The organism is Hyalangium gracile, assembly GCF_020103725.1.
GTDB classification, from domain to species: Bacteria; Myxococcota; Myxococcia; order Myxococcales; family Myxococcaceae; genus Hyalangium; species Hyalangium gracile.
On the sequence record NZ_JAHXBG010000001.1, the window covers coordinates 167,235 to 224,905 of the forward strand.

46 protein-coding genes and 1 pseudogene (2 of these 47 cut by a window edge) are annotated in these 57,671 nt (G+C 66.9%); 38 read left to right on the forward strand and 9 right to left on the reverse strand.

The window, feature by feature from the left end; translation table 11 throughout:
* The 4 genes from KY572_RS00780 to KY572_RS00795 form a co-directional block, all read left to right on the forward strand.
* Positions 1 to 677 carry the 3' portion of a sensor histidine kinase gene (locus tag KY572_RS00780; protein WP_224240195.1) on the forward strand. It extends 433 nt beyond the left edge of the window, so only the last 677 of its 1,110 coding nucleotides appear in the window; its start codon lies beyond the left edge, outside the window; its stop codon occupies positions 675 to 677.
* A 203-nt stretch (positions 678 to 880) separates the two neighbouring features.
* Positions 881 to 1,333 carry a DoxX family protein gene (locus tag KY572_RS00785; RefSeq protein ID WP_224240196.1) on the forward strand — a complete coding sequence of 151 codons (453 nt, stop codon included), beginning with the start codon at positions 881 to 883 and terminating at the stop codon, positions 1,331 to 1,333.
* 50 nt (positions 1,334 to 1,383) lie between these two features.
* Positions 1,384 to 2,172 (forward strand): alpha/beta fold hydrolase, encoded by a 789-nt coding sequence (locus KY572_RS00790; protein WP_224240197.1) that lies wholly within the window; start codon positions 1,384 to 1,386, stop codon positions 2,170 to 2,172.
* 29 nt (positions 2,173 to 2,201) lie between these two features.
* Positions 2,202 to 2,957, forward strand: coding sequence for a YciI family protein (locus KY572_RS00795; protein WP_224240198.1), 756 nt, complete (start codon positions 2,202 to 2,204; stop codon positions 2,955 to 2,957).
* Between the two features lie 82 nt (positions 2,958 to 3,039).
* Here KY572_RS00795 and KY572_RS48020 read toward each other — a convergent pair.
* A pseudogene (locus tag KY572_RS48020) lies at positions 3,040 to 3,261 on the reverse strand (DNA glycosylase AlkZ-like family protein); the annotation flags it as partial.
* 294 nt (positions 3,262 to 3,555) lie between these two features.
* Here KY572_RS48020 and KY572_RS00805 point away from each other — a divergent pair.
* From KY572_RS00805 to KY572_RS00835, 7 genes are all read left to right on the forward strand, one after another.
* Positions 3,556 to 4,104 (forward strand): PAN domain-containing protein, encoded by a 549-nt coding sequence (locus KY572_RS00805; protein WP_224240199.1) that lies wholly within the window; start codon positions 3,556 to 3,558, stop codon positions 4,102 to 4,104.
* Between the two features lie 458 nt (positions 4,105 to 4,562).
* Positions 4,563 to 5,828, forward strand: a complete 1,266-nt coding sequence (locus KY572_RS00810) for a tyrosine-type recombinase/integrase (RefSeq protein WP_224240200.1) — start codon at positions 4,563 to 4,565, stop codon at positions 5,826 to 5,828.
* A gap of 661 nt (positions 5,829 to 6,489) precedes the next feature.
* The gene (locus KY572_RS00815) at positions 6,490 to 6,678 is read left to right on the forward strand and encodes a helix-turn-helix domain-containing protein (RefSeq protein ID WP_224240201.1); all 189 of its coding nucleotides are present in this window, start codon (positions 6,490 to 6,492) and stop codon (positions 6,676 to 6,678) included.
* 1 nt (position 6,679) lies between these two features.
* Positions 6,680 to 9,151: a bifunctional DNA primase/polymerase gene (locus KY572_RS00820; protein ID WP_224240202.1), complete on the forward strand. Its 2,472-nt coding sequence runs from the start codon at positions 6,680 to 6,682 to the stop codon at positions 9,149 to 9,151.
* 255 nt (positions 9,152 to 9,406) lie between these two features.
* Positions 9,407 to 9,991 (forward strand): hypothetical protein, encoded by a 585-nt coding sequence (locus KY572_RS00825; RefSeq protein ID WP_224240203.1) that lies wholly within the window; start codon positions 9,407 to 9,409, stop codon positions 9,989 to 9,991.
* 435 nt (positions 9,992 to 10,426) lie between these two features.
* Entirely contained in the window at positions 10,427 to 11,329 is a 903-nt protein-coding gene (locus KY572_RS00830; protein WP_407659859.1) for a DUF2381 family protein, read from the forward strand.
* A 22-nt stretch (positions 11,330 to 11,351) separates the two neighbouring features.
* The gene (locus tag KY572_RS00835; RefSeq protein ID WP_224240204.1) at positions 11,352 to 13,199 is read left to right on the forward strand and encodes a serine/threonine protein kinase; all 1,848 of its coding nucleotides are present in this window, start codon (positions 11,352 to 11,354) and stop codon (positions 13,197 to 13,199) included.
* Positions 13,200 to 13,269: 70 nt separating this feature from the next.
* Here KY572_RS00835 and KY572_RS00840 read toward each other — a convergent pair whose 3' ends face one another.
* Positions 13,270 to 13,887 (reverse strand): hypothetical protein, encoded by a 618-nt coding sequence (locus KY572_RS00840; RefSeq protein WP_224240205.1) that lies wholly within the window; start codon positions 13,885 to 13,887, stop codon positions 13,270 to 13,272.
* A 571-nt stretch (positions 13,888 to 14,458) separates the two neighbouring features.
* Here KY572_RS00840 and KY572_RS00845 point away from each other — a divergent pair.
* The 11 genes from KY572_RS00845 to KY572_RS00895 all read left to right on the forward strand — a co-directional run bounded on the left by KY572_RS00845 (position 14,459) and on the right by KY572_RS00895 (position 27,140).
* Positions 14,459 to 15,622, forward strand: coding sequence for a serine/threonine protein kinase (locus KY572_RS00845; protein WP_224240206.1), 1,164 nt, complete (start codon positions 14,459 to 14,461; stop codon positions 15,620 to 15,622).
* Between the two features lie 246 nt (positions 15,623 to 15,868).
* Positions 15,869 to 16,180 (forward strand): helix-turn-helix transcriptional regulator, encoded by a 312-nt coding sequence (locus tag KY572_RS00850; RefSeq protein ID WP_263451266.1) that lies wholly within the window; start codon positions 15,869 to 15,871, stop codon positions 16,178 to 16,180.
* 409 nt (positions 16,181 to 16,589) lie between these two features.
* Complete coding sequence (locus tag KY572_RS00855; protein WP_224240208.1) at positions 16,590 to 17,900, forward strand: AAA family ATPase; 1,311 nt, start codon at positions 16,590 to 16,592, stop codon at positions 17,898 to 17,900.
* The gene (locus KY572_RS00860; RefSeq protein WP_224240209.1) at positions 17,897 to 18,796 is read left to right on the forward strand and encodes a DUF4435 domain-containing protein; all 900 of its coding nucleotides are present in this window, start codon (positions 17,897 to 17,899) and stop codon (positions 18,794 to 18,796) included. Before KY572_RS00855 ends, KY572_RS00860 begins: the two co-directional genes overlap by 4 nt.
* Before the next feature lie 374 nt (positions 18,797 to 19,170).
* The gene (locus tag KY572_RS00865) at positions 19,171 to 19,644 is read left to right on the forward strand and encodes a helix-turn-helix domain-containing protein (RefSeq protein ID WP_224240210.1); all 474 of its coding nucleotides are present in this window, start codon (positions 19,171 to 19,173) and stop codon (positions 19,642 to 19,644) included.
* A gap of 474 nt (positions 19,645 to 20,118) precedes the next feature.
* The gene (locus KY572_RS00870; RefSeq protein ID WP_224240211.1) at positions 20,119 to 21,039 is read left to right on the forward strand and encodes a DUF6310 domain-containing protein; all 921 of its coding nucleotides are present in this window, start codon (positions 20,119 to 20,121) and stop codon (positions 21,037 to 21,039) included.
* 4 nt (positions 21,040 to 21,043) lie between these two features.
* Complete coding sequence (locus KY572_RS00875; RefSeq protein WP_224240737.1) at positions 21,044 to 21,799, forward strand: DUF5953 family protein; 756 nt, start codon at positions 21,044 to 21,046, stop codon at positions 21,797 to 21,799.
* Positions 21,800 to 23,120: 1,321 nt separating this feature from the next.
* The gene (locus KY572_RS00880; RefSeq protein WP_224240212.1) at positions 23,121 to 23,606 is read left to right on the forward strand and encodes an RNA polymerase sigma factor; all 486 of its coding nucleotides are present in this window, start codon (positions 23,121 to 23,123) and stop codon (positions 23,604 to 23,606) included.
* Positions 23,603 to 24,307 (forward strand): DUF4384 domain-containing protein, encoded by a 705-nt coding sequence (locus KY572_RS00885; protein WP_224240213.1) that lies wholly within the window; start codon positions 23,603 to 23,605, stop codon positions 24,305 to 24,307. The genes KY572_RS00880 and KY572_RS00885 overlap by 4 nt, the downstream gene beginning before the upstream one ends.
* Positions 24,304 to 25,860: a caspase family protein gene (locus KY572_RS00890; protein WP_224240214.1), complete on the forward strand. Its 1,557-nt coding sequence runs from the start codon at positions 24,304 to 24,306 to the stop codon at positions 25,858 to 25,860. The genes KY572_RS00885 and KY572_RS00890 overlap by 4 nt, the downstream gene beginning before the upstream one ends.
* Positions 25,860 to 27,140: a right-handed parallel beta-helix repeat-containing protein gene (locus tag KY572_RS00895; protein ID WP_224240215.1), complete on the forward strand. Its 1,281-nt coding sequence runs from the start codon at positions 25,860 to 25,862 to the stop codon at positions 27,138 to 27,140. The genes KY572_RS00890 and KY572_RS00895 overlap by 1 nt, the downstream gene beginning before the upstream one ends.
* A 27-nt stretch (positions 27,141 to 27,167) precedes the next feature.
* Here KY572_RS00895 and KY572_RS00900 read toward each other — a convergent pair whose 3' ends face one another.
* On the reverse strand, positions 27,168 to 28,847 hold the full coding sequence (locus KY572_RS00900) for a DUF4082 domain-containing protein (protein ID WP_224240216.1): 1,680 nt from the start codon (positions 28,845 to 28,847) through the stop codon (positions 27,168 to 27,170).
* Positions 28,848 to 29,092: 245 nt separating this feature from the next.
* Entirely contained in the window at positions 29,093 to 29,317 is a 225-nt protein-coding gene (locus tag KY572_RS48025; RefSeq protein WP_407659860.1) for a hypothetical protein, read from the reverse strand.
* Between the two features lie 346 nt (positions 29,318 to 29,663).
* Here KY572_RS48025 and KY572_RS00910 point away from each other — a divergent pair, with 346 nt between their 5' ends.
* From KY572_RS00910 to KY572_RS00950, 9 genes are all read left to right on the forward strand, one after another.
* A complete protein-coding gene (locus KY572_RS00910; protein WP_224240217.1) occupies positions 29,664 to 31,115 on the forward strand; it encodes an MBOAT family O-acyltransferase in 1,452 nt (483 codons plus the stop codon).
* Positions 31,116 to 31,127: 12 nt separating this feature from the next.
* Positions 31,128 to 32,306, forward strand: coding sequence for an alginate O-acetyltransferase AlgX-related protein (locus KY572_RS00915; protein WP_224240218.1), 1,179 nt, complete (start codon positions 31,128 to 31,130; stop codon positions 32,304 to 32,306).
* A 236-nt stretch (positions 32,307 to 32,542) separates the two neighbouring features.
* The gene (locus KY572_RS00920; RefSeq protein ID WP_224240219.1) at positions 32,543 to 33,718 is read left to right on the forward strand and encodes a hypothetical protein; all 1,176 of its coding nucleotides are present in this window, start codon (positions 32,543 to 32,545) and stop codon (positions 33,716 to 33,718) included.
* A gap of 165 nt (positions 33,719 to 33,883) precedes the next feature.
* A complete protein-coding gene (locus KY572_RS00925; protein WP_224240220.1) occupies positions 33,884 to 35,926 on the forward strand; it encodes a HEAT repeat domain-containing protein in 2,043 nt (680 codons plus the stop codon).
* A 99-nt stretch (positions 35,927 to 36,025) separates the two neighbouring features.
* Positions 36,026 to 37,093, forward strand: coding sequence for a Hint domain-containing protein (locus KY572_RS00930; protein WP_224240221.1), 1,068 nt, complete (start codon positions 36,026 to 36,028; stop codon positions 37,091 to 37,093).
* A gap of 15 nt (positions 37,094 to 37,108) precedes the next feature.
* Positions 37,109 to 37,897, forward strand: coding sequence for a hypothetical protein (locus KY572_RS00935; protein WP_224240222.1), 789 nt, complete (start codon positions 37,109 to 37,111; stop codon positions 37,895 to 37,897).
* 162 nt (positions 37,898 to 38,059) lie between these two features.
* Complete coding sequence (locus tag KY572_RS00940) at positions 38,060 to 39,466, forward strand: S8 family peptidase (RefSeq protein WP_224240223.1); 1,407 nt, start codon at positions 38,060 to 38,062, stop codon at positions 39,464 to 39,466.
* Positions 39,467 to 39,485: 19 nt separating this feature from the next.
* Positions 39,486 to 42,089, forward strand: a complete 2,604-nt coding sequence (locus KY572_RS00945) for an RCC1 domain-containing protein (protein ID WP_224240224.1) — start codon at positions 39,486 to 39,488, stop codon at positions 42,087 to 42,089.
* A 93-nt stretch (positions 42,090 to 42,182) separates the two neighbouring features.
* The gene (locus KY572_RS00950; RefSeq protein ID WP_407659861.1) at positions 42,183 to 43,535 is read left to right on the forward strand and encodes a sigma 54-interacting transcriptional regulator; all 1,353 of its coding nucleotides are present in this window, start codon (positions 42,183 to 42,185) and stop codon (positions 43,533 to 43,535) included.
* Positions 43,536 to 43,778: 243 nt separating this feature from the next.
* Here the strand turns inward: KY572_RS00950 and KY572_RS00955 are convergent, their stop codons facing one another.
* Positions 43,779 to 44,198, reverse strand: coding sequence for a hypothetical protein (locus KY572_RS00955; protein WP_224240225.1), 420 nt, complete (start codon positions 44,196 to 44,198; stop codon positions 43,779 to 43,781).
* Between the two features lie 1,098 nt (positions 44,199 to 45,296).
* Between KY572_RS00955 and sitA6 the strand changes: the two genes are divergently transcribed.
* Complete coding sequence (gene sitA6 / locus KY572_RS00960; RefSeq protein ID WP_224240226.1) at positions 45,297 to 45,965, forward strand: SitA6 family polymorphic toxin lipoprotein; 669 nt, start codon at positions 45,297 to 45,299, stop codon at positions 45,963 to 45,965.
* Between the two features lie 20 nt (positions 45,966 to 45,985).
* On the forward strand, positions 45,986 to 46,705 hold the full coding sequence (gene sitI6, locus KY572_RS00965; protein ID WP_224240227.1) for a SitI6 family double-CXXCG motif immunity protein: 720 nt from the start codon (positions 45,986 to 45,988) through the stop codon (positions 46,703 to 46,705).
* 75 nt (positions 46,706 to 46,780) lie between these two features.
* On the opposite strand, the gene KY572_RS00970 is transcribed toward sitI6, so the two are convergent.
* Positions 46,781 to 48,334: an endonuclease/exonuclease/phosphatase family protein gene (locus KY572_RS00970; protein WP_224240228.1), complete on the reverse strand. Its 1,554-nt coding sequence runs from the start codon at positions 48,332 to 48,334 to the stop codon at positions 46,781 to 46,783.
* A 387-nt stretch (positions 48,335 to 48,721) separates the two neighbouring features.
* Between KY572_RS00970 and KY572_RS00975 the strand changes: the two genes are divergently transcribed.
* Positions 48,722 to 49,828, forward strand: coding sequence for a ferrichrome ABC transporter substrate-binding protein (locus tag KY572_RS00975; RefSeq protein WP_224240229.1), 1,107 nt, complete (start codon positions 48,722 to 48,724; stop codon positions 49,826 to 49,828).
* On the opposite strand, the gene KY572_RS00980 is transcribed toward KY572_RS00975, so the two are convergent.
* Both KY572_RS00980 and KY572_RS00985 read right to left on the reverse strand, forming a co-directional pair.
* Entirely contained in the window at positions 49,822 to 49,962 is a 141-nt protein-coding gene (locus KY572_RS00980) for a cytochrome P450 (protein ID WP_224240230.1), read from the reverse strand. The genes KY572_RS00975 and KY572_RS00980 overlap by 7 nt on opposite strands.
* 85 nt (positions 49,963 to 50,047) lie before the next feature.
* A complete protein-coding gene (locus KY572_RS00985; RefSeq protein WP_224240231.1) occupies positions 50,048 to 50,590 on the reverse strand; it encodes a DinB family protein in 543 nt (180 codons plus the stop codon).
* A gap of 146 nt (positions 50,591 to 50,736) precedes the next feature.
* Between KY572_RS00985 and KY572_RS00990 the strand changes: the two genes are divergently transcribed.
* Both KY572_RS00990 and KY572_RS46925 read left to right on the forward strand, forming a co-directional pair.
* Positions 50,737 to 51,747 carry a hypothetical protein gene (locus KY572_RS00990; RefSeq protein ID WP_224240232.1) on the forward strand — a complete coding sequence of 337 codons (1,011 nt, stop codon included), beginning with the start codon at positions 50,737 to 50,739 and terminating at the stop codon, positions 51,745 to 51,747.
* A 136-nt stretch (positions 51,748 to 51,883) separates the two neighbouring features.
* Positions 51,884 to 55,216: a tetratricopeptide repeat protein gene (locus KY572_RS46925; protein WP_263451268.1), complete on the forward strand. Its 3,333-nt coding sequence runs from the start codon at positions 51,884 to 51,886 to the stop codon at positions 55,214 to 55,216.
* 117 nt (positions 55,217 to 55,333) lie between these two features.
* Here KY572_RS46925 and KY572_RS01005 read toward each other — a convergent pair whose 3' ends face one another.
* Complete coding sequence (locus KY572_RS01005) at positions 55,334 to 57,031, reverse strand: Hint domain-containing protein (RefSeq protein ID WP_224240233.1); 1,698 nt, start codon at positions 57,029 to 57,031, stop codon at positions 55,334 to 55,336.
* Positions 57,032 to 57,304: 273 nt separating this feature from the next.
* Between KY572_RS01005 and KY572_RS46930 the strand changes: the two genes are divergently transcribed.
* Entirely contained in the window at positions 57,305 to 57,439 is a 135-nt protein-coding gene (locus KY572_RS46930) for a hypothetical protein (protein WP_263451269.1), read from the forward strand.
* Positions 57,440 to 57,527: 88 nt separating this feature from the next.
* Positions 57,528 to 57,671, forward strand: the 5' portion of a protein-coding gene (locus tag KY572_RS01010; protein WP_224240234.1) for a tetratricopeptide repeat protein. The gene runs 393 nt beyond the window's last position; 144 of the gene's 537 nt are visible here — the first part of the coding sequence; the start codon lies at positions 57,528 to 57,530; the stop codon falls past the right edge of the window.

The following is a 57,671-nucleotide window of genomic DNA, read 5'->3' on the forward strand; positions in this document are numbered from 1 at the left end:
TCATGGGGATGGTCAGCCACGACCTGCGCACGCTGCTCGGGGGCATTGCCTTGCAGGCGGCCTTGCTCAAGCGGGATGCAGCCGAGGACGAGGTGGGCAGGAAGACCGTACAAGCCGCCGAGAAGATCCAGCGCTTCACGGCGCGGATGAACCGGCTGATCGGAGACCTGGTGGATGTGGCCAGCATCGAAGAGGGACGGCTCCGTGTAGCCCCCGCCCTGCAGGACGCGACCGCGCTCGTGCGGGAGTCAGTTGAGGCGTTCCAACCTCTGGCCTCCTCCCAGTCCCTCTCGTTCGACGTGGAGATACGCGGGAACACGCTGATGGCGAAGTTTGACCATGAGCGCATCTTGCAGGTGCTCGCCAACCTGTTGAGCAATGCCCTCAAGTTCACTCCGCCAGGAGGCAGGATTTCGCTGCAAGTTGAGCCGGTAGGCCAGGACGTCCGCTTCTCCGTGACGGACACCGGTTCCGGAATCCCGAGCCATCAACTGGACGCTGTGTTCGAGCGCTTCTGGCAAGCGCGCGGCGAAGACCGGAGAGGGCTGGGGCTCGGCCTCTACATCTCCAAGGGCATCGTGGAGGCCCACGGCGGGCGGATTTGGGTCGAGAGTCAGCCCGACGTGGGCAGCACTTTCGCGTTCACGCTCCCGGGGGCTCCTTCCTCAGCGACATAAACGGGGCAAGTCGGCTCACTGACCTCTATCCGCCCCGCAGGGTGAGGTGGAACAACTGCGGAGGGTGAGGCGCAAAAGGCCCTGATTTCGGTCGGTTACGCCCACCGGAAGGACCCGGAACGGGCGATGTCGATTTTGCCCGGCCCCAGTCGACGTCCCGTTGAACCCGGGGGATTTGGCCCTCGGAGACACCGGAGACGTCCATGGAAGCCCTCTCGCAGCGTGACCTTCTCGATGTGAACTCCCTGCCTGGCGCCGGGGCCGTGACCGGCTCACGGAAGGCGCGGTGGACCGGGCGCCTGATGAGCGGCCTGGCGATCCTGTTCCTGGCCTTCGACTCGCTGGGCAAGGTGCTCCAGCTGGCGCCTTTCGTCCAAGGCACGACCGAGCTGGGGTTCTCGGCGGGTGCCGTCTTCTGGCTGGGGCTCATCCAGCTCGCGTGCGTCGTGCTCTATGTCCTCCCACGCACCGGGGGGCTGGGAGCCATCCTGCTGACGGGCTGGTTCGGCGGCGCGATCGCGACCCACGTGCGGATGGGGAGCCCTCTCTTCAGCCACACGCTGTTTCCCCTCTACGTGGCGGTGCTGGTCTGGGGTGGCCTCTATCTGCGCAGCCACCAGGTGCGCGCCCTCCTCTCGCCGCGAGTTCGTGAGTGACCACCTGGGCGAGCCGGCTTATGACGCCGCTCGAAGCCATTGGAGAAACCATGAACAAGGTCATCTCGAAGGACGGCACTCCCATCGCCTACGAAAAGTCGGGCTCGGGCCCTGCCCTCATCCTCGTGGACGGCGCCCTGTGCAGCCGACAGTTCGGTCCCATGCCGAAGCTCGCTCCGCTCCTCGCGAAGCGCTTCACGGTGTTCACCTACGACCGCCGGGGCCGCGGAGACAGCGGCGACACCCAGCCGTACGCGAAGGAGCGCGAGCTCGAGGATCTCGACGCGCTCCTCCAGGCGGCGGGGGGCTCGGCGTTCGTGGTGGGGCTGTCCTCCGGGGGCGGGCTCGCGCTCGAGGCGGCGGCGAGCGGGCTGAACATCCCGAAGCTCGTGGCCTACGAGCCTCCGTACGTCGCGGCGCACGACGCGCGGCATGCGAAGGCCAACCATGAAGCCCAGCTCCAGCGGCTCCTCGCCGAGGGCCGCCGTGGCGATGCCGTGAAGTACTTCATGCGGGACATGGTCGGCGCGCCGGGCTTCGTCGTCTTCATGATGCGGCTGATGCCGGGCACCTGGAAGAAGCTCACGGCTGTCGCGCACACGCTTGCCTACGACGCCAACATCATGGGGGACTTCAGCGTCCCGGCGGAGCGCCTGGCGTCGGTCCGGGTTCCGTCGCTCATCCTGTACGGCGGCAAGACGGATGCGAAGCTGAAGAAGGCGGCGGAGACCGTCGCGGACGCCGTGCCTGGGGCGCGGCGGGGCACGCTGGACGGCCAGATGCACAACGTCGACCCGAAGGTGCTCACACCGGCCGTGGTCGAATACCTCACCGCCTGAGCTCCACCGAAGGAAAGGAACTTCACTCGATGCGATTCATCGTGATGCACAAGACAGAGCCTCGCTGGGAGGCGGGCGCCATTCCGGATGCGGAGTTGATCGCCCGTGTCGGGAAGCTCATGGGCGACTTCGCGAAGGCCGGCGTGTTGCTGGGCGGAGAGGGGCTCCGCGCGAGCTCGCTCGGGGAGCGGCTGCGGAGCTCCGGTGGAAGACACACCGTCACGAAGGGGCCGTTCACGCCGGGCAACGAGCTGCCCGCGGGATTCATCCTGGTCCGTACGGCGTCCCTCCAGGACGCCAGCGCCTGGGCTGCGCGGCTGGCGAACATCCTCGGTGAAGCCGAGATCGACATCCGCCCGCTCACCGAGGCCTGGGACATTGGAATGGTGCCGGTGCCCCCCAAGCTCACGACGCACCGCTACATGCTGCTGTACAAGGCCGACGCCGAGTCCGAGTCCGGCCGCCCGCGCTCCGCGGAGCAGCGCGCGCAGCTCGCGGGCCTGCTCGAGGAGCTGTCGAAGGCGGGCGTCCTGCTCGCGCACATCGGGCTCCAGCCCAGCCAGCAGGGCAGGCGCTACACCTTCCGAGGCGGCAAGCACACGGTGATGGATGGACCGTTCGCCGAGTCGAAGGAGCTCATCGCCGGGTACGCGATGTTCCAGGCGGAGTCGATCGAGGAGGCCTCGGAGTGGGCGCTGCGCTACGGCGAGGCCGTGGGGCCGCCCGAGGTGGATCTGCGGGTGGTGGAGGAAACGCTGCGAGCTTCAAACCCGAATCGGAGCTAGGCGGAGGCGAGCTGCAGCTCTGCCCCACATCATCCTTGGCAAGCTCGTCCGCGTCGCTGCTCGAGGCAAAGAGGGCGGGCCCTCGGCTGGCGAAGTAGCGGCGAGTGAGCTCGGCCAGGGCTTCGTCACGAGAGAGGGGCTTCATTGGCGGCACGCGCTCGTCGAGCTGGGCATACGTGAACTGCCGGCCCTCGCGCGGTCCACTGCAGATGAGCCCCTCGAGCTCCGCCTCCATGAGGAGGTAGGCGAGCCGATGGCCCATTTGGCCATCGCGTATTCCTGCGCCTGCATCGCGCCGAGCCAGGCCACGACTTCATGTGGCCGGCGAAACCGGCGGCTGCCGAGGTGCTGGTTGGCCAGGCGGCGACGAATGAGGTCAGCGGTCATCATGAGGAAGGAGAAGCCCTCCGAGAGGGGCTCGTCTATCACTGTCAACCTGGAAGCCAACCCGACAGGGACAGTAGCTCGTAGCGGGCGCGAGCCTGCCGGGGCGCCTGGCTGGAGGGGCGTGGAGTTCAAGCTCCGGGCCCTCCCAGAGCGAAGTCACAAACCGCAACGTCGGCATCTACCTGCATGAGGCCTATGAACTGGGTGCGTCATGCGGATGGCATGGGTGTGGAGCGCGTTGATCCTTGCAGCAACACCGGCACTCGCCGTCGATGGCGTCGACCTGCCCGGCCGTGACTATGCGCGCTTCGCGGCACCCTCGGCGAAATCCTGCCGACTGAGCTGCGGCGGCGACAGCGCCTGCCAGGCCTATACCTGGGTCAAGCCCGGCTTCCAGGGACCGACCGGTATCTGTTACCTGAAGAATGCCGAGCCGGCGATCGTCAAGAACCCCTGCTGCGATTCCGCTCCGCGCCGGTTCATCACGCCGCGCGACATGACGCTCGAATCGCGGATCAACCGCCCGGGTTCGGACTATTTGAACTTCGCCACCATCGGCGGTTCGCACGATTGGGACCAGTGCAAGCAGGCCTGCGCCGACGACGACGCCTGCGGCTCCTGGACCTATGTCCGTCGCGGCGTGCAGGGGCCGCAGGGCCGCTGCTGGCTGAAGCGTGGGGTCGCCCGGCCGGTCCCCGATGAAAATACCGTCTCGGGCGTCAAATACCGGCCCCCGTCGCAGCGGATCGACCCAGGGTGACCGAGACACGCCCTCAGCCGCAGGCGAACACGTCGAGCGCGAAAGCCCGGCGCACCAGCCCGGCACAATCCAGCCGCAGTGTGCGCTCCTGGGTTGGCTCCAGCCTCGTCGCTGCCTCAGGGGGCTCACTGGCCTTTTCCGGCTTCGGCGCTGCCCCCGCTTGAGGGAACAGGCTCGGAGTATCCCGTCCGTGGGAGCCTTCGGGACGTAGCAAAGCGCGGACTACACACGTAGGGTCGAAGGGCCGAAGGCTTTCGGACGCGGGTTCGATTCCCGCCGCCTCCACATAACGGACGTTCGATTACGTCCGGCAGCATCCGACGGCATCCGCAAGGGTGCCGTTTTCTTTTTATTTCGGGCGTTTATGCGTCCGGGGTCATCTTGTCCTGTCCGGCTGCATCCGGCTACGGTGGGGGTACTGGTGGGGTACTCCACCGAACCGAACCGGGAGCGTTGCCATGGCTGGGGGTATCGACAAGCTGAGCGTCAAGGAGGTCGACGCGCACGTCAAGGAGGCGCGCGGCTGGCTCGCGGCCGACGTGAGGCCGCCCGAGGGGAAGAGCTGGAAGCTCTCCGACGGCGGGGGGCTGTTCCTCACGGTCACTCCGGCCGGTACTCCCGTCTGGCGCGTGAAGTACCGCTTTGGGGGGAAGGAACGACTGTTCGCCGCAGGCACGTACCCCCAGATTGGGCTTCAAGCGGCGCGCCTCGCGCGAGCGCGTGTGAAAGACGACCTCGGGAAAGGAAGGGACCCCGTCCAGGCCCGGCGTGTGAGCCGCGCCGCTGCGGTCACCTCCGCTGGCACCACGTTCGAGTCCGTCGCTGCGGCTTGGCTCGAGAAGAGTCGGCCCGGCTGGAGCCAGGCCCACTTCGACACGACCGCCGAGACGCTTGAGCGCTACGCGAAGTCGCTCAGGGGCTTTCCGGTCGCTGAGATCACCGATCCCATGGTGGGCACGCTGATCGAGCGCGTCGTTGTTGAGCGCGAGAGCATCGACACCGCACGGAAGTTGCGGCAGAGCCTCGCGGGCATCTTCCGCTACGCGATGGCGCGCGGGTTCTGTACCCGCAACCCGGCGGAGTCCTCCCGAGAGCTGATCCCCCGGCAGCGTAAGAAGGGCCGACGGCCTGCGCTTGAGGAGTTCGCCGCGCTCGGGGACATCCTGCGGAAGGCGAGCGCGGCGAATCTGTCCAGCGCCGTCCGCATGGCACACCGACTCTGCGCCTTCACCGCAGCGCGCGTCGGAAACGTCATCGCAGCCGAGTGGGCCGAGTTCGCAGAGCTGGACGCGGAGGTGCCAACCTGGGTCATCCCGCGCGCGAAGATGAAGGCCCAGGATCGCCACCACGACCACCGGGTCATCCTCGGGCCCGCGATCGCGGATGAACTCAGAGCGTGGCGCAGGGTGAACGGCTCAGGGCGCTGGCTGTTCCCGTCCCTCACGGACCCCAGCGAGCACATCGTGTCCGAGTCGCTCAGCAAGCTGTATCGGGTGACGCTCGGCCTCAAGGACAAGCACACGCCCCACGGCTGGCGCGCGGCGTTCGCCACGCTGGCCAAGGAGAACAAGTTCGATCCGGATGCCGTCGAAATGGCGCTCGACCACGTCCACGCGAGCGAGATTGTCCGGGCGTATGACCGTGGCGCACGACTGCCCGAACGGGTCCGCTTGGCGCACTGGTGGTGTGAACAGCTCGTGCGTGCTGAACGGGGTGCAGCGTGAGGGCAACGCGGCCGGTCGGGACGGGTCCCCTTACGCGGGATCAGGAGGAGGAGCTATCCCGCTGGTTGGCTACTGCGGGGGTGTTCACCGCTGATGAGATCGCGGACTTGGTTTGGGCCGTCCAGCATTGGATCCCTGTGGCCCGCTCATCATCGCGGGACGAAGAGCGCGAGCGTCGATACAGCCACTTTTCAGGGATGGTAGTGCATGCGCGAGCGCTACAGATGGCTCTCGCTTCTGAGCGGCCCCTCTGGGCAACCAAGGACATCAGTTGGACGACCTTTGAGGCAGACCTCGCTCGACTGATTGGCTCAGCAGAGGCTGAAGCTCAAGCGGCACGCCCAAGGATGACGCGCGGCCGACGGCCGGAAACTTGGCGTGATGAGCTGATTGCGCTCGTTCGCAGTCGCTACCCCGAGACGTTTAAGCGTGGCCTTCGAGCGCATTTCGAGGAAACGATTGCCCGGCTGCTCGGGTTCATCGGCGCTGACCCTGGTGACATCAAGGCTACGGTCCGTGACGTGCTGAAGCGCAATCCCCAGCCTCCATTTACGTTCCGCAGGGATTGAGGGGGAAAGAGGGGCGGAAATCGAGCTTTCCCCCGCGATTGAAGGCGTCCGAGTCCGTACAACGGTGGGTGTCAACGCTTGGAGACGCCCACATGAAAGACCGACTCCCCGAACCAGCCCGCTACTCGATCTCCGCAGCCTGCAACACCCTCGGGTACAGCCGATCGACCTTTTACGATCGCGTCCAGAAGAAGCTGATCAAGCTCACGAAAGACGGTCGCCGCTCCTTCGTCTCCCGTGAGGAACTCGAGCGCTACCTCAAGTCCTGCGAGCAGGCGTGACATGGGCGCCCCCTCCCGCCCCGAGCCGCTCCCCGAGCCTTCCAAAGACGACTTCAAGAACGACGCGCGCCGGCTTACAGAGCAAGGCTTGAAAGTCATCGCGGGGAATGGTCTGCGCCGCGGCTCCTGCACGTGCTCGCTCGGGCCCGAGTGCAAATCCCCGGGGAAGCATCCATGGTTCACGGAGTGGACGACGCGGATGCGAGACCTGGACGACCAGTGCGCGTTCATCGATCGCAGGCCCCCGGGGGAGGTCAATATCGGCGTGCTTGCCGGCGCGGCGTCGGGGGTCATCGTCCTCGACGTGGACCCGCGCAACGGTGGGAACGAGTCTCTTGCTGCGCTCGAAAAGAAACACGGGCAGCTCCCGCTGACGGTCGAGTCGCGCACGGGCGGAGGGGGCAAACACTACTACTTCCGGGTTTCCGGTCGCCCGGTGCCGGTGGGCTCCAACGGGAAGATCGCTCCAGGGATCGATATCAAAGGGGACCGTGGCTATGTCGTGGCGCCACCCTCGGTCAGCGGGAGCGGGCCCTATACCTGGATTCATGCTCCATGGGACGTGCCGGTAGCAGACGCCCCCGCGTGGCTCCTGGCGGAGATTGACCGGGTGTCACCGCCCAAGGTCGCGAATGATGACGCGCCCGAGCGGGGGCACTTCCCGCCAGCACGGGAAGAGGAAATCGAGGCCGCGCGAGAGGACCTCCGGCGACACGGGCCCGCCATCGAGGGGCAGGGAGGGGACAAGCACACCTTCGTTGCCTGCGCCATCCTGCTGAACGACCATGCTTTGCCTGTGGATCAGGCGGAACCGCTGATCCTGGAATGGAACAAGACGTGCCAGCCACCATGGGAAGAGCATGAGCTCCTCCGGAAGCTGCCCGGGGGGCTCAAGTACGCACAGCACCCCCGCGGGTACAAGCGCAAGCCTGTTATTCAGCTCGTAGCCGGCAAGCTCTCGGAGATCACCACGCAGGCAGAGCAGGCGCTTCTCAACGCAGGCGTCCAGGTATTCTCTCGGGGGGGAGCGCTCGTGCGGCCAGTGGTGGAGGAAGTGGAAGCGGCTCACGGGCGGCGCACCAAGGTTGCGCGGCTGACTCAGGTCACCCCGACGTATGCGCGTGATCTGATGTCGCATTACGCGACCTTTCAGCGCCGCAACGTTAAGAAGGATGGATGGGTCACCGCCGATCCCCCGGCCGAGGTCGCGCAAACATGGGTAGCGCGCGCCGGGGACTGGAAGGTCCACGCGATCGCGGGACTCATCACCACGCCGACGATGCGGCCGGACGGGACGATCCTCGACCGGCCGGGATTCGACCCTGCAACGCGCCTGGTGCTCATGGCTCCGCCGTCGATGCCCCCCATCCCCGACGCACCCACGCGCAGTGACGCGGCGCAAGCTCTCGGACTCTATTCGGATCTCCTGATTGAGTTCCCCTTCGCGGACGATGCGAGTCGGAGCGTTGGCCTCAGTGGGCTGATCACGCCAGTAGTGCGTGGAGCGTTCTCCGTTGCTCCCGCTCATGCGGCGACCGCCAGCACGCCTGGCACCGGGAAGTCCTTCCTATGGGACACATCTGCGGCCATCTGCATCGGCCAGCCCATGCCCGTCATGGCGGCCGGGCAGACCGAGGAAGAATCCGAGAAACGACTCGGCGCAGCGGTGATTACAGGTCAGCCTGTGATCGCCCTGGACAACGTGAACGGCGGGATCGGAGGGGATGCCTTCTGCCAGATCATCGAGCGGCCCGTGGTGGACGTGAGGATCCTCGGACGCTCCGAACTCGCCCGCGTGGAGTCGCGTTCCACGGTGTTCTTGACCGGGAACAACCTGCAGATCCTCGGGGATGCGACTCGGCGCGTCCTGCTGGCCCGGCTTGAAGCGAACATGGAGCGGCCAGAGCTACGTCAGTTCAAAAGCAACCCGGTTGAAAAGGTGCTGGCCGATCGTGGTCGGTACGTGGCAGCCGCGCTCACCATCGTTCGCGCCTACGTCGCAGCGGGTAAACTGGGGCTCGCGCCGCGGCTCGGCAGCTTCGAGGGGTGGAGCGACACCGTGCGGGGAGCGTTGATCTGGCTCGGGTGTGCTGATCCAGCGGCGACGATGGAGACGGCCAGGGCCGAGGATCCCTTGATGGTCCTGCTCCGAGCGACGCTGAGCAGTTGGGCGGCGCACATCGGTACGGGACGCTCTACGGCCAGGACTGCGGCGGAAGTGCTGCGCATCGCTGAAGGGCTCGAGACCGTGGAACAGTTCCGGAGGCCCGAGACAGCGGAACCGTTCCAGGCGCTCAGAGAGGCGGTCCTCGGAGTGGCCAGCAACCGGGGCCGGCCAGACGCGCGCACGTTCGGCAAGTGGCTGGCCCGTAACAAGGGACGGATCGTCGCCGGACTGCGCCTACAGGGGGAGGCAGATTCACATGGCCATGCCTCTAAGTGGTGGGTCGAGCCCCACGGGAACTGCGGTTGAAGCGGTTATCGCGGTTGGTTTTGAACGCAGATTGCTAACGATGAAACTAACACACATCACGATCTTAGGAATCACGGGCTGAAAACAACCGCAGATACCGCAGTAACCGCAAACGGTCTGCCTACCTCCCCCCACGCCTTAGGTTCTTTCCGGCCCCTGGGGACCTGCGGGTGCGTAGACGCGTGTTAATGGCCTTGGTGGAGGGTGACACACGTGTTGTCAAATTCGATGGCCTAGGTGACACTCCCCCGTGTCATGGGTCTTTCGCTGCGCGCCTACGCTCGACACCGCGCGGATCTCGGGCTCCCTGGGGGCTCGCTCCAGGCCGTTCAACGGGCGCGCGACCGGGGCCGGATCACCCTGGAGCCTGACGGCAGCGTGGATCCGGTCCGAGCTGACCGGGAGTGGGCCGAGAACACGGACTTGTCCGAGGCACCGGTGGCCGTGGTGGAAGCGCACGCGCGGGCGATCCCGGCGGAGACGCCGCCCCGGGCCGAGGGATCTTCACGGCATTTGCAGGCGCCCTCTACCACGCCGCCGCCGGAACCCGCGCCCCCGGTGGCGAGACTGACCAGCACTCTCACCGAGAACAACGCGGTCAAGGTTTACTGGCAGGCGAGGAAGGCGGAGCTGGAGTTTCGCGAGGCCGCGGGAGAGCTGGTGCCGGCGGCAGGCGTGCGCGCGGAGCTGGAAGACGTCTTCAGGAAGTGCCGGACGAAGCTCTTAGGTGTCCCGTCGCGAGCCAAGCAGGCGATGCCAGAGCTGACGACGGCGCAGATCGCGAAGTTCGAGGGCCTGATCCGCGAGTCGCTCGAGGACCTAGCCGCCGGTCAGTTCTGAACGCACGAATCAGCCCCGGCGCCCGGTGCCCCACCGGAACGGCGGAGCACATGGCAGCTCGGCCCGGTGCTGCGAGGCGGACAGATCGAGCTCGGCCCGTGGCGCGCGGCTGATGGCGCCAGCGCGGCACTGGCGGTGCGCGCGGCGGATAGCGCCAGCTTGACCCGGGGCACGCGCGCCGGACAGCGCCAGCTCGGCCCGGTGGTGCGTGCCTCGTGTCCAGGCCGCCCGCTGGCCCCGTGGCGCGCGCGTCCGCGTCGGACAGCTCCAACTCGGCCCCAGAGGTGCGCGCGTCCAGCCGCCCCAGCGCGGCCCGGTGGGGCGCTCCCGCGTCGAGGCAGGGGCGGCGGCGCGGATGGTCTGGGGCGCGGAACTTCGACGCGGGCGCCCTTGTTCGCCTGCTAGGCTGTGGGCCTACCTGGGAGGTTCCTCGCCTTGCTTCAAACGCGCTCCGCGCCTTTCGCGTTGGCCTCCCTGCTGGTGGGCCTTGCCGCTACGGCACTGGCCGCGCCCGCAGGGCGCTCTGTCGTGCTCACGGGGAAGGCTGGCGAGTCTCCGGTGATCTACCTGGCACCTGATGCCCCGACGCTCATCCTCCTGGATGCGCCGATCGTGCGTGAGTCAGTCCAGGTGGAGGGTCGCGCCCGTTTCGCTGTGGTGGACGTGGGGGATCGCACCGTCACGCTCTCGCCCGCAGCGGCGCTCGGGACTGGCGAACGGCTCGCACTGCGAGTCACCTACCGCGAGGGGTTCCCCTCTAGCGTTGTGTTCCTGCTCACAGGGGAGCCGGGCAAGGCGGATACCGTGGTCAACGTGCGCCGCCCGCAGCAGACCGTGGAGGCGTGCCGCGTGGAACTGTCCGCCACGCGCGAGCGGTGCGAGGCGCAAGCCAAGGAACTGGAGGAGTTGAAAGCCCGGCCTCCAGCGGTGAGCCCGGCAGCGGTAGTGCTCGCGGGGGTCGTGGACTTGAAGGGCATGAGGGGGGAGGACTTCGGGCGCGCGTGCTTCGATGTGCGCGGCGAACTTCGCCCCGTAGAGTGCAGGGGGCTCGGAGCGTCAACGTGGACCGTGGTTGTGCTCGAGGTGAGCAACACCGGAGCGGAACCATGGGCGCCCGCGTGGGCCGAGGTGACTCCCGCAGCGGGAGGGGAGCCGCGCCGCGCTCGCGCGGTGCTCTCTAGGCAAGCAAGCATCCCCCCAGGGGGCGCGGTGAGCGTGGCCGTTGAGGTGGAAATGCCCGCGCGAGAGCCGGGGGAATGGCTGCGCGCGGTGCACGCGCTGCGCGTGTGCAACGGTGACGGGAGCCGCTGTCTATCCGTTCCCCAGGTGACGCTGTAGCAACGGGCGAGAGGTGCTCGGCATGGTGGCTCAAGTGGATCCAAGGGACCTCAGACCCGGCCAGATGGTGGACGGCTGGCGCATCGTCCGGAAGATCGGGGCGGGGACCTATGGCGTTGTCTACGAGGTGGAGAAGGACGGCCAGCGCTTCGCGCTCAAGGTGGCCTGCAACCGGGAGCAGAGCGGAGATCCACGGCAGACGGATGCACGCGCGAAACGTGAGGCGGCCTGTCTCCAGCAGCTCAACCACCGCTACATCATCCGCATGTGGGCGCAGGGCCGTTGGCCGGATCCTCGCTCGGGCTTTCTCTACATCGTCCTGGATTTCGTGGACGGCTACACGCTGGGCCAGTGGGTAGCGCGGACCTACCCGACGCCACATGAAGTAGCCGTTCTGTTCCGCAAGCTGTTTGAGGCCCTGGAGCACATGCACGAGCGGGACGTGTTCCATCGGGATCTGAGCCTGCGAAACATCATGGTCACCAAGGGCGGCGAGCCGGTGATCATCGACTTTGGCGCGGCGGATTACGCGGCAGCCGAGGAGTTGACGGATGCCCCGTTGCCCCCGGGAACACCGCGCAACCGCAGCCCGGAGGCTCAGCGCTTCTGGAATGAAAACCGGCTCAACCCGGAGGCCCGTTACCCCTTCAATGCGACCGATGACATTTTTGCGCTCGGAGCCGACCTCTACGACGTGCTGACGGACCCCACGCCTGAGCGCAGCAAGGTGCGCCCCCCGCTCGGTGACGCGGTGCCACCTCCTTCCCCGTTCAAGGTAACCCAGGGGCGCGTTCCAGAAGTGCTGAGCAGCTATGCGCTGATGCTGATCCACGGCAAGCCAGAGGAGCGGCCCGCGACGGCGAAGGATGCGCGGAGCCCGCTGGAGGAGTTCGCGCAATTCGAGGGCCCGGAGTGGCACAGCACCCGCGTTCACCCGGTAGCTGCGCAGCTTCCGCCAGCACCCGCCGAAATTGCACCTGGGCAGGTCGAGGCCCCGCCAGTGCCCATCCCCTCCCATCCGTCCGCCGTGCCGGTCGCGGGGGCGGGTGCGCTGAACCGTCTGCGCAAGGGGTGGCTCCGTCCGGCATTCGTCGCGCCGCTGGCGCTTGTAGTGCTCGTGGCAGCCGTCGCCGCCTTCGTGCTGCACAGGCCCGCGCACCCGGAGCCGCCCCCCGTGGCCATGGGCGCCCCAGCGGATCAACCCCGACCCTCGAGCCCGCTGGCCGAAAAGCCGACAAGCCGCCCCGCTCAGTTAGCCTCGCCGCTCCCTACCCAAGAGGAGGCGACCCCTTCCGTGAAACAACCCGACAACTCCCCAACGCTTACCAGCGGGGTACCAAACCCGCCGAAGGCTAGCCCCCGGCGTGTGCTCTCGAAGGCTGAGAGGTGCGCGCTACTCCTGGCCTCCGTCGCGTGGTTTCAAGCGGGCTGCCCCGGTGTGCAGACGCGCCCCGATCCCGAGGATTGCCCCGAGGAAGCCATTAAGGCGATGAAGGAGCTGGGTTGGTCCACCTATCCCGGCCATGGGTCACAGCTCTTCATCCTCGTTGACGTGACCAAGGGGAGCGTTGAAGAGGCGCGCGAGCAGCCCTTGACCGTCTGGAAGGATGGCCCCGTGACGGGTGCGCTGATCAGGGCAGAAGAAAGGGCGCCTGCGGGGACGCGACTGGATGGGCACCTGTGGACGACAGGAGATCGCATCTATGGCCGCTATCTCCGCGCCCACCTCTCAGGCGGGCGCACCGTGCCGATCTGCGTCGAGTTGAAAGACGGGGGCAATCTGGGAGTGGACAAGCGTGAGGGCTCGAAGCCCGGCGCCCCTGTGGGCTCTAAGGTGGCCGACGGTGTTGCAGTTGAGCGGTGGCGGTGAGCCGCGCCCGGTGGAGCTATCGCACGTCGGACAGGTGAAGAGGGGCCCGTGGAGCCTCCCGCGTCCAGGCTCACCTGCCGGGCCCGCCTCGCGCGTCCAGGCTCACCGGACCGGCGCCCGAATTGGCTCCGGCTGGCGCAAGGTCGAGGTCTTCACGGCCGATGATGGTCAGGACGCGCTCACACGTCTCTACCGCAAGCTCCAGGCGGTTGGCAAAGGCGAGGTCCGCACCATAGTCTTGAAATCCGGGGGCGAGCCCATGTCGTTCGATGAGGTCGAGGACACGCAGAGCGTCATCGGGGGCAACACAGGCTAGGGCCGCCTGCCGATCCTCCGGGTCGGCAAGGTGCAGTTCTTGGCGACCATCGGCGTTCTTCCAGGGGGTCACTTCTATTGTCTGGGCACCACCGCGCCGGGTTGCCGTGGTGCTGATCGCCGACATGATCTGCCTAAGTGCCTTGAACTCGCCCCCAGCCAGATCTTGGAGAACTTGCCCCAGGCTCTTGAAGAAGCCATCCGGGCGCTGGTTGCGGTACGCGAACGTTAGCTGTCCAAGAGCGGGAATGACCGCAGGGTCCAGGGCGTCCATCGCCCGTCTGTAGTTCTGGAAGATGACTTCGGCGAATCGTTCGTCGCCCTCAAGGCGCGCGAGCGCCTCCGGGTCGCCTGATTCGAGCTGTGTGGCCACCTCCTCCTCGAATTTGGATGTCCTGCGCTGGGCGCGACTCGCGGCAGCGCTACGCACCGCCGCGACCCCGGTCTTGACCGCAATCCCAAGGGCTGCCCCTGCGGCGCCAAGGAGCGGACTTGCTGCCAGGGCACCGACTACGACACCAGGGGCCGCCGCAGCCGCCTCCTCAGCCATGGTGGCCACCCACCCGGGTACCGTCTTCTTGGTTGGATCGCTGGGCTCGCTCATGAGCGGACGGTAACGGACATGGGATCTCATTCCAATGGTCGTTCCCCGTGCTGGTGACGGGTGCTCTTGTAAAGGAACTTTTGCTTGCCTATCTAGGCCCCTGGAGCCCTGCGCGTCGGACAGGTGAACCTGGGCCGGTGCAGGGCCACACGTCCAGGCGGCCTACTGGGGCGTTCCGCTGATGCTGTAGCTCAGGCTCGCGCCGCTCCCAACCCCCGGCGTCGTTCATCCTGCTAGCACATGCCGGGTAGTGTTTCGCTCCGTTGCGCGGCGCCCTCTTGCGCGCTGCGAGGAGTTGATCCGCATGGCCACTGCAAGGCTCCCCTGGAGCGTCCCGGGCGTGATTCTCTTCTCCCAGGGCGAGTTCTCGTATGAGGTCGATCTGTCGAGGGGGTTGGTCGAGGACTTGGCACACTCGAAGTTGGGGGAGCGGACCTTCCTTGCGTGGGAGCGCACGACCGCGCAGCGCATCCGGCCGGTCATCGTCCGCAGCTTGCCCCCTACGTCATCAGGGGATCTGGAAGCGCTCGACAGGGTGCGCTTACGGCTCCGCGAGGAAGCACGTCTGGCCACCTACCTGCAACACCCGAGGATCGCCCGAATCTTCGGGATCCATGAGGTCCAGGGCGTTCTCTACGTGGTGTCCGAGGTTGTCGAGGGCACTTCGATCAACACCCTGATCAGCTATTCGAGCATGCGCGAAGCACCCTTTTCCCCCGCGTTCTGCATGTACGTGGGTGCCGAGATTGCCAACGCCCTGCATTACGCGCACACCTGCAAGGACGAGAGCGGCGCCCCGCTGGGCATCGTTCATCGAGACGTGAACCCCGTTCGCCTCTACCTGGGGCCGGAGGGTGAAGTCGTGCTGACGGACTTCGCCCGTGCACGTTCCCTGCTCCCGGGGCGGGTGGAAACGACGCTCCCGCGCCCTCAAGGTGACGTCGCCTACTGCTCACCAGAGGCGCTTCTCGGCGAAGAGACGGATCCACGCTCGGATCTGTTCGCGCTCGGGCTGGTGCTGCTGGAACTGGCCACCTTGCGCCACCTCTACAGCACGGGCAATGCACGATCCGAAGACTTGGAGGCGGCCCTAACACCAGCGGTCAAGGATCAGGTTCTCGACGCCGCAATTACGGCAGCGGAGGCAGACCTTCCGGCCCATGCGGAGGACTGCATCCTGCGGGCTGCCACGTTCGCCCCGCAGGACGTGGAGGAACTCACCGAGCCGCTCCAGCCCCCGCTGCGCTCCATCATCCGCAGGTTGATCCAGCGCAAGCCGGAAGATCGCTATCCGTCGGCGGCTGCGCTGGAGGCGGATTTGCGGGCGGGCCTCGCCACACTCGGCGCTCCCTACGGAGCCAAGGAGGCGCTAGAGGAGGGCCGCAATTCACGCGACGGGGCGAGCATGAATCGGCGCGTGATCGGGCCCACGAGCGAGGATCAGTTGCCCCCCGTCATCGTGGCGGAGGAGGACAGCATCACCAGGCGGGGCAGGACCGACTAGCCCCCGTTTTGGCTGTAGCTGTCCATCGCTGGCCCCTTGCGGCCTCAACCCATCCGGCGGGACACCGCCCGAAGGTCCATCCTTATGCCAAGAGCCCCCGCGAAGACCCCCGCCGCTGCACGCACCCGGCGCCCTCCCGCGCGCGCCCGCAAGCCGTCCCCTCTGCCTCGACACATCGAGATCCGACAGCGCCAATTACAGGCCACCCTCAGTGCAGCCTTGAAGCAGGCCCGCAAGCGAGCGGGAATGACTCAGGCAGAAGTCGCTGAATCCATCGCCACTCACCCGGAGGTGTACGGGCGGATAGAGCGGGGGGGGATGATGCCGAGCGTTCCCACGCTGCTGCGCCTCTGCCTGATTCTTGGATGCGGGCCGCATGAACTCATGGGGTTCTCGGAGCTGGAGCCGTCGCAGAGCGTCCCCGGAGCAAGCATGGTGCCTCCCGGCCTCAAGGACACGCCGGAGAAGCGGCGCCTGTTGCGCCGCCTCGCTCGCCTGGACCGTCCGAGGATTAGGGCTCTGGCGCGCTTGGCGGCCTTACTTCTCCCGGGACAGTGAGGCGCAGCGGAAGCGGGCCCGCATGCACGAGGTAGCCGGTGGATGGGGCTGGGCAGCATGTGCCCCCGCCAGGTATCACTTCGGTATCTTTCGGCGCCCGCGGGCCCCCCGCGTGGGCATGTGGTGAGCGGCGCCTCCCAATGCCCGAACTGCGGGCGGCGTCATGCCGTGGGCCGTGTGGCGAGCATCTTCCATGCCCGGTCCAATGCCGCAGGAATGGTGCGCGCGAAGTGGAACTGAACCGCAGACTTTGAGATACTTCGATTTTTAGCCGAGACCTGCGAGACTTGAGGTCGCGAATGAAGCCATGCAGCACGACAGATTGCTTAACCATGTGTCCGACAGGCCCTGTAGGCGCATCGGTCACCATAACTATTAACCCCATGTTGCAGCAGTGGCGGTGTAAATAATGAGACGACTCAAATCAATATCGATCACGGGTTTGTTTGGGAAACTCAATCATGCCATCACATTGAATCAGGAGCGCGGCATCACCATCATACACGGAGCTAATGGGACGGGTAAAACCACTGTTCTCAAAATTGTGAGCCAAATCTCGCGCACCATTCCCTCCTTCTTGGCGCGCCTTAATTTCAAGCAAATTAAGCTTGGTTTTCAGGACTCTCACGCGCTCACAATCCACAAGGATGGTGAGCGTCATCTTCATTTTGAGCTAACGCAGGGTAAAGCTAAGTTGGGTGATTTCAATACCAAGCGACTTGCCTCCATCCGCCCAGAATTCATCGCTTACGCAGTTGAGACTGGTGAAGAATCAATTCGCCCTCTCGGTTCCAACCGCTGGCTCGTTGCCAACGATCAGGTCGTTGCCACTGAGGATCTCTGGGAGCATATCCCTTTTGAACGACTGCTCCGAACGGGGAAGCAGCGAAGGGCATCTCTCGCAGAACTCCCTTCATGGCTTACAGATTTCTGGAAAGACTTTGATTGCACTCTGATAGAGGAGCAGCGACTACTGAGGGTCGAGGAGGATAGAAAACGAGGGAGGCCGCTTTTTAAACGAGTCGTGGAGGATTACGCCGACAAATTGCGGTCGCAGATCAAAGACGTGCTTGGCGGTTATGCGGAGCACTCGCAACAACTAGATCGCACATTCCCGCGAAGAGTCGTGGATGCGCTTGAATCACCATCGCCCGATTTCGCCGAACTATCACAGCATCTCGACAAAATAGAGAAGCGACGCGAGGAACTTCATCGAGCTGGCTTGATCGAAAAAGAGCCGGCTCTTGTTCAAATTGACCCCCAGAAATTAAAGAGGGAAGAAGTAGCTCAGATTCTCTCGGTCTATACTAAGGACACCCAGACAAAACTTGAGAAGTTTGACGACATTTACAGGCGCGTTACTCTGTTTGAGGAGCTAATCAACTCGCACTTTACGCGCAAATTCGTCAAGGTGTCCAAGGACAGGGGCCTCCATCTCGTTACTGACAACAACGAGCATCTTGATCCTGCCTCGTTGTCATCGGGGGAGCAGCATATACTTGTGTTGGTGTATGAGTTGATCTTTGGTGACATCCGACAGAACCACTTGGTGCTGATTGACGAGCCGGAACTTTCGTTGCATCCACTGTGGCAATTGCGCTTTATAGATGACTTGGAAAAGATCCGAAGCATCAATAGAATGGACTTCGTGTTGGCAACCCATTCGCCACAGATTATTGGCGACAAATGGCCCCTTACTCAGGAATTGTCGGTGTCATGATTCAAAACGGACATACCGTTGCTAATACAGTCATGATGGTAAGGGCTGCACAGGTCAAGAAGAAACCCATCGTGCTTGTCGAGGGCAGTAAAGATCACAAAGCGCTTGAGCATTGTCTTGGGGAGCGCGTTGAGTTGATCCCGGCGTATGGTAAAGACCTCGTCATTGCTGGCGCAAAGGTACTCCACGACGAATTAAACCAGTTCGGTTGGTACATTGCGGTAGTTGACGCGGACTTTGATCGAATACTTGGCATCGAGAATGCGCATGCAGTCGTCCTCGTGTCGGATGCGCACGACATGGAGTGCGAGTACGTCAAGAGTTATGCCATGGAGAAGGTGCTTCGCGAATATGGCTCGCGCAGTAAAATCAAGCGCCACTTCAATGTCGAGGATGTGTCAAATACGAGCGTTACGGCAGAGCATGTCCGTCAAGCCATTTTCGGTCCGGCCTCTGTCTTCGGCGCGGCGCGCCTCGTCAACGCAAGACACAAGCTTAATCTCGACTTCAAGGAGATTCGGCACGACAAGGCGCTAGAGCCTAAAACGATCAACGTCAAAGTAGATCGTCTCGTTGAGCTTGTTGTTATCAAAAATGCAGACAGGATTGTTGATAGGTCGTGGCTTATCAGTGAGGTCGAGCTTGTTCTTGGGGAGAAACACGAGCCGTGGCAGCTTTGTCAGGGACATGATGTCGTCAAGATTGTGGCATTGGGATTGCGCCGATTATGGAGTTCTCAATCTCCAGATGAGGATACTATCGAGAAGGCGCTAAGGCTTGCTTTTGATGTTGAGTGTCTGAGGGGCAGTGCATGTGGCAGCGCCATACTCAAGTTTATCGAAGCGTTCGAGACTCGCGGCGCTACGGTCACAACAAGCGGAAGCGCCTCGGCGTAGAGCATGCTCTCCTCTGATAGCCCGGCTCACAGATCTCGTCGCTGCGTTGGTGATAGTCTTGTCCACCTGTACCGAGGGCTGATGCAGCCCGTAACTGGAGGCGGATCTGCGCGCGGGCCTCGCGTCGCTCGCGACAGCCTACAGAGCCGCTGAGGTGCTGGAAGAGGGCCGCAACTCACGGGACGGGGCCAGCATGAATCGGCGCGTCGCCGGGCCTACGAACGGGAACGGGTTACCCCCAGCCATAGAGGAGGAAGAGGACATCATCACCGCGCCGGGCGGGGGCAACTAGCCGCCCTCGCTGACCGTAAGCGTTTGTCGCTGGCTCCCACGGGGCCTCAACTCGTCCGACAGGGCAAAGCCGCAGGTTCCACATGGAGAAGACCCCCGTGAACACTCCTGCCGCTGCACACTCCGGCCGCCTCACGGCGCAACGCCGCAAGCGATCCTTTCTTCCTCGCCACGTCGAGATCCGACAGGACAGGCTACCGGCCACCCTTGGCGCGGCGTTGAAACAGGCACGCCAGCGCGCGGGAATGACTCAGGCAGAAGTCGCCCAAGGTATCGGCAGCGCCGCCGAGGTGTACGGGCGCATGGAGCGGGGGGGCGCGCTCCCGAGCGTTTCCACTCTCCTGCGGCTATGCCTGATTCTCGGAAGCGGGCCCCATGAGCTGATGGGGTTCTCTCCGGTGGCTCCGTGGCAGGAGGCATCCGGGGCAGTCACGGTGCCGCCCGGCCTGAACGACACGCCCGAGAAACGGCGCCTGCTGCGCCGCCTCGCTCGCCTCGACAGTCCGAGGATCAAGGTCCTGTCGCGCCTGGTCGCCTTGCTTCTCCCGGGACACTGAAGCCCATCGGGAGCGGGCCTGCTGGGTCGCGCGGGAACGGGGCCGCGTCGTGCGCTGGGGCACGCGGAGTGAGGCAGGGATGAGGCGGACTCGAGAGCGCGGAGGTTCACGCGGCTATGAGCGCGGCTCGCCCCCGGATTCGACTGCGAAACGCAGCGAAACGCGGTGGGGGTACGGAAGGGGTATCTAGCCAGGTTCGGACCAGAAATGCCGCCTAACTATCTGTAACAACAGTTGATTCTTTCCGGGTTCGATTCCCGCCGCCTCTACACTTTTACGGCGTGATGACGGGTGGTTGGGCGGTCGCGAGGGGAACTGCCGGGCGATCGCGGTCGGCGCGGGCCGCACGCTGGATCCCGCAAGGTGTACCGCTGACTCTGGTGCTCCAAGGCGGGGGCTGCGAGACTCGTGAGCGCTCCGAGCGCACTCGCTGTCGAGCGTGGCCGACAGTCCCCCTTCCATAAGGTCAGCATCATGCTTCACCGCACATGCATCGCGCTCCTGATCGTTCTCTCGGCTTGCGCAACGACGAATCCGAGCCCGGCGGAGCGGGAGGACCCGAATCTGAGATTCGCCAACCTTCAGCGGGCGGCGCAGTACCCCTGGACAGATGGTGGGCATTGCGTGCTGCGAGAAGCCTCCAACGAATGGCCTGTCCTGGCGGAGAGGTGCTTTAGCGCGCTCGATCACGACAGAGTCAGGTTTCAGGATATCACGGGGAGATGCGCAGTAGCCTCTGCGCCTGCGGCTGCCGCGACTCTGGGAGGCGTCGGGCTTTGCCTGTTTGCGTCGCCAGTCGTTGTCACTGGAGCAGTAATTGTAATTGGCACCGTAGTGGTGGCGGTTGTTATCCAAGAGGGGATCAATGCTTATGAACGGAACGCATCCCGTGAGCGTGCAAAGCCCAAGGCTCAGCCACAACCATCCAATGAGCAGGAACCCGTGGCGAACAGAGAGCCCAAGCCGGAAGGGTTGGGCAGGGACTGGCTCCCACCCGTATCCTCCGCTCCCTCGGAGCGCTCTGAGTGCAGGCCTATCCCAGGACCTCCTCGTGGAGGAAACGAGCCGCATAACGAGTGTGCCAACAAGGTTCCAGGCAACGACTTCCCCGGTCTGAATGTGCTTATTAGAGGCAAGAGCACAGTCAAGAGCTTCGATGCGCTGGTGCTCGCTACGCGCACGCTGTGGGAGGTCAAGACCTACAACCTTGGCCACCAATCGCCCCGCTCCCGGAAATTCCTTGTCGAAGTGAAATTGCCGCAGATCAGAGAAGAAGCCAAACTCGCCAAGGAATGTGGCTATAACTTCGTCGTTGGCGTCACGAGCGCAGAGCACAAAGCGCTACTACAGAGCTTGGAACCGAACCTCACGGTCGTTGTCATGGATTGGTGCTGACGTGGTGCTTGTGCGCAACGAAATTGCTATCAGTGTCTATGCGCCGACGCTCGTGGGCGACGAGAAACGCCCTCTTGCCATCGCTCAAGGAATGGAGCGTGCGCTTCCTGATCTGCGGCTGGCGTGGACAACTTCTGAAAAGGAAGACCTCATCCCATTGCCTAACCGCGATCAGGGGCTAGCAACAGACAAGACAAACGGCGGTTTTTTCTTCCTCTGCAACGATGACGACGATCGCTTGGTGACTCTTAGCGGGTCGGAGAACCCTCTTGGTCTTGCAGCAGACGGTGTGCCGCACTTCGAGGTTCATGCGAGCCTGCCACTCGACACGGCGAGTATCGCGGCGGCAGCGGATGTGCTGGCAGCCATAGGGGAATTGGCTCTCGCGTTCTGGGGGCACGCGACGCCGTTCGACGCGGGTGTGGCGATCGCAGAGCAAACGAGTCCCACGGTGGAAGGGCCTCCGCGTCCTCCTCGGGGACTGCCAGCGCTCAAGCTTCCAGAGAAGATCCGCTCCCCGGAGATTCCGCATCGTCTCGGGTGGCTCAACTACTGGTCGGCCGCTGCTGCGAAGGCCATCGGATTCCCGGTCCCGGCCCGCGACGCCGAGCTGCTCTCACGAGCGCGTCGCACGGAGTCGGGCGGGTGGGTAGTGCAGCTTACCGATGCGCCGCTTGACCTCGACAACCCCGCCCACTTGGACGCGCTCAAGCGGGCTTACGAGCGCTTCCCGGAGATCGGCGGGCGCGGCTCGCCGTGACCCTTCAGCTCGGGGCGCGCTGCGCGGGTGCTGGCCGCGCTGCTACACCTCGCCAGGGCACGCGCTACCGTCCGCCTTCCACGGACCTCTCGTGAGCCATGGGAGACCAAGGAACTCAGGCCGCTCGCGCCCGTAAGCGGATTGACCCTGTTGGGCTGCATGTGCCCCCAATGTGCGTGCGCCGTGAAAGGTGCACTTGACCAGCGGGTGGAAGTCCCGCCCGAGGAGGAAGTCGACCCCCGCGGTAGCTATCTGGCGGGGACGAGGGGTGACCCTCGGACTCGAAGCCCAGAGACAGAAGGCCTCGGAAAGGAGGTCGAGCAAGCTGACAGGCCGCAACGTGAGTGAAGCCCGAGCAGGCCCCGAAAGGGCAATCGTGGAAGCCGACCTGGCGCACATACGGGGAAGGCCATGTGTCCAGCGAGAAGGTCGACGAAGCATCGCTGGATGTTCCACCGGGGTAGTGGGGCGCGGCATGTGAGCACACGGTGAGGTGCGCAACACGGGAGACCTGGTCCAAGCAGGATGGCGACCCGAACACGCTGTTGGAGCGTGGTGAGGGCCAGGAGTCGGAGGGGCCCGTAGTACCGAGGAAGCGGGTAACGACCGTGGAGGGAAGAGGCCCTGGTTCAGGATGCTTCGCACACGGAGCAGTAAGGGATGTAGCAAGGCCCCGGCCGCCGTCAGGCGAGCCCAGGTTTTCTTTTCTGGCCGGGCAGCCAGGGACAGGCGAACGAGCCGGCAGTGCTCGTGGCACTGCATGGCGCCGCCGTCAGGGAGCAAGCTCGCGATTCAACGCCTCCGCCATTCGCGAAACCGCTCCCGGCAACGTGCCGAGGTCGTGGCTGCCGCCGTCGTACTCGAAGTAGGTGAAGACGTTGCTCGGTGAGACACGTCCGGCGTCCGTCATCGCGGCGGCGAGCGCGCGAATACTGGACCGAGGCCGAGGGGTCGGCGGTTCCATGGTGGACCTGTGTCGCGGGCAACCTCGTCGGCGCGGCCAGCGCGCTGGTGGCCGCCATGCGCCGCCGCATCTCCACGTAGCCGGCCTCGGTGATGAAGAGTCCGGCATCGGGTTTCACCGTGACCTGATCAACCGGGATGAGCGAGCACAGCAGCAGCGTGGCAGGGTCTTCGTGCTTCTGCGCAGGGGTCGCCAAGCAGTGCATTTGACCACGGCAAGAGGGACGTTGCCCCTCAGTGTCGTTGGCGTGAAGGTGCGTGTTGGCGCGCAACGAACTCTCCGCACCCGGCTTCCGATGCTCGAAGGCTGGGTGTACGCTCGCAAGCGTCGAGCCTCCTCCCTCTCTCGTATTCCCTGATGCACGACGGAGATGCCCTCAGCGAGGTCTGCCGCAGGCTGGGACCGGCCATCTACCGCCGTTGTCTGAAGATCCTGCGCAATCCGGATGAGGCGTCGGACGCCTGTCAGAAGGTCTTCATGCAGCTGGTCCGCCACCGCTCCCGACTGCCCCCGGAGCCCGAACAGCTCCGCTGGGTCTACGTGATCGCAACGCGGGTGTGCTTTGCCCAGCTGCGAGACGATGCCTGGGAGACGGCAAGCGGGACGGAGCTGAACCACGACGCGCCGGCCCCCACCGACAGCTTCGCGGAGGTGGCCGACCGACAGATGGCCCGCAAGGCGCTCTCCCGCGCCACGGAGCACGAACGCATGGTCGCGTGGCTCGTGCTCGTCGACGGCCATTCCCAGGAGGAAGCCGCCGAGCTTCTTCGCCTCTCGCGCAAGACGATCGGCAAGCGCATCCAGCTCTTCTTGGCGAATGCCCGCCGGGAGATCTTCGAATGACCCCACCACGTACGGCGCAGTGCCCGAGCGACCTCGCGCTCGAGGAGCACCTGCTCACCGCGAACCGCGAGGTCGCCCAGCACATTGCTGGGTGCGCCCACTGCCAGAGGTGGGAGCGATCCGCCGCCGAGGCCGCACGCGTGTTTGCTCGCGAGAGCCCTCACTGGATGGCGAAGACCCGGGCGAGGAGCTCGCCGGTGCGGCGATGGGCGCCGCTGCTGCCGATCGCGGCCCTTGCCGGAGCGGCATTGTTCCTCCTCCGCCCGCCACCGCCGGAGGCGCCGCTCCATGCGACCAAGGGCGAGGTCCTCACCGTCTACATCGGAGGACAGGGCGAGCCGCGGGCGGCGGCGCAGGGAGAGCGGGTACGACCGGGAGAGGAGCTGCGCTTCCACGTGGCGCCCGGCGCTCGATCGTTCGTCTGGATTGCCTCCGTCGACTCGACGGGCACGGTCTCGCGCCTCGCGCCCGCGGAAGGGACGCCGCCGCTCTCGGTCGAGGGTGCGCAGCTGCTTCCGGGTGGCGCGGTGCTCGATGCGACCGGGGGACCTGAGCGAATCTGGGCGGTGATCTCACAGGAGCCCCTGAGCTGGGCCGTCGTGGAGCAGGCACTCCAGGGGAGCCCGGTGCGCGACCCCGCGGCAATCCACATCCCCGGTGCTCGAACCGCCACGGTGCTGCTCGAGCGAGGCGCTCCATGAGCCGGCTTGCGCTGATCGCCGTGGTCTTCTGCGCTGCCTCCTCGATGGCCCAGATGCCCGAGCGGCGCTTCGCCATCACGGTCGGCAACAACGTGGGCGCGCCAAGTCACTCGCGCCTCCGCTTCGCCGAGGCGGACGCCTCGCGCTTCGCGGACGTGCTGAGGGAGCTCGGGGGCTTTCGCGGCGAGGACGTCCGCGTGCTTCATCATCCCACCCGCGCGCAGCTCCTCGCCGAGGTGCGTGCGCTCGAGCAGCGCATCTCCGAAGAGGCCCGTGGCTCCTCGCGGCGAACGCTGCTGCTCTTCTACTGGTCCGGACATGCCACGGAGCAAGGTCTGGAGCTCGGGAGCGAGAGCCTCTCCTTCGCGGAGCTCCGGAAGCTGCTCGGGGCCTCGCGCGCGCACGTACGGGTTGCATTCGTGGATGCGTGCAGATCCGGAGGGCTCGTCACCACGAAGGGGGCGAAGGCCCTGCCCAGGGGGTTCGAGCTCAACGTCACGAGCGACGAGTCACCCGATGGAACCGCGATCGTCGCGTCCTCCGGCCCGGGGGAGAACGCGCTCGAGAGCGCGGAGCTTCGCGGCAGCGTCTTCACTCACCACCTGACGGCCGCGCTTCGCGGTGCGGCGGATGCCGATGGAGATGCTCACATCACGCTTCAAGAGGCCTATCGCTATGCCTATGCGAAGACCGTCTCGCATACGGCTGAGGTCGCGGGAGTCCCCCAGCGGCCAACGTACGCCATGGACTTGAAAGGCAAGGGCGACCTCGTGCTCGCCGACCTGCTCCGTGCGGATGCGCGGCTCATCTTCGCCCCCGGGACAGCGCCCGACAGGCGCTGGCTCGTCGTGCGCGACGAGGGGCTCGGCGAGGTGCTGGAGATTCGCGAGGATCCGGTGAAGCCACGGCGGCTCGCGCTGCGTGCCGGACGCTACCGCCTGATTCGCACGACGGCGGACGACGTGCGGACCGGTGCCTTCGAGCTCATGCCCAGGGAGGAGCGGACGGCCACGACGGTCACGTTGACGCAGCGCCCCTTCGCCGAGCGATGGGAGAAAGGCGGCGAGGCCCCAGGAGATGGCTTCGGCTGGGAGCTGGAGCTCCTCGCCGCGGTGGGCCTCAACACACCTCCACTTCGGGGCATGGGGCTTGCGCCCGCGCTGCTGCTGGGAGGGGACCTCGCGGTGGGCGCATCCCAGACGCTGCGGCTGCGCGCGAGATACCAGGACGGCCGGGGCCTGGATGCCGGGCTGCCTTATGGGCTCCGGAGCCTCGGAGGTGACGTCGCCTGGCTCTGGCGGCTTCCTGTCCGAGGCCTCGCGGCAGGCGGCCGACTGGGAGCCGATGCGGTCAGCCAGTCCGTGGCGAGCACCTCGGCGGGGACGGCGTTCCGTGGGCGCGCCGGTGCGGTGCTCTCCTATGCGCTTCCCATCGCGGGACAGCTCTCCTGGTTCGCGGAGGCCGAGGCACAGGTCGCCTCGTTCAGATTGAATGACCGCGCTGTTCTGAGGCCCGGGTTCGAAGCCGTTACCGGGTTGAGCTTCCGGCTCTGATGCGCGCTCCCCTCCTCATCGCGGCGCTGGCCCTGCTCGCGGGTGCGTGCGGCGAGAGTCTATTCGATGCGCGAGGGCGGACCGACGTTCGCCTCATCGGGCGCGAAGGGGGCACCGTCACCTCCCGTGATGGCCGCCTCCGGGTGACCCTTCCGCCGGGTGCGCTCGAAGCCGAGGAGACGGTCTCGATCCGGGAGCTCGGCGTCCAGCGCTGGTCGGTCGGAATGACGTATGCCCTGGAGCCTTCGGCACGCACGCTCGCCCTCCCCGCCCAGGTCGAGATGCGCGCCGACTCGGCGCCAGGCCACCGAGGCCCCGCTTCACTCGTCCGCGTGACTCGGGACGGCCTCCCTGCCCCGATGGCCGGCTCCTGGAGCGAAGGGACGCGAAGCTTCGGCCAGCTCTCCACGCTCGAAGCTCTCGGGCTCGCGCAGCCCATGTGCACCGAGCCCATCGAATGCGCGGATGGCTTCCGGTGCGAGGACGGCGCGTGCAAGGCATGTCCCGCCAACGTCTCCTGCCGGGCCAACCCCGCCCTCCCCGGTCCGCTGAACACCGGAGTTCCCGCGGGCTCGGCCCTGGTCCGGCACGAGGGGGACGTCGTGCTGGACACACCGGGCGCCGTGCTCGAGGACCGAGACATTCGCGGCCGGCTGATCATCCGCGCAAACGACGTCACCGTTCGCCGCTGCGTGGTCCACGCGCCGGTGCCACGCGAGATTGACGGCATCATCAGCGTGGCGGGAGCAACGGGCGTCTTGCTGGAAGACATCGAGGTCTTCGCCGAGGAGTCCTCGACGCTCCAGTGGGGGGTGATGGGCGGAGGTTTCACCGCGCGCCGGCTCGACGTGCACGGAGTCGTCGTCGGGATGAGCCTGAAGTCCGGCGCGCGGGTGGAGAGCTCGTGGATCCACGGGCTCGACCCGGTGGGTGCCCAGTACGGCATCAGCGTCTTCGAAGGGCGTGACATCGGCATCCACGACAGCAATGTGCACGGCCCGGGTGATGAGGCCGGCGCGGCGGTCTTCGTGAACCAGCAGGTAGGGCCGACGCGCGACGTGCGCATCGAGCGCAACCGGCTCGACCGCGGCAGTTGCATCGTGAACCTCGGCCATGCGGGCGGAGCGAGCCTTCCAGGCATGGTGGTGCGCAACAACGTCTTCGGCGCCCGGACGGTCTTCGACTGTGCCGTGCTCGTGAGCACCCAGACGCAGCTGTCCGCCGAGGGAAACGTCTGGGAGGCCACGGGCGTGGAAGTCCCCATCGAGCGGCATGATTGAGACCTCCACGGTGCCTCGAGGGCCTCGCTAGTTGGAGGGGGGAAGGACCGTCCCATCCTCCCAGGTGTTGTTGGACCAGACGTTGCCCGGCTCCGAGGTGTCGAAGCTGGTGATGGCTCCGTAATAGCCACAGCGTCCGCTCGAGCCGCGACCGAAGACGTTGCCGATGAAGCGGATGTTGTTCGTCATGCCCGAGTACGGCTTGCCGTTGGACGACCCGCCATAGGCGCAGAAACCTCCCGTCGTGCCCGGGAAGTAGTTGTTCTCCACCAGGTTGTTCTCGACAGGGGCGAAGTCGCCGTAGCCGGTGAGCCCCGCCGAGCAGCCCGCGTCGGGCGGCACGTCCGGCGCGTCGCACGTGATGGTGTTGTGCCGGATGATGGCGTTTCGCCCCATCCGGATGCCGGACTCGTGCGCGGTTCCCGTCTCGTCCGTCATCTGGCCGTGGACGTAGGAATCGCGAATCTCACAGTCTCGCCAGCAGTGCATGGAGCGATTGCCCCCCTGCACGTGCACGCGGACGGCGGTAAAGTCCACGGCCCCGACGCCCGTTGCGACGCGGTCTCCCGCGTCGACGTGAGAGTCGGTGATGGTGAAGGAGTAGCCGGTGGAGTTCTCCTCGGTGGCGACGCTCCCGTTGATCTTCGAGTTGCGAATCGTGACGCCCGCCGCGCGGATGAGGAGATCACAGTTCACGGTCTTGGAGTCGATGACCGTATTGGCCACGGTGATGGTGCACGGCCCCGTGTAGGCCGTGAGCTGCGTTCCCGCCGGTACGCCCGTATTGCTCGCGTTCGGAAAGCCGCCGGACGGCGCGGTGGGAGAGGTCGTCGCCGTGACGCCGCTCGAGGCGGCGCTGAGGTTGCCGGCGGCATCCCGCGCCTTCACGAAGTAGCCGTAGCTCGTGGCCGCCGTGAGACCGGTGTCCGCGTAGGTGCGGTTCGCCGTGGAGGCGATCTTCACCCCATCGCGGAAGACGTCGTAGGCAGTGACACCGACATCGTCCGTCGAGGCGTTCCAGCTCAGGTTGATGGTGCTCGAGGACGCCGCGGACGCGACGAGCCCCGTGGGCGCACCAGGCGCCTGGGTGTCCGCTGTGCTGCCTTCCGGAAGGAAGACCACGTCCACGGCGTAGTCGGTGTTCTGGTAGCCCTGCGTTGGGAAGCCGCCGCCGTAGCGGTAGACGCCGTTCACCCCGTCCACTCCCGAAGCGAGCCCGCGAATGGGCCCTCGCGACTGCTCCGAGCTGAAGCCGCCCACCGTGGCTGCGTACCGTCCGGCCGAGGCGTAGTACGACACGACATAGGTCGTCCCAGCACTGACCGTGACGGGTGAGGCAAAACGCACCGTCTGCCACCCCACCGTCGTCTCGCTCGTGGAGTTCGCCTCCGCGAGCTTCGTGCCCTCCCGGCTCCACAACCTCACCCGGTGCGGGCCGGCATTCTGGGCCCCACCCTTGAAGAAGCGCACGCCGCGGATCGTGCCGGGGACGGACAGGCGGAATTTCATCCCGAGCTCTACCGCGCCGGTATCGGCGTCCATCGGGATCGCGGGACGGGCCGTGTCCAGGAAGAGCGAGACTTCGCCCGGGTCGAGTGACCGGTTCTCACTGGGGAGCTCCTCCTGGACCGCGACATCGTCCACCGTTCCCGCGGAACAAGCGGACAGGAGAAGGAAAAGGACTGCTCCGAGACTCTGAACTTTCATGAGGACTCCCTCCAAAAAGGTTTCTTTTCGGGCGGGCTAATGCGCGAGCCGCGATTTCTGGGAACCTGGAGGGAAAGCAGTGAGCCCGGGGTGCCTCAACCCTTTGGAATCACTGAGGATGTCCTGCTGCGGAGGACTCAAGAGGAGAGTGGGTTCGATGGCATGCGGAGCCAGATGGAGGCGTTCCGGCTCGGCACCGCCGGCCTGACAACTCAGAAGGAAGCACGGCGATCCGCTCGAGTCCCTCAAGGAGCGGGGGGCTTCGCTCGAGGTGGCGCTCGGCAAGGACGCCCCGCTTCCGAACCATCCACCCCTTCCATGGCGATGAACGGAGGCCGCGAGCCTCCAGGGCTCAGCCAGTCCCCGTGGTCCACCAGCTGGGGAATGCGCGGGTGCAGCGTGCGCGAGAGCAGCTCCCGCTCCCGCTCGAAGCGTGGATCCTCCGGCAGCAGGGCGAGCTTGAGCGCCACGGGGGCAGGTGCTCCTGGCCCATGCGCACGGCGCGGTAGACGGCACCGTGGACGCCCCTGCCCGCCCAGTCCACCACGCGCCAGGGCCCCACCCGCGTGCCCAGAGGCAACAAAGCGGGGTGAAGCGAGGATGGGGAGGCGCTCTCCATGAGGCTTCGAGCCCCGTCGCCGTCGGGAACGCCTGCACGCTCGCTCTCGGCAAGCTCGCAGGCCTTCCGGGCGGCGGAGCAGGCGCGAGAGAAGGGCAGCGGCCGCTCTCCCCTGTGGTCAAGGCGGAGGGCTTTCCTCTATGTTGCGCGGGCATCAGCGGCTTGGCTGGTCGCTCCCCGCGGTGCTCGCTGTCCCCATGCTCTTCACAGAACCGGCGTTCCTCTTCCTGTTCCTGCCAGTCCTCCTGGCGCTCTACTTCCTGTCGCCATCCAGGGCCAGCAACGTCATCATCACCCTGGCCAGCCTGTTGTTCTACGCCATCGGCGAGTGGGCGTTCCTCCCGTGGCTGCTGGCTTCCACCGCGCTGAACTACGTGGTCGCCATAGGGCTCGAGGCCCTGCAGGGCAGTCGCTGGCGCAAGCCGCTGCTGGCCCTGGGCATCGCCACGGATCTCGCCCTGCTGGTGGTGTTCAAGTACGCCACGCTCTTCACGGAGAGCCTCAACGGCCTGCTGGCCGCGGTGGACGCAGGGCAGCTGCCCGTGCCGCAGATCCCCCTGCCGCTGGGGATCAGCTTCTTCACCTTCCACAAGATCTCCTACAAGATCGACGTCTATCGCGGGGTGGCCCAGGTCCGACGCAACCCGATGGATCTGCTGCTCTACATCCTGCTCTTCCCGCAGCTCATCGCGGGCCCCATCGTCCGCTACCACGACATCGCCCAGGAGCTGGTGCGCCGCACCATCCGGTGGACCGACTTCTCCGAGGGCGTGCGTCGCTTCATCCTCGGCATGGGCAAGAAGATGCTGATCGCCAACACGGTGGCGCTCGTGGCCGATCGCATCTTCGCGCTCCCGGCGGACCAGCTGTCCACCGGCCTCGCGTGGCTGGGGGTGGTCTGCTACACGCTGCAGATCTACTTCGACTTCTCCGGCTACTCGGACATGGCCATCGGCCTGGCGCGCATGTTCGGGTTCCACTTCCTGGAGAACTTCAACTTCCCCTACATCTCCACCTCCATCACCGAGTTCTGGCGGCGCTGGCACATCTCCCTGTCGCGCTGGTTCCGCGACTACCTCTACATCCCGCTGGGCGGCAACCGGGGCTCGCCGCTGCGCACCTACGCCAACCTGGTCATCGTCTTCCTCCTGTGCGGCCTGTGGCACGGAGCGAACTGGACCTTCCTGGCCTGGGGCGCCTTCCATGGGGCCATGCTCGTCATCGAGCGGCTGGGGCTGCTGGAGAAGCTCGAGCGGGTGCCGCGCCCGCTGCGCCACGTCTACACCCTGCTGCTCGTCATGGTCGGCTGGGTGCTGTTCCGGGCCGACTCGCTCGCGCAGGCCGGCGTGTTCCTGCGCGCCATGGTGGGGCTGGGAGCCGCGGGCGGCGTCGAGCACACCGTGGCGCGCTACCTGGATGATGCCGTCATCGTCGCGCTCATCGCCGGCGTGCTCGGCTCGGGTCCCGTGTGGAGCTGGTTCAGCACCCGGCTGGAGCAGCTCCGCGCGAAGGCTCGGGGACTGGCGCAGGGCCTGACGGGGGTGGCGATGGCCGTCGGCTCCAACGCCGCCCTGGTGGCCATCCTGCTGGCGTCCTGCACGCAGATCGCCTCCGACACCTACAACCCCTTCATCTACTTCCGCTTCTAGGTCACCGCCCCCATGTCCGAGACCGTTCCTGAGTCCACGCGTGAGCCCCGCTTCCTGGCGGTCCTGCGCGTCCTCGCGTTCGTCCTGGCCATCTCGGCGCCTGGCCTCGGCCTGGTGCTGAAGTCCGGGGCGGAGACGACGAAGACGGGAGAGGCCCTGGCGCCGTTCCCCGCCACGCCCGGCTCGCTCGAGGCGGCGGCGCAGTGGCCCACCGGCTTCAAGGCCTGGTTCCGCGACCGTTTCGAGTTCCGCCGGGAGCTCATCCGCTGGAACGCCCTGCTCAAGGTGCGGCTGCTGGGGGTGTCCAGCTCGCCGAAGACCGTCGTGGGCCGCGAGGGCTGGCTCTTCTACGCCGACGAGCGGGGCGTCGAGGACTTCCGGGCGACGGCGCCCTTCACGACCGAGGAGCTCGCGGCCTGGCGTGCCGTCATCCAGGACTGGGGGGCCTTCCTCTCCGCGCGCGGCATTCCGCTGATCCTCGTCGTGGCGCCCAACAAGCCCACCGTCTATCCCGAGTACGTCCCGCGGTGGATGACGCGGGTGGGGCCGCAGTCCCGGCTCGAGCAGCTGTACGCGAGCCTGGCCGAGGACAAGAACATCGAGCTGCTCGACATCCGGCCGGCGCTGGCGGACGCGCGCAAGCTGGGCGTGCCCCTCTACTTCCGCACCGACACGCACTGGAATGATCTCGGGGCCTATGTGGCGTTCCGGGAGATCGCCGGCCGGCTGGCGAAGCGGTTCCCCGGCGTCAGCGTGCCGCCTCCCGTCGAGAGCCTGCAGCTCTCCACGACGCGAGGCAGTGGAGGAGACCTGGCGCGCTTCCTCGGGCTGCATGAGGAGCTCGAGGAGGAGGTGGTGAGCATCTCCTCCAACGAGCCGCGCCTGGCGCGCTTCCTCAATGGCACCCAGGCTGGCATCACGCTGAAGGACATGGAGTACGAGCCGCGCCAGGCCTCCGAGCGCCCCGGGGCGCCCATCGGCCGCGCCGTCATCTTCCGGGACTCCTTCGCCAACGCCCTGCTGCCCAGGCTGGCGGAGCTGTTCGGCCGGGGCGTCTACGTCTGGACGACGGACTTCGACTACGCGCTCGTCGAGCAGGAGAAGCCAGACGTCGTCATCGTCGAGCTCATCGAGCGGGTGCTGATGCGCCCCGCGCCCCGGCGCGCTCCGATGGCGGTCAACCAGCAGTAGCGCGGGCTGGTGCCTGGCCGGAGGTGGGGCCCTGATAACGGCTGTTATCAGCCCACGGGCCCGCGCCTCGGCACCCCAGTTATCACTGATAACGACTGTTTCCAGACTCCCGCATCCCGTGGAGAGCGGCAACCCCACGGAATCACGGGAAGTCCATCAAGGTCGGACAGCCTCTCGTGGCTGGCGCGCGCCGTGCACAAGGGCCGCGAGCCGTTCCACTGACTGAGAGGCTCCCCATGATGAAAGCCGTATCGCGTGCGTTCGCGCTCGTCGCGCTCACCTTCTCCACCCTGGCGTCCGCGCAGGACTTCCAGGACACGACGCCCTACGTCGTCGACAGCGTGAAGTACCCGTACACCATCTACCCGTCCAACACGCAGCTGAACAACAAGATCCCCTGGGAGACGCAGGTGCTCCCGTTCGTCGAGAACGGCACCTATACGCCGCCCGAGCAGGACGCCGTCGTCAACAGCGAGGCGCAGCTGCTCGGCGCGCCCGTGATGTTCGACATCAACGATGGCCTGCGAAACGTGAACCAGCTGCAGGCCATCATCCCGGAGGCGACCACGCCGACCGTGCCGCCGCCCTCCGAGACGCCTCCGACGCAGACCTCGGCCGGCAGCCTCATCGGGAAGAGCTCGCTGCCTCGCAGCGTCTACTACCAGCGCACGGAGAAGTTCGGCAACTCCCTGTTCGGCGCGGGCTACAACATCAACACCTCCGTCACCGCGACGCCTGCGAACACCACCCAGGCCAGGAAGCAGGAGGCGCTCGCCGAGGGCCGCATCTACGGCACGGCCTTCTCCTTCGAGCGCGAGCTGGTCCGCGGCCGCGCCTACGTCTGCGGGCAGCAGTCCGGCTGCAACAGCGGCACCGCCGCGCTGTACGCCATGGGCTCGCAGATCTGGAGCGCCAACCTCGCGGGCTCCTTCGCGCCGGCGCCCATCAACTGGAGCCGCACGTTCTTCTCCGTCTCCAAGTCGTTCATGGTCGGCCCCGTGCCGCTCACCGTGAAGGCGCTGCTGACGGGCGCCGTGAAGATGGGCGTGTCCGGCCAGGTGAACCCGGCGCTCGCCGCGGTCACCTCGTACGCGGGCGGCGTGGCCAACGTGGTGGCCTCCGCCGCGGTGAACGTCGCCATCGCCGCCTTCGGCGTGTCCGGCTCGCTGAGCCTGATCAACGCCACGGCGCAGGCGGCGGCCAGCCTCGGCTGGAACCTCTGCTCGCCGACCTGGTCGCTCAAGGCCGACCTCAACCTGAGCGCGCTCTACGGCTCGCTGAATGCCTTCGTGAGGGTGAACTTCCTCTTCTTCAAGAAGACCTGGAACGTCACCATCGCGAGCTGGCCCGGCATCTCCCGGTACGTGAACCTGCTCAACTCCAGCGGCACCATCACGAGCCTGGGCTGCTAGCCCGTTGGACTCCGCCCCGCGCCGGCCGGGCCCCCGAGGCACCGGCCAGCGCCAGGGCGGGACGCACCGGGTGCTGACTCCTCGGTCGAGCGATCGGCCGAGGAGGCGGCGCCCCCCTCCCCACCAGAACTGAAGCGGCGAGAGCCGCTGACTCGGAGCACCCCCATGCGCAAGTCGGGTAACGCGGTCGGCAAGCCATCCACTGTCACGGGACGAGCGTGGACACCAGGACAGCTCCTGGCGGGTCAGCGCGCACGCGTCCTCCTCGGGGTGACGCTCCCCCTCTTCACCGCCGGTCTCCTGGGCCTGTGGATGGTGGCAGCCCCGGCTCCCTCGGAGGCTCCCTCCCAGGCTTCGCCGGCTCCCCAGGCCGGCGCTCCTTCGGCCGGAAGCGCGTCGGCGCCCACCCAGGCCATGGCCTCCCAGTCCTCCTCGGGGACGCGCGCGTGGCGCCCGGGCTCGCTCTACCGGTACTCCCTGAGCGCCGACCAGAAGGTCACCTTCCGCCCCATCCAGCCCGGCGCGCAGGCGCTGCCGTCGATGCGGTTCAACCTCCGGGGTGAGTGGAACGTGGGCGTCGTCTCCGCCGACGCCGAGCGCGTCGATGCCCGGGTGAACCTGAAGCTCTCCTCGCTGTCGGTGGACATTGGCGACGGCGGTCCCCTGTCCCCCGAAGTCCAGCGCGGCCTGGCCGCGGCCCTTCAGCTGCCCTTCTTCCTCACGACCGACAAGACGGGGCTGGCGACGTTCACGCACTTCGAGCAGGGGACGGACACGCTCGTGCGCAGCATCCTCCGGAGCGTCGTGGCGAGCTCGCAGTTCGTGCTGACCGGAGCGCCGCGCGCCAACTGGAGCGCCGAGGAGTACGACAACACGGGCCGCTACCACGCCGTGTATCAGCGCCTGGCCGGCGACCGCTTCCAGAAGCGCAAGGAGTCCTACTCCCACGTGGCCTCCCCGCAGGGGCTCGAGCCCCTCAACGGACAGATCCACATCTCCGTGAACGCCGTGAGCACCTTCGAGCTGGAGCGCGACCTCTGGCCTCGCTGGCTCGAGGGACAGGAGCGCGTGGAGGTGGAGGCGGGCCAGACGATGCCCCCCACCACGTATGAGTCCTCCCTGAGCATGAAGTTGCTGGAGCACCGCCCGGACCCGACGCTCATCGGCACCTTCGCGGCGCGCCGGGCCTCGCTGAGCTCCGCCTCCATGGCCAGCTTCCAGGGCGTCGAGCAGGACCCGATGGACCAGCACCGCCAGGTGCTGCAGGGCAAGGACTTCGACACCCTGGTCCAGGAGCTGCGCTCGCTGCCGGAGGACCCCAAGGCCCGAGACGACGCGCGCACCCAGGCACTGGAGCAGCTCCGGGCGCTCTTCATGCTCCGCCCCTCGGAGGCCCTCAAGGTCCCCGGCGTCATCCGCGAAGGCATGGATCCGCTCGCGGCCAGCCCCATGCTCGGCGCGCTCTCCGCAGCCAGCACCCGCGAGGCCGTCCAGGCCCTGGCGGAGGTGACCGGCGACGCGTCCATCTCCACCGACATCCGCATGGACTCGGTGGCCGCGCTGGGCGTGGCGAAGGACCCCACCTCCGAGGGCCTGGAGGCCCTGCGTGGCGCGACGCGCGAGGCGGACGGGATGCTCCGGGACACGGCGAAGCTGGCGCTCGGCAACGCCGCCTTCCAGCTCTCCGACACGGACGCGAAGGGCGCGGAGGCCCTCATGCACGAGCTCCACAACGAGTACAGCTCCGCCGCAAGCTCCGAGCAGCAGGCCCTGGCGCTGCGGAGCCTGGGCAACACCCGCTCGCCGGACGCGCTGAGCGTCCTCGAGGAGGCGCTCCGGTCCGGGGATCCGCTGCTCCGCCAGGCCGCCATCGAGGCGCTGCGCGTCATCCCGGATCCTCGCGCCGACCAGCTCCTGGCCGAGTCCATGCTCCGGGATCCCGCCCCCGAGGTCCGCCGGGTCGCCGTCTTCGCCAGCAGCTTCCGGCCCCTGGCGCCCCTGCTCCCCGCGCTGGCGCAGGCGCTGCGCCTGGATCCCACCGACGGTGTCCGGGTGGACGTGATCCACCTGCTCGGGGAGCAGCGAGCGGCGCTGCCGGAGGCCCTGCCCCTGCTGGCCTGGGCCAGCCAGAACGATCCGAACCCGGATCTCCGGAAGGCAGCCGCGAGCTTCGTCAACCCGCCCGCGACGGGCGGCTCCGCTCCCTGAGGCCGCGCGAAGCACCCACCAATTCCCGTGCCGCATGGCGCGGCACGCACAAGCGAGGACGTCTGAATGTTCCCCAGGTTCTGGAGTGCCCTTGGCCTGATGGTGTGGGCCGCCCTGTCGCCGATGCAGGCGCAGGCGCAGCCCATCCTCACGGCTCGCTGCACGGTCGACAGTCTGAGTACGAACGCGGAGGCGGCGGCGCGGGTCGAGTGGGCTCGCAAGTGCGGGACGATCCAGAACGTCGGAGATCCGACCGCCTTCTTCGACACGGGCACGAGCTCCGCGAGTGGTGGGACGCTGAAGGACTACCTGGAGTCGGATCCCGAGAGGAACCCCGAGGGCGAGGGGGCGTTCACGGGCCCTGACTATCTCTTCAAGGTGAACGCCTCCACGGTCCTGGCCCTCTACCTGTCGGGGCCCACCTACCAGGCGGTGGATGCCGACGGGTACTTCAAGTGGTCGCGGGACTCGTGGCGCAGGAAGGGGCGCCAGCTCTACCCCACCTTCAGCACCTCGTCGGACATCACCGCCCAGGACAACATCCAGCTCTTCCCTCACAGGACGCTGGCGGACTGCATGCTCTACTTCGACAAGGAGAGCACCCAGCCGGCCTTCACGGCCTTCCATGTGAACGGCTACTGCGAGGCGGCCTGCTACACCCCCGAGCAGAAGATCCTCTTCTCCAGCGGAGAGGTCCCCATCCTCGAGGCGGTGCGGTCGCTGCGTGAGGACCTCATCACGCTGACGCCGGACTCCACGCTCGACAACCTGCGCCTGCAGCGCAACAGCACCTACAGCTACACGCGAGAGCTGCGCGACGCGGAGCAGAAGCTCTGCATCATCACCACCCAGTCGGGCGGCAAGCTGAGCGTCACCCTGGAGCACCCCGTCATCAACGGCGAGGGCCGCATCGTGCAGGCGCAGACCCTCGAGGTGGGCGACGCGCTGGTCAAGGCGGACGGCACGCTGGATCCCATCGTGGACATCCAGCGGACCACTTACTTCGGCAAGGTCTACAACATCGCGCCGGTGTCGACGGACCTGGTGTCCAACATCCTCGTGGCGCAGGGCTACCTGGTGGGCTCCGTGCGGTTCCAGAACGACGAGGCCCGCTACCTCAACCGCATCCTCCTCTACCAGTCCGTGCCAGACGACGTCCTCCCCTAGCCCACGCGAAAGCCCATGAAGATCACCCGATCTCTGTTCGTCATCGTGGGGCTCGTGACGCTGGCGTTCATCGTCGCGGCACAGGACGGCTCGGAAGACGGCGCTCCCGCGCCAACGGCCCCGCTGAAGGTGGCACTCCCCGCGCCGGCCCCGGCTCGCGACACGACGCCGCGGCGGCCCCTCCCGCCCTCCCCTCCCGCCCTGCTCGCGGCGCCCGAGGAAGTCCCGGGCGAGGAAGGAGCGCACGGCCCGTTCACCACCACGACCGACCTGCTGAAGGCGCGGATCTTCAAGGCGGCGCCGGAGCTGGCGCGCTTCGACTACTTCCGCGAGCACGTCCTGCTCGATTCCCATGCACGCAAGGACTACGAGGCGCTGCTCGCCGACACGCGGATGTACGAGCAGCTGCGCCGGACGCTGGCCTCTCCGACGGAGACCGAGCCGTCGCTGGAGTCCAGCATCGAGCGCCTGATGCGGATCGACTTCCTGCGCGAGGCGCTGGCCTGGAGGCAGAACCCCGCCCGCGAGCAGCTGCTGGCCACCGTCGAAGGCCTCCTCCTGGAGGACTCCTTCCAGCCGGGGCTGTCGCTGCACACCCGGCGCTCCATGGCCGCGACCCGGATGGAGCTCTACGAGCTCTTCGCGGACCAGGAGCCCGAGCGAGCCCGCGCCCTCGTCGAGACCGCGAAGGGAACCTCGCTCGAGAAGCTGATTCAGCACATCGCCGCACGCAACCAGCGCCGGCTCGTGAAGGAGCAGGAGCTGAGCCTTCAAGCCCAGGCGCGTCGGGCCCCCACGCCCTGAGCCGCCACGCCACCCAAAGGATTGAAAGAGGAGAACCGATGCGAAGCATGAAGCGCTGGAGCAGGTGGATCACCGCGTGTCTCATCCTGGTCTCGATGGGAGCGCTCGCCGCGCCCCCCCCGGCCGCCGGAGCAGGGCAAGCTGCTGCGGGCCTCGAGGCCCGTGAGGGGCGAGTACCTCGTCGTCCTCAAGGAGAAGCCCGCGCGGGGGCTGATGAGCATCGCGGCGCGGGCCAGCGAGGTGGCCAGGCCGTATGGCGTGCGAGTCCTCAACACCCACGAGATCGCCTTCCGAGGCTTCCTCGTCTCCGCCAGCGAGGAGCAGGCTCGGGCGCTGGCCGAGGATCCTCAGGTGGACCACGTCCAGGAGAACGGCATCATCCAGGTGGCGGGCCTCCAGACGCCGGCGCCCTGGAACCTGGACCGGCTCGATCAGGAGATGCTGCCGCTGAGCAACAGCTACGCGGCCGAGGACGCGGCGGGCGTCCACGTCTACGTCATCGACACCGGCATCCGGGCTACCCACGCGGAGTTCGAGGGGCGCGTCCAGATGGCGTTCAACAGCATCGCCAACGAGCCCGGAGATGACTTCACCGGACATGGCACCGCCGTCGCGGCGATCATTGGAGGCAAGAACTCGGGCGTCGCCAAGAAGGTCCTCCTGAAGTCGGTGAAGGCGTTCAACCAGTTTGGTGAGGCGTCGCTCGAGGAGATCGTGAAGGCCATGGAGTGGGTGAAGACCAACGCCGCCACACCGGCCGTGGTCAACCTGAGCTTCACCGCCGGGTCGGTGGTTCCCCTGCTCGATGCGGCCATGGACGCCCTGGTGTCCAATCCCGGGCTCGTGGTGGTGGTGGCGGCGGGCAACAGTGGAACCAACGCCTGCTTCTGCTCGCCGGCCGGCCTCCAGCAGGATGAGAGCCACCCCTCGCGGGAGCGCATCCTCACGGTGGGCGCGATCGACCAGGCGCATGCGCGCTGGAGCAACGGCTTCATTGGCTCCAACTTCGGACCGTGCCTGGACCTGTGGGCTCCCGGCGCGAACATCGTCTCGGCGGGCATCGCCGGTGACACGGCCACGACGATGCGCGACGGGACCTCGTTCGCCACGCCTCACGTGAGCGGCGTGGCGGCCATCCTTCTGTCCCAGGGCATCGCCCCCGCCGATGTGCCTGCTCGCCTGATCGCCGATGCGAGCGTGGGACAGGTGCAGTTGGACCCCTTCGAGCCGGGCTCCCCCAACCTGCTGCTGTACAAGCGCCCCCGGGCCACGCCCCTCGTCAACGGCGTGGCCACCACCGTGTCGGACGACACCGGCGGCCAGAAGAACTTCAAGCTGGAGGTCCCCGCCGGCCGAGCCTCGGTGGTCTTCAACATCTCCGGGGGCACGGGAGACGCGGACCTCTACGTCCGCTACGGCCAGCTGCCCGAGACGTACGCCTACCAGTGCCGGCCCCTGCGCAAGGGCAACTACGAGACGTGCACCCTGCCCAACCCGGCCCCGGGGACCTGGTTCGTCCAGCTCCGCGCCTACTCCACCTACACCACCACGCTGAAGGGCCAGTACTGAGGCCGCGAAGAGGACCATCATGCTCGAGAGAAAACTGAGGATTTCGAAGGTGTTGTCGGCCCTGGCCACGGTGCTGCTGGCGGCGTGTGGCGCTCCTCCCGACGAGGGAGGCTTCCTCCCGGAGCAGACGCTGGCGACCCAGGAGTCGGCGCAGTGCTCGGGGGTAGCCATCGGCGAGCTCACGCTGGACGGGGTGAGCTCCTACGAGGGGGAGCTGGCCGGAGCGGGAACCTGGACGGCCATCAACGGCGCCAACGGCGCGCGCATCAAGTACTTCGTCGACGGCACGCTGTACATGACCGAGGATCGCCCGGGACCGTCGGGTGAGTGGTTCTTCAGCCAGGCCGGCATCAGCTGCGGGTTGCACAGCTTCGAGGTGAAGGCCTACCCGAGAATCCTCGACAGCAATGGCGTCGACGCCACCTGCGACAACCTGCCCACGACGCTGTTCCGCAACGTCGTCCAGTTCTGCCCCAGCCTGAGCCTGGGCGGCTACCACTCGCTGGAGGTGAAGGCCGACGGCACCGTGTGGGGCTCGGGCTACAACCACTACGGTCAGCTCGGCAATGGCGAGCGGACCCAGCGCAATGCACCGGTGCGCGTGAGGGGCTTGAGCTCCGTCATCTCCGTGTCCGCTGGGGACTGGCACTCGGCGGCGGTGACGGCGGATGGGAGCGTGTGGACCTGGGGCTCCAATGCGCAAGGCCAGCTCGGGGATGGCACCAGCCACCTGCGCGCGGTGCCCAGGCAGGTGCCCGGCCTCACCGACGTCGTCGCGGTGACGACGTTCTCCACTCGAACGGTGGCGCTGAAGGCGGATGGAACCGTGTGGGCCTGGGGCTCCAATACGTACGGCCAGCTCGGGGATGGGACCACCACGAACCGTCCGATGCCCGTGCAGATACCGAGCCTCACGGGTGTCTCCGGCATCGCCGCGGGCTACCACCACACGGTGGCGGTGAAGAAGGACGGGAGCGTCTGGAGCTGGGGAAACAACTCCAGCGGGCAGCTGGGCGACGGAACCACCCTTCAGCGACTGGCGCCCGTGCAGGTGACGGGCATCAGCGAAGCCCGCGCTGTCACCGCGGGCTACTACCACACGGTCATCCTGAAGAGGGATGGCACCGTGTGGGGTTGGGGCAGCAACAGCAACGGCGAGCTGGGAAATGGCACCACCACCCACAGCACCTTCCCGGTGCAGGCGATGAACCTCACCCAGGTCGTCGAGCTCGCGACCGGTGGTTTCCACTCCCTGGCCAAACGGCAGGATGGCACCTTGTACTCCTGGGGCTACAACATCAACGGGCAGCTGGGCATCGGGAACATGACGAACAGCACCGCGCCGATGCAGGTGCCAGGGATGACCGGCGTCAAGATGATCGGCGCTGGAGGCAGCCACTCGATGGCCCAGAAGCGCCCGATCATCGTGACGAGCCCTCACACCCTGTATGCCTGGGGCTACAACTTCTACGGCCAGCTGGGAGATGGGACCTCGACGCAGCGCCTCTCTCCCTCGGCCGTCATGCTCACCGGCATCATCACGACGGCGGGTGGCTATGGGCACTCGGTGGCGGTGGGGAAGGGCGGAGCGATGTGGACGTGGGGCTACAACGGCCTGGGCGGGCTCGGCAACGGGACGACCACCAACAGCTCCACGCCCGCGCAGGTGGCGGGCGTGAGCGGCGTCATCGACGTGGCCTCGGGCACCTACCACTCGCTGGCGCTGAAGGCGGACGGCACCGTGTCCTCCTGGGGCTACAACTACTACGGCCAGCTGGGCGACGGGACGGCCAACAACGGACTCTCACCGCAGAGCGTGCCGGGGCTGGACGGCGTCGTCTCGGTCGCCGCGGGCGGCCACCACTCGGTGGCGCTGAAGGCGGACGGCACCGTGTGGGCCTGGGGCTTCAATGCGTACGGTCAGCTCGGTGATGGGACGCTCACCTCGCGCTCCCTGCCGGTGCAGGTCCCCGGCTTGAGCAACGTCGTCTCCATCGCCACCGGCGACTACCACACGGTGGCGCTGAAGGCGGACGGCACCGTGTGGGGCTGGGGCTACGGCTACTACGGGCAGCTGGGCAACGGGACGACCGTCAATCGCCCGTCGCCCGTGCAGCTCTCCGGGCTCAGCAATATCGTCTCGGTCGCCGCGGGCAGCTACCACACGATGGCGCTGACGGCGAGCGGCACGGTCCTGGCCCTGGGCTACAACAGCACTGGCCAGCTCGGCGATGGGACGACCGCCAACCGCCTGTCTCCCGTGCAGGTCTCCGGACTGAGCAATGTCATCGCGCTCGCCGCGGGCAGCTCCTTCACGACGGCCTTGAAGCGGGATGGAACCGTGTGGGCCTGGGGCTCCAATGGATACGGCCAGCTGGGCGATGGGACGACCGTCCAGCGCACCACGCCGACGCAGACGCTCTTCAGCTCCGTCGTGGATCTCTCCGTGGGCGCCTACTACACGATGGCGCTGAGCAAGGACGCCCTCGTCCGAGCCTGCGGCCACAACTCGTATGGCCAGCTCGGCGACGGAACGACCATGAACCGGTCGACCCTCGGGCAGGTCACGAACCTGCCGGGCAATGGTTCGATCGTCGTCGTGCCGCCTGGTGACCTGGGATGAGCCGTCCCTGAATCCAGTGGACGTGAGTCTTTCTCGCTGGAGTGGAGGGTGTTCTCTCGGCTTGACCTGGAGTGATACCTTCCCGTTCCACCTGTGGTTCCGGATCCGGAGGACACGCGCCTGGCATCGCTGGTCAGCACGACTCCGGATCCGGAGGTCCATCAGCCCACGCTCCGAAGAAAGCTCGTCTTCCTGTCGGGGAGCGACGCGGGCCGCAGCGTCTCGCTCCAGCTCCAGAGCTACCGGCTGGGGACGGATCCGGCGTGTGACATCGTCCTGAAGGACCGGAAGGTGTCTCGGCAGCACCTGTCGCTGGAGGTCCGCGAGGATCGGGTGCTGGCGAGGGACCTGGGCTCTCGCAACGGCTCGTTCTGCGAGCGCATGCGCTTCACCGAGCTGGAGGTGCGGCTGGGCGCCATCCTGCGGCTCGGCGACACCGAGCTGAAGATCGTCCCGGAGGACTCGCGGGAGATCGTCATCCCGCTCTCCTCGGACACGCGGTTCGGCGGGCTGGTGGGGGGCAGCCGGAGGATGCGCGAGGTCTTCACCCTGCTGCAGCGGCTGGCCGCGGGGGATGCGGACGTGCTCATCCAAGGAGAGACGGGCACGGGCAAGGAGCTGTGCGCGGAGGGCATCCACACGGCGAGCCCCCGGAACAAGGGGCCGTTCAGCATCGTGGACCTGGCGGGGATTGCTCCCTCGCTGGTGGAGTCCGAGCTGTTCGGCCACGTGAAGGGAGCGTTCACGGGAGCCCAGGCCGACCGGGCCGGAGCCTTCGAGCGGGCGGACGGAGGCACCGTCTTCCTGGACGAGGTGGGCGATCTCCCGCTGGAGCTCCAGCCGCGCCTGCTGCGAGTGCTCGAGCGGCGGCAGGTGAAGCGGGTGGGAGCCAACGACTACCGCACGGTGAACGTGCGGGTGGTGGCGGCCACGCACCGGGACCTGGAGGCCGCCGTGAAGGAGGGACGGTTCCGGGAGGACCTGTTCCACCGGTTGGCGGTGCTGCACGTGACACTGCCGCCGCTGCGCGAGCGGCCCGAGGACATCCCGCTGCTGGTGGACACGATGCTGGAGCGGATGAGCAAGCCGCCGAGCGCGCTGTCGGAGCAGACGCGGGCGCTGCTGACGCAGTACCCGTGGCCCGGCAACGTGCGCGAGCTGCGCAACGTGGTGCAGCGGGTGGTGAACCTGGGAGAGCAGGCGCTGCCGGAGATGTCGCCCACGGGGACGCCCGTGCCACTTCCGCCCGGGCCCGAGCTGGATCTGCCCTTCAAGGAAGCCAAGGAGCGCCTCATCGAGGGCTTCGAGCGCGACTATTTGAAGAACCTGCTGGAGCGCTGCGAGGGCAACATCTCGCGGGCGGCGCGCGAGTCGGGCATCGCCCGCATCTACGTGCGCAAGCTGCTCAAGAAGCACGGGCTGCACGGACACGAGAAGCCGGAGTAGGCGAGGACGCGGGTTCGATTCCCGCCGCCTCCATCCCGAGAAGCCCAGCAATTTTATTCCGCGCGCGATACGCACGGACACCAAGCGGGCTCAGCGTGGTGGGGCCGCTCAACGGCAGCAGACATGGTCGAGGCTCGCTTGCTGGCCCCACTGGAGTGTGCGTGCGTCCAGGCTCGCCTGCTGGGCCCGTCGAGCCCTCGCGCGTCGGACACTGGCCGCTGGGCCCGTGGCGTCGAGCACGCTCTAGTTCGGCGGTGTGATGCCTGCTGCTGCCGCTACCGCGCGCGCGTGGGCTATGCCCTGCAACCCTTCTCTACGTAGGTAGTGACTCTTGCGGATGCGCTTGAGCATCCCCTCGACTTCCTCAAGCATGGCGAACGCCTGCCGGGCTCGCTCTGGGAAACGGGGCAATGATTGGACGAAGAGGCACGCCACATGAATCCGGTGGGTCATGTCCGCGTAGCCGAGCCGTTGAATCCGGCGCAAGAGTGCGCCGAATTCGTCCCAGCCAGCCCTACTCGCGTATGCCTCCGTGATGAGCTCTTGCAGGGTAATCCGCTGGATGTGGCGGCGTTCAGCGGGACTCTTCGCCTCCCGCATCAGTCCTTCCGCCTGCTCGAGCACCGCGCGCTTGTGCTCCGCGTAAGGCACCTTGGCCTTCATCAGCTTGATTGAGAGATCATCGCGCCGCTTCGCTACGCTCTGCCACCAATCTGCACGCGTGCTCCGCACACTCACCCCCCGGGGCAAGGATGCCCGTTGAACTCTGCTGGCCATTGGCCCGTGCGCCTACAGATGCGCGAACAAGATTGGCACAGGCTCTCCCCGTATACACGGGGCTCCTTCATCCCCGCGAAATAGTCCGTACACCTGACGTAGTGCTCTGTACAGCGCTCGCGCCACTTCTCGTATTCCTCCGGGGTGGGGTTGGGCGGAATGAACGGCTCCGGGCTTCTCTTGGGGGCGGGTTGGTTCTTGGGGTTGGGCTTTCGACTCGCCGAGGGCTCCTGCTTATTGGATGCCTCGGGCCTCGCGCGCTCACGGGATGCCCTCCGCTCGTATGCATCCAACCCCTCTTTGATGGCAACTGCCACCACCACGGTCCCAATAACAATCACTGCTCCAGTTACGACTGCCGGCGACGCAAAGATGCAGAGCGCTACGCTCATGGGCACGGCAGCCGCAGCCGCAGGCGCAGAGGCGACAGCGCATTTCCCTGTGACATCACGAAATCTGACCCTGTCGTGCTCGAGCGCGTGAAAGCATCTCTCCGCCAGGAACAGCCATTCGTTAGAAGCTTCGCGCACCACGCAATGCCCGTCGTCCGTCCAGGGGTACTGCGCTGCTCGCTGAAGGTTGGCGAATCTCGGACTCGGGTCCTCCTCTTCCCCGAAGCTCGGATCCGTCGTGGCGCAGGCCGAGAGCAGGAGCAGGAGTGTGCAGCAAGTTCGGAAACGCATGGCCACGTCCTTTCATGCAAGCGAGGTGCTGCGAGTCAAGGCTGCGGGGGCTTCCGCTAGCCGCGACGCTGAGAAACGACCCGCGTATCTACCGACTCTTGCTGAAGCTGAAAGCCAAGCGCTTCGAGATCGAAGTGGCTCACTGGGTATAGGCCTCCACGGGGGCCCTGTCTGCGGGTTCGATTCCCGCCGCCTCCGTCCCCATGATGCCCGGAGATGAGCAGGTGGCGAACCTTCCCCTCCCGGCATGAGCAATATAGCGTCGGCGCCCCTGCGGGTGGGCTCCCGGAAGAAGGGGAACATGAGGCTCCACGCATTCTGGCTGCTGCTGTGCACACTCCTCTCTGCCTGCGCCACAGGCCCGGCGCCACGTCATGACGAAGAGCCGTCAGAGGAGTCGGTGTCCTCCTTCGAGGAGGGCTGTGAGCGAGACACCTCCGTCGTCCTGCTGTGCTCGGAGAGTGACTGTGGCTTCTTCTATTGCCGCGACCTCGATCTGGAGCCGGGTGGCCTGCAACTCACGCGTGGCGGGGGCGGTTTCTTTGCACCACCGGCCGCGCCGGGTGGGCGGCCTCACCGCTGGTGGAGCCGTTCCTGGCTGCGCCGCAATGCGAACCCCATCCTCACCTTCCGCCTCCACCCTTCACAGGCCCCCAAGCCGCCGCTCGCGCAGCTCCCTCCTGGCCGCTATGTCCGCCACCACATCTTTCCGCGAGCATCCGATCTGGCCTCATGGTTCAGAGAGCGAGGGGTGGACATTCACGGCTTCTCCCTGGTGATTCCGGAGCACGTGCACCACCGTATCCACAGCGGTGGCCCCAGAGGTGGACTCTGGAACGCAGCATGGAGGCAATTCAAGGATGCCAACCCTCATGCGAGTCCGCCGGAGATCTACTGGCATGCGGGAGAGCTGATCCATCGCTTCGAGCTGATCGGCCCCGTCGTCCCCTACTACAAGCGGCGCCTCTGAGACAAAACGAGGGCGGAAGCATGAAGAGGTTCTATTGGATCCGGGAGGACGAGACGTCAGGACATACGGGAGATCTCCATGCCACATACCCATGGGGGCTCCCCGGTGTCCGGTGCCCTACCTGCGGTGTGACATGGAGCGCTGGTGTCGAAGCCTACCCCAGTGTGGATCTATCGGGGCTGCCGAATCACCACGAGTACGAGGAGCCCAGGCCCGAACCCTTTGAGGAGTTCGCGCGCCTTCGCGAGTTGGTGCGTCCCCTGGTGCCTCCAGGTACGCCGTTGGAGCCAGGCACCAAGTTCGGTCCCTTGACGGGGACGGCCAGCGGTAGCTTCGGGCAGTTCTTCCTCCAAAACCCCTGGACGCTCTACCTGCGCGCGGAGACTCTGGCCGCGCTCCAGAGAGAAGGCGTCCAAGGATTGAAGGGTTGTCCCACCCGGTTGCGTTTCCGGAAGAAGCACCCGCCAGAGCTGCTGGAGTTGGAGATCCACCCGCACGGCCGGCTTCATCCGGAATGCCTCCCAACCGATGCGCCCTCCACCTGCGCGATGTGCGGCCGGATCCCCTTCCGGCGTCCGGACAGCCTCGCTCTGGATGTCGCGACGCTGCCGGCCCATACGGACCTGTTCCGGCTGGTGGATTTTCCGACGGTGATCCTGTGCACCGAGCGCTTTGCGGAGGCCGCGAGGCACCTGGAGCAACAAGACCTCCTTCTCCGGGAACTCCCTCTCAAGGGATGAACCCCCGACTCTCCAGAATGGCGTGCGCCCCTCGCTTCCACTCCGTATCTCCCGGGACCACGTTTCCACCGGGGATCAGTAGGTGAACTGTCCCGTGACGGCGAAGTGATCGGACAGGTCCGCGAACTTGAACCCGGTGTCACGAATCGGGAACACATACCAACTGAAGGAGGCGGGATCCGCGTAGTCGTGGCCCGTCGTGGGAGCGCTCATCGGCTGCACCCAGTCGATCGTCTCCATGCTGCCGTTGTTATGATAGAAGTCGAGCCGTGAGTCGCGGCTGTAGGGGTAGTACTGCGTCCCCGTTTGATGTCCGTAGCTCTCGAGCGGGAAGGTGCCGGTGTACTGAACGTTCACGCCCAGCCCCGTGAACTCCCCCGTCTTCCCGTTCGAGTTCAGGTCCCCTGCAAGAATGACGCGGGCCCCATCCGGAATCTCCGAGGTGGTGTTCAGATAGCTCGCCATCTCCGCCAACTGCTCCTTGCACACGGAGATGTTGGATGAGGTGTGCGTCGCCACGAGGTAGTAGTCCTGCGAGGCCCCGCCAGAGCTCTTGGTGACCTTGACGGCGATGAAACCCTTCTCCTCATCGCTGTTCCGCTCTGCGTAGGTCCGGTTCTCGATCATGGTCAGGGGGTACTTGCTCAAGATCACCACCCCTCCTGTCTCTTCCTCGTTTCCGTTGACCGCGATTCCACTGACGAACTGGCTGATGTACGGGAACGCGCCGTTGGCGCCTGCGTACTTGCTGTCTCCGTTCGGGCTGCTGCCGGTGCCGCTCTTGGAGTTCGCGTAGCTGTCGTTCTCAATGTGGTCGTCACCGGTCGAGGTCCTGTTTCCCGTCCACAGATACGCGGCGAGCTCCAGGCCGTCGAAGCAGTCCGCTTCGCGCAGGTTCATCTCCTGGAGGACCAGCACGTCCGTGTCGAGCTGCTCGAGCACCGTGGCCAGGCTCTCGCTGCGGTCACAGCGCTCCGGCTTGCTCCCGGTGCCGAGGAACGTGTTGTAGCTCGTCACCGTGAGTGTGTGGATGTTGCTCGCGTCACGCGTGGGGCCTCGCTCCGAGAAGGAGTTCGTGCCAATCGTGACGTAGACGCCTGACTCCTTGTAGCTGTCGCGGCCAAAGAGGTTCACGACGACCGGCACACCGCAGAAGCTCAGGAGCTTGTCGACGCCCGTGGAGCTGAACGCGCCACCGTTCGCGGAGAGGCTTCCATCTCCACTGATCTGGATCTCGTGGGTGGTCGCGCATCCGTTCCTCGCCAGCATGAAGCGCCACTTGTCACCGCTCTTCAGGCAGTTGGCCGTGTCATCGACGTTGAGCACCTCCACCATGTCACCCGCACTCACCGCCACGTTCGCCGTGCCACTCGTGTAGTGGTAGTCCGTGCCCGAGGTGGTGCACCCCGAGGTCGAAGCGATCTGGCTGATCGCCTGGATCGTGAAGTCCGAGGTGCTGTTATTGCGGAAGAAGGAAGCGTGCCCGTGGTCCGGAATCCAAGCATCCACTGCCCAGGCGCTCGCAGGCAGCAGGCAGAGGAGCGCGAAGAAGAAAGCGGTGGCCCGGAGACGCGCGCTGGCCGTGCTGGGCATGGGGACGCTGCTCTTCCTCGCTGTGCTCTGCTGCATGACGCACCTCTTCTGGGGATGGGGTGGAAGCCTCCCGCTCCTCTCGGAGCCGGGATGCCCTCCCTCAGAGCAAGGGGTGTGCCGCTGGGGCCGTCACGTCATGACGCCGCGCAAACGGGCCTCTGGTTCCTGTTTCGCGCGGAATCCGCATGCCGACCTGCGGAACCCGCACGTTTCATCGAGAGAGAAGCCCAGGTCCCGCTTCCAGGATGAACGCGGGAGCGTCCAGGCTGGATGCAGGCTCGCATAGGGGACCTTGCCAGGTGAGCCCCACGTCCTCGAGCAGCACCCACCGCTCCCGCCGCTCCCCACCTCGCTGTCTGGATTCAGGAACTCAGGCCTCGTTGCGCTTCATCTTTCAGGGCTTGTCGAGGCATGCTTGCCACCGTGTCGAGACGCTCCCGGCTCACCTTCACGCTGCTGGCCTCCGTGCTCCTGCACGCCGTGGTCTTCGGCCTGCTGCTGCGGGTGCAGCCCGCGGCTCCTGTGCTGAGGGCAGCGTCGCCGGGCGCCGTGGAGGTGGAGCTCGTCCATCCACCTGCCGAGCCGATCGCCCCGCCTGTCCCCGAACCCGCAGTGCAGCCGCCCGCTCGCATGAGCGCCCAGCCCTCGCGCAGGGCACAGCGTCAGATGCCGCCGCCACCCCATGCCCAACCGCGTGAGGAGGTGGCCGTCCCCGAGAGCGCTCCACCGGCCAGCGCGGCGGCGCAGGCCCCCGAGGAGCCTGCAAGGCCCCGGAGCGATAGCCTCAGGGCCGAAGATGTCCCACGCGCCGCGCCCCCGCTGACACTGCTGCCCAGGAACTTCCCGGGCGGAGTGCCAGTCGAGGAGCCGCCATCCCGAGGACGAACCATTCGCAACCTGCCAGGAGAGGCACCGGATCCGCGGGCCGTGGCGGAGTACCAGGCGGAGGAGGCGAAGGCGCGGGTGGAGGGGTGGGTCTCGGACACGCTCGCGGAGGCACGGGCGAGCCGGGGCGCGACCACTCCGTACTTCCGCCATCTGCAGGTCACCATCGCCCAGGAGCTGGTGGATCCCCCGCCGCTGAACATGGAGCAGTTCGGCGAGAAGATGAAGCGTCAGCAGGTCGAGGCCGTCCAGCGCTTCGGCAAGACGGGGAGCCCCGTGGTCGCCCCCGAGAAGCGTGAGCATCGCCTCGAGCAGCGGAACCGGCTGCAGGCGGCGGTCGAGGCGGGGCGCGCGACGAACATGTACATGGTGGATGTCACCGCTCCCGTGCTCGCGCTCGCGGCGGTGGTCGAGGTCTGGCAGGAGCCCGACGGCAAGCTCCGCGAGCTCAAGGTGATCGAGAGCTCGGGCGATCCGACCTTCGATGCCTGGGCGGTCTCCCGGCTGAGCAAGGCCCTCGCCAGGACTGGCGAAGCGCCTGACGCGGGAGTGGGAATCCGCGACGAGGGCATCCGCAGCCGCTGGCGGTTCGAGGAGTATCTCGGCAATCCCCGGGTGCGGATCCACCTGATCGGCGTCTACTGATCCGGACCCTCGCTGAAGAACACCGGCTCCTCTCGCCGCGAGCGTGCCAGGAACGGGTGAGGATCCTCGTGCTGGGGAGACTCGAACGGGTGGTACTCGGAGCCGAGTCCCAGAGGAGTGTTGGTGCTGGACATATGTGCGCTCACCTTCCTGGCGGCTCGAAGCCGCGCCGTTGCTCACCGAGCACGGGCTGACACGCGGTTGGAAGACGACCCGTCGTCACGCCGGGCGGGCGCGTGCCGCTTCCGCCTTGCCCATGAGCCACTGCAGGCCCGCCAGGTGCTGCTGGTCGTGGCTGCAGAGGTAGTGGATCAACCCGCGCACCGTCACCGGGCCGTAGCCCTCGAACGAGCCGACCCGAGCCAGCTGCGCGTCGCTCAACGGCCGGAGCAGCTCCATCGTCGCTCGGCGAGCCTCGCGGAACGCGGCCAGGACGGCCGAGGGCTCCGCGGCGGCATAGTTGCGCTCCTTCACCAGCGCATAGGTGTCCAGCGAGGCCAGCACCGGCTCGGTCTCCTTCAACAGCCGGCGGAAGCGCACGTGGTAGCCGTCGACTTCGATGTCGCGCACGTGGCAGAGCTGCTCCAGCGCCGTCAGGTTCTCGCTGGGGCACCCCTCCCACGAATCGGGGGCCCAGCGCGTCAGCTCGCGCGGGAACGCGCGGTAGAACTCCTCCAGCTGCGAGGGGAATGCCTCCAGGGCGGAGAGGGTCATGGCAATCATGATCGTTCCAGGCTCCAGCGCGGCGTCGTCGCGGCCCATGCTACCTCTCTGGCGTCAGAGATCCGCGGACTTCAGACATCCACTTCGAGCTCGCCTGGGACGGGCCAGGGCCAGGCTGTCGCAAGGCCCCCGCGCGCTGGCCCGCGCGGTAGACTGTCGAGCCAGTCCCTGGTCAAGGAGCACCCATGTTCTGGTATCGGAACGTACAGTTCATCGCGTACTCCCTGGATACGAAGCCCGGCTACGGCACGGGAAGGTATCTGGCGCTGACGAACCCCACGACGGATGTGACCACGCGCTGCGCGGTGATGGAGGCCGCGGCCAGAGCGGCCCGGCTCCGCGCGGACAGCAGCAGCTACTGCCTGAAGGTCTTCGTGGCCCCGGAGTTCTTCTTTCGTGGCCACAAGGGCGCCTACGATCTGGACACCTACCAGACCGTGCTCACGGGCCTGCGCGCCTGGGCGAGCGACAGCGAATGGAAGCACTGGATCTTCGTCTTCGGCACCGTCATGGCGACCTTCGACAACGAGTCCGGGGGCACGGAGATCCTCAACGTCGCGCTGGTCCACCAGGGCGGCGCGGGTGTCGAGGGCACCCGCGCCATCGTCAAGGAGAACCTGCTCGAGGGAGATCTCCTCCAGCTCTCGCAGCTCACCCACGCCAGCCCCGTGGGGGCGCTGACCTTCGACAACGCCGTCGGAGTGAAGACCGCCGATCAGTTCCTCAACGCGACCAACCGCGGCGACGGGGCGGAGCTTCAGAAGTGGGGTTTCGATGGCCGCGGCATCTTCGACATGGCGGGCGTGCGCTTTGGCATCGAGATCTGCGCCGACCACCTGGGCGGGCGCCTCCAGCTCTCGCCCACCGCCAAGGGTGACTGGCAACCCCAGCTGCAGGTCGTCACCGCGTGCGGAGTCCAGGGGCTCGTCGCGATGAACACCGTGGCCTCGACGGGCGGCTACATCTTCCTCAGCGATGGCTTCTTCGAGGATGGTGAAGGTGGAAGGACGAGCCTCTCGAAGGTGACGACGGCGAAGCCCTCCAAGGAGAAGTCCGCCGTCCTCCAGGACATCGGCGTGCAGACGACGGTGAAGATGGCGGGCAAGCTCGCCGGACAGTGGAACCAGTGCTTCTCCCAGCCCGGAGAGGTGCGCCTCTATCCACCGCAATACATCCCCTGGGCGAAGAAGGCGTAGCCCGAGCCTCTCCGTCTCGAAGCAGACAAGCGGGATGGCGGCTGCCGGGCGGCTCGGCCTCGATTCATGGATCCGCTAGTATCCCCCCGCGTCGTCAGCGGGGCCTGTGGCGGCGGCTCGCAGTCGGGAGAAGTCCATGAGCGAAGCCGAGCGGCCGGAGAAGGCACTCCGAGGCTCCTTCAGTTCCGAAGTAGTGGCCGCCGGTGGCGGCACGGACTTCTGCCCAGGACGCGGAGAGGCGGTTCCAGGCACGCTGCCGTATACGACGCCGCCGGAGGAAGTCCTGCCACCCACCCTGCCCGAGCCCGGGCAGACGATGCTCGGCCGCTACACGGTGCTGCGGCAATTGGGCCAGGGCTCCATGGGCGTCGTGCTGTCGGTGTACGACGCGCGGCTGGACAGGCGTGTGGCGCTCAAGCTGCTACGCGCCTGGAGCGGAGTGAGCTCGCGCGCCGACGAGGAGCAGGGCCGCTTCCTGCGCGAGGCGCAGGCGATGGCTCGGCTGAGCCACCCGAACGTGGTGGGGGTGTACGACGCGGGCCGGCTGGAGGACGGCACGCTCTTCATCGCCATGGAGCACGTCGAGGGACAGACGCTGCGCCAGTGGCAGCAGGGCCGCAGCTGGAAGGAAGTCCTCGCCCAGTACCGCGCCGCGGGGAAAGGGCTGGCGGCGGCCCACGCGGCGGGGCTCATCCACCATGACTTCAAGCCAGACAACGTGCTGGTGGGAGCGGATGGGCGAGCCCGCGTGACAGACTTCGGGCTGGCCCGGCTGGGCCCAGGCCCAGGGGACAACGGCAGTCTGGAGCCAGGGCTGCCATCCCTGGCGGCGGGCTCGGGGGCGACGGCGCCGCTGACGCTCCGAGGCGACCGGTGGATGGGGACGCCCGCGTACATGGCGGAGGAGCAGTTCCAGGGGCACCGGGGGGACGCGCGCAGCGACCTGTATGCCTTCTGCGTGGCGCTCTACGAGGCGCTGTATGGAAGGCTTCCATATGAGGGGACCACGGTGGCGGAGCTGCGCGAGGCGCAGCGGACCGGAAAGGTGCGTCCTCCCGAGGGAGCACCTGTCCCGACGTGGGTGGCGCGCACGGTACTGCGAGGCCTGCGGACCGAGCCGGCGCAGCGCCCCTCCTCGATGCCGGAGCTGTTGAGGGCGCTGGCGGCGGACCCGGAGGTGAAGCACCGCGAGCGGATGAGGCGGGGGGGCGTGACGAGCGTGATGCTGGTGCTGGGGGTGCTGGCGGTGTGGGGGTGGGCGGGCCAGCAGCAGCGGTGCGAGGGGCTGCGGCAGCGGCTGGCCGGTATCTGGGACGAGGCCGTGAAGCAGCAGGTGAGGCAAGCGCTGGTGGCCACCGGGCTGCCGTACGCGCCGGAGACGGCGGAGCGGGTGGTGAAGGGGCTGGAGGCCTACGCCGGCGAGTGGGTGAAGCAGCGCACCGAGGTGTGCCTGGGCGTGACGCACGAGGGCGAGGCGCGAGCCGAGAGCTTGTTGCTGCGCCAGGAGACGTGCCTGGAGCGGCGGCGCAGCCAGCTGCATGCGCTCACGGAGCTGCTGTCCCAGGCGCCGGATGCGGAGCTGGTGAGCAAGGCGGTGCAGACGGTGCAGGCCCTGCCGCCGCTGGAGTACTGCGCCGACGCCAAGGCCCTGGCGGCCGCGGTGCCTCCGCCCGAGGAGCCCTCGGTGCGCGCGAAGGTCGAGGCGCTGCAGGAGGAGGTGGACCGACTGGAGGTGCTGCTGGCGGCCGGCAAGTTCCAGCGGGGCGCGGCGCGCGCGGATGAGCTCGTGCCTCAGGTGGAGCCCGTGGGATATGCGCCGTTGCTCGCGCGCACCCTGCTGCTGTCTGCCGAGCTGCGCAGCGAGGCGGGCGACTACAAGGGCGCGGAGGAGCGGCTGCATCAGGCCATGACCGCGGCGGCCAGAGGCAAGGACATGGCGACACTGGCCCGCACCTGGAGCGCGCGCGTCTCGGTGGTGTACCGCATGGGGCGCCTCCAGGAGGCGCTGTCGCTGCGGCCCACGCTGGAGCAGCTCGTGGAGCTGGCGGATGACGACCGGATCCGCGCCTCCGCGCTCACCAGCCTCGGTGGCGTGCTGTACAAGCTGGGGAGGTATGAGGACGCCCTTCGGGAGTACGAGGCCGCGCTGGCCCTCCGACAGCAGGTGCTGGGCCCCGACCACCCAGAGGTGGCCGACTCCTTCAACAGCCTGGGCACCGTGCTCTCGCGGCAAGGCCAGTACGCCAAGGCACGCCAGCTGTCCGAGCACGTGCTGGCCATCCGGGAGAAGGTGCTGGGCCCCGAGCACCCGGGCGTGGCCTCTGCGCTCAACAACCTGGGTGCCGACCTGCGAGACCTGGGCCTGTATGAGGAGGCGCGCGCCGCCTTCGCGCGCTCGCTGGCCATCCGCGAGAAGGAGCTGGGCCCCGAGCACCCGAGGGTGGCCGGCTCGCTGAACGTCCTGGCGATGGTCCTCGGAGACCTGGGCCACTACGAGGAGGTGCGCGCCGCCGCCGCGCGCTCGGTGGCGATCCGGGAGAAGGTGCTCGGCGCCGAGCATCCGGACACCGCCGCTTCGCTCGACATCCTGGGACTCGCCCTCCTGAGCCTGGGCCGCGTGGAAGAGGCGCACGCCATCCTCGTGCGTGCTCTGGGAATCCGGGAGAAGGCCCTGGGCCCCGAGCATCCGGATGTGGTCCCCTCGCTCAACAACATGGGGCTCGTCCTCGGAGAGCTGGGCCGGCACGAGGAAGCGCGAGCCACCATCGCGCGTGGGCTGGCCCTGCGCGAGAAGGTATTGGGCTCCGAGCACCCGAGCCTGGCGTTCTCACTCGCCCACCTGGGGCTCGCCCTCAAGGAGCTGGGAAGGTACGAGGAGTCGCATCGCATGTACTCCCGGGCGCTGCGGCTGCGAGAGAAGGGGCTCGGAGCCGAACACCCGCGCGCCGCCTCGATGCTCGAGAACCTCGGGAGCCTGCTGGTGGCCATGGGCAGATATGAGGAAGCCCGGCAGTTGGGTGAGCGCTCCCTGTCCGTGCGGCTGAAGGCGCTGGGCCCGAAGCACCCGGACGTCGCCGTCTCGCTGAGCACCGTGGGGGATGCGCTGCGGGGCCTCGGCCGCTCCGCCGAGGCGCGAGCGCAATACACGCGCGCCATGGCGCTGCAAGACCAGGTCTTGCCGTCAAACCATCCGGAGCGTCTGGGCCCGCTGCTGGGGATGGGCCTGCTCTCGCTCGCCGAGGGCAACCCCGCCGAGGCCCAGACGTGGCTGGAGCGGGCGCTGGCGGTTGCGACCGTGGCGAAGCGCGCGCGGGTCCAGTTCCCGCTGGCCCAGGCGCTGTGGGAGGGCGGCAAAGAGAAGTCACGCGCCGTGGAGCTGGCCACCCAGGCCCGGGAGTTCTGGAGCCGTCAGGGCCGCGCCTCCGATGCCAAGCGCGTCTCCCGATGGTTGGCGGCCCGACTTCAGTAGATCAACCCCAGCGCTCCAGCCGCCCACGCGCGGCATGCCCCGTGAGCGACATGCAGCGCGGGAGGAGCCAGCCACTGCCCCAAGGCAGCCAATGGCGCCCCTCCCGCACACAGCGCATCAGCGACGGGCGGTCAGCGAGCCCTGCTCGAGGCTGTTCTGGTAGTCATTGCGCCAATGAGCCGGCAGCCTGGCGAACACCTGCGCCGTGTAGTCCGGGCTGTTCTTGAACTCATACGCACGCTGCATGGCCAGGTCTCCCACGAGGAAGCCATTGGCATACATCGTGCTGCCCTTCGGGTAGCGGCTGTAGGTGAGCTTGCTCGTGTCGAGCTTCAGGTTGTACACCGTGCCGTGGTACATCTCGCGGCCCGCCTTCACGAGCGTGGAGACGCCGGAGTCGGTGAGCACCTTCTGGCCCGCGCTCAGCTCCTCGGCCCACACCACGCCGCGATCCGGCGTCACCACCGGGTGGCTCGCGGTGAGCAGCAGATCGTGCCCCGCGTCATCCTCGAGGCGAACCATGGGGATGCGCTCGATTCCCACCGAGGTGTCCACCACGTTCAGCGCGACCCCTGCGTTGTCCGTCACGACGTGGGTCCCCTTCGTGATGCTCTCGACGGGCGCCGTCTTGCCGTCAGCCATCTCGATCTGGGTGCCCTCCGCCAGGCAGCTCCACACGGTCTGGATCTTCGGCAGGCACGTCATCGACGCGGACGAGCTGAGCGAGGGAGTCGAGGCGAGGGCTGCCGTCTGCTTGACGACGCGGTTGTTGCGGTTCAGCTCCACGCTGATGGAGAGGAAGAGATCCACGTCCTGATAGCGCGTGAAGAGGACGCCATCGAAGACGCCCAGGTGCTGCGGGATGGACCAGGTGACCCGAGCCGGGTTCGTGGGATCGATCTGGAGGTAGTCGGCGAACGAGCCGAAGGTCATCTCGTGCGGGCCACCGCCCTCCTCCACCAGCTTGGCGTAGCTGGCGGCCTTGTTGATGCTCAGCACGGGGAAACCGAACGTCATAGAGCCCTGGAGCGGAATCTGCACCTGGCGGCGGCCAACCAGCGGGTAGTCACAATCGCCATAGTTTCTGTCCAGGCAGATGGTGACGATGCCATCCTTCGGATTCGGAGCGAGATCCTGGGGGTGGATGATGTTGCAGCCAGGAGCCGCCAGGGTGGTGATGCCCGTGAAGACGGCTTCCTCCTGACCATCCACGGAGACGATGCTCGCGGAGTCGACGTACAGGCTGTCCGCCAGCGCCAGCCGGGTGGGAAGCGGTCCCTTGGCCTGGGCCCAGAGCTTGCGCCCATCGCCATACACCTCGCCCCAGCCGTAGTCGGACAGCTGCTCGCTCTGGTTCTCATTCCAGACAATCACGTCGAGGAAGCTGTAGTCAGACCCGTTCTGGATGGTGGAGAAGGCAGAGGCCTCGAAGGACTTCCCGTCCGCGCTCACCAGCACGCTGCCGATGAGGTGATCCTTCGGCTGGTTGGGCTCGCCGGCCATCATGGCCACGCCCTTCTTGCGCGCCAGATGCCGCTGCCGGATGGAGTCGATCATCGAGAAGAACTGGGGGAACTTGTCCGGCGTCTTCCCCGAGGCGGAGACGCGGGCCCGCAGGAAGCGGTACTGCGCGTCATCCGCCAGGTCGAGCTGGATGGAGCCCGTAGCGCTCCTGGCCGCCAGCTGGCGGACGTGGTCCACGTCGGCGCGCAGCAGGGAGGTCGAGGTGAGCAGCTGCGTCTGGCTGCTCCCATTCTCGGGAGTGCCTTCCTTCTGACACCCCGCCTGGGTGAAGCCCAGAGCGAGCAGGACCATGGGGAGGCGAAACCTACGGGGGGGATTCCATGCCATGATGACTGTTTCCTTCCAATGACAGCGTAAGGGCTGCTTGATCATCATCCCGACTAGCTGGAAAACCCCGCTTATATGACATAGCAAAGACTCTCAGTGCAAGTGGTCAGGGCGAAAATTTTCGCTTCACGCGAAAGTGACGGAGCCGGCACGTGACGGTCTTCCTGGAAGAGCTGCCACCGCGAGCTCGACGCAGGCGAGCCAGAAGACGGCTACCGAGCGGCCAGGTCCCGGATCATGGATCCGCTAGTATTCCCCCACGCGTCGTCAGCAGGGCCCGTGGAGGCGGTGCGAAGTCGGGAGAAGTCCATGAGCGAAGCCGAGCGGCCGGAGCAGGTGCGGCAGGCGCTGGTGGCCACCGGCCTGCCGTAGGCGACTGAAACGGCGGAGCGGGTGCTGAAGGGGTTGGAGGCCTACGCCTCAGGAGGCGCTGTCGCTGCGGCCCACGCTGGAGCAGCTCGTGGAGCTGGCGGATAACGACCGGCTCCGTGCCTCCGCGTCCACCAGCCTCGGCGGTGCGCTGTACAAGCTGGGGAGGTATGAGGACGCCCTTGGAGAGTTCGAGGCCGCGCTGGCCCTCCGGCGGAAGGCGCTGGGCCCCGAG

Excerpts from the sequence above, each read along its gene's own strand:
- KY572_RS00785 (WP_224240196.1), top strand. The coding sequence starts at position 881 with ATGGAAGCCCTCTCGCAGCGTGACCTTCTCGATGTGAACTCCCTGCCT.
- KY572_RS00790 (WP_224240197.1), top strand. The coding sequence starts at position 1,384 with ATGAACAAGGTCATCTCGAAGGACGGCACTCCCATCGCCTACGAAAAG.
- KY572_RS00795 (WP_224240198.1), top strand. The coding sequence starts at position 2,202 with ATGCGATTCATCGTGATGCACAAGACAGAGCCTCGCTGGGAGGCGGGC.
- KY572_RS00805 (WP_224240199.1), top strand. The coding sequence starts at position 3,556 with ATGCGGATGGCATGGGTGTGGAGCGCGTTGATCCTTGCAGCAACACCG.
- KY572_RS00810 (WP_224240200.1), top strand. The coding sequence starts at position 4,563 with ATGGCTGGGGGTATCGACAAGCTGAGCGTCAAGGAGGTCGACGCGCAC.
- KY572_RS00815 (WP_224240201.1), top strand. The coding sequence starts at position 6,490 with ATGAAAGACCGACTCCCCGAACCAGCCCGCTACTCGATCTCCGCAGCC.
- KY572_RS00820 (WP_224240202.1), top strand. The coding sequence starts at position 6,680 with ATGGGCGCCCCCTCCCGCCCCGAGCCGCTCCCCGAGCCTTCCAAAGAC.
- KY572_RS00825 (WP_224240203.1), top strand. The coding sequence starts at position 9,407 with ATGGGTCTTTCGCTGCGCGCCTACGCTCGACACCGCGCGGATCTCGGG.
- KY572_RS00835 (WP_224240204.1), top strand. The coding sequence starts at position 11,352 with ATGGTGGCTCAAGTGGATCCAAGGGACCTCAGACCCGGCCAGATGGTG.
- KY572_RS00850 (WP_263451266.1), top strand. The coding sequence starts at position 15,869 with ATGACTCAGGCAGAAGTCGCTGAATCCATCGCCACTCACCCGGAGGTG.
- KY572_RS00855 (WP_224240208.1), top strand. The coding sequence starts at position 16,590 with ATGAGACGACTCAAATCAATATCGATCACGGGTTTGTTTGGGAAACTC.
- KY572_RS00860 (WP_224240209.1), top strand. The coding sequence starts at position 17,897 with ATGATTCAAAACGGACATACCGTTGCTAATACAGTCATGATGGTAAGG.
- KY572_RS00865 (WP_224240210.1), top strand. The coding sequence starts at position 19,171 with ATGGAGAAGACCCCCGTGAACACTCCTGCCGCTGCACACTCCGGCCGC.
- KY572_RS00870 (WP_224240211.1), top strand. The coding sequence starts at position 20,119 with ATGCTTCACCGCACATGCATCGCGCTCCTGATCGTTCTCTCGGCTTGC.
- KY572_RS00880 (WP_224240212.1), top strand. The coding sequence starts at position 23,121 with ATGCACGACGGAGATGCCCTCAGCGAGGTCTGCCGCAGGCTGGGACCG.
- KY572_RS00885 (WP_224240213.1), top strand. The coding sequence starts at position 23,603 with ATGACCCCACCACGTACGGCGCAGTGCCCGAGCGACCTCGCGCTCGAG.
- KY572_RS00890 (WP_224240214.1), top strand. The coding sequence starts at position 24,304 with ATGAGCCGGCTTGCGCTGATCGCCGTGGTCTTCTGCGCTGCCTCCTCG.
- KY572_RS00895 (WP_224240215.1), top strand. The coding sequence starts at position 25,860 with ATGCGCGCTCCCCTCCTCATCGCGGCGCTGGCCCTGCTCGCGGGTGCG.
- KY572_RS00900 (WP_224240216.1), bottom strand. The coding sequence starts at position 28,847 with ATGAAAGTTCAGAGTCTCGGAGCAGTCCTTTTCCTTCTCCTGTCCGCT.
- KY572_RS00910 (WP_224240217.1), top strand. The coding sequence starts at position 29,664 with ATGCTCTTCACAGAACCGGCGTTCCTCTTCCTGTTCCTGCCAGTCCTC.
- KY572_RS00915 (WP_224240218.1), top strand. The coding sequence starts at position 31,128 with ATGTCCGAGACCGTTCCTGAGTCCACGCGTGAGCCCCGCTTCCTGGCG.
- KY572_RS00920 (WP_224240219.1), top strand. The coding sequence starts at position 32,543 with ATGATGAAAGCCGTATCGCGTGCGTTCGCGCTCGTCGCGCTCACCTTC.
- KY572_RS00925 (WP_224240220.1), top strand. The coding sequence starts at position 33,884 with ATGCGCAAGTCGGGTAACGCGGTCGGCAAGCCATCCACTGTCACGGGA.
- KY572_RS00930 (WP_224240221.1), top strand. The coding sequence starts at position 36,026 with ATGGTGTGGGCCGCCCTGTCGCCGATGCAGGCGCAGGCGCAGCCCATC.
- KY572_RS00935 (WP_224240222.1), top strand. The coding sequence starts at position 37,109 with ATGAAGATCACCCGATCTCTGTTCGTCATCGTGGGGCTCGTGACGCTG.
- KY572_RS00945 (WP_224240224.1), top strand. The coding sequence starts at position 39,486 with ATGCTCGAGAGAAAACTGAGGATTTCGAAGGTGTTGTCGGCCCTGGCC.
- KY572_RS00955 (WP_224240225.1), bottom strand. The coding sequence starts at position 44,198 with ATGAAGGCCAAGGTGCCTTACGCGGAGCACAAGCGCGCGGTGCTCGAG.
- sitA6 (WP_224240226.1), top strand. The coding sequence starts at position 45,297 with ATGAGGCTCCACGCATTCTGGCTGCTGCTGTGCACACTCCTCTCTGCC.
- sitI6 (WP_224240227.1), top strand. The coding sequence starts at position 45,986 with ATGAAGAGGTTCTATTGGATCCGGGAGGACGAGACGTCAGGACATACG.
- KY572_RS00970 (WP_224240228.1), bottom strand. The coding sequence starts at position 48,334 with ATGCAGCAGAGCACAGCGAGGAAGAGCAGCGTCCCCATGCCCAGCACG.
- KY572_RS00980 (WP_224240230.1), bottom strand. The coding sequence starts at position 49,962 with ATGTCCAGCACCAACACTCCTCTGGGACTCGGCTCCGAGTACCACCCG.
- KY572_RS00985 (WP_224240231.1), bottom strand. The coding sequence starts at position 50,590 with ATGGGCCGCGACGACGCCGCGCTGGAGCCTGGAACGATCATGATTGCC.
- KY572_RS00990 (WP_224240232.1), top strand. The coding sequence starts at position 50,737 with ATGTTCTGGTATCGGAACGTACAGTTCATCGCGTACTCCCTGGATACG.
- KY572_RS46925 (WP_263451268.1), top strand. The coding sequence starts at position 51,884 with ATGAGCGAAGCCGAGCGGCCGGAGAAGGCACTCCGAGGCTCCTTCAGT.
- KY572_RS01005 (WP_224240233.1), bottom strand. The coding sequence starts at position 57,031 with ATGGTCCTGCTCGCTCTGGGCTTCACCCAGGCGGGGTGTCAGAAGGAA.
- KY572_RS46930 (WP_263451269.1), top strand. The coding sequence starts at position 57,305 with ATGGATCCGCTAGTATTCCCCCACGCGTCGTCAGCAGGGCCCGTGGAG.